At 69.4% G+C, this 56,627-nt stretch carries 53 protein-coding genes (2 of these 53 cut by a window edge); 16 read left to right on the top strand and 37 right to left on the bottom strand.

Annotated features, from left to right (window positions below; all coding sequences use genetic code 11):
• The 3 genes in view from Q7C18_RS12360 to Q7C18_RS12350 are tightly spaced (at most 15 nt apart) and all read right to left on the bottom strand, a layout consistent with a single transcriptional unit that may run on beyond the window.
• Positions 1-213: the 5' portion of an acyl-CoA dehydrogenase family protein gene (locus tag Q7C18_RS12360; RefSeq protein WP_311025638.1), read on the bottom strand. The gene continues 1,008 nt to the left of window position 1, outside the view; the window shows 213 of its 1,221 coding nt (coding positions 1-213); it begins with the start codon at positions 211-213; its stop codon lies beyond the left edge, outside the window.
• Positions 210-1,127 (bottom strand): amidohydrolase family protein, encoded by a 918-nt coding sequence (locus tag Q7C18_RS12355; RefSeq protein ID WP_311025676.1) that lies wholly within the window; start codon positions 1,125-1,127, stop codon positions 210-212. Before Q7C18_RS12355 ends, Q7C18_RS12360 begins: the two co-directional genes overlap by 4 nt.
• 15 nt (positions 1,128-1,142) lie before the next feature.
• Positions 1,143-2,069, bottom strand: a complete 927-nt coding sequence (locus Q7C18_RS12350; RefSeq protein ID WP_311025637.1) for an SDR family NAD(P)-dependent oxidoreductase — start codon at positions 2,067-2,069, stop codon at positions 1,143-1,145.
• Between the two features lie 126 nt (positions 2,070-2,195).
• Between Q7C18_RS12350 and Q7C18_RS12345 the strand changes: the two genes are divergently transcribed.
• Entirely contained in the window at positions 2,196-2,786 is a 591-nt protein-coding gene (locus Q7C18_RS12345) for a MarR family winged helix-turn-helix transcriptional regulator (RefSeq protein ID WP_237090133.1), read from the top strand.
• A gap of 69 nt (positions 2,787-2,855) precedes the next feature.
• Here Q7C18_RS12345 and Q7C18_RS12340 read toward each other — a convergent pair whose 3' ends face one another.
• Genes Q7C18_RS12340 through Q7C18_RS12330 form a run of 3 tightly spaced genes read right to left on the bottom strand, consistent with a single transcriptional unit; the run spans position 2,856 to position 6,442 of the window.
• Entirely contained in the window at positions 2,856-4,244 is a 1,389-nt protein-coding gene (locus Q7C18_RS12340; RefSeq protein WP_311025636.1) for an MFS transporter, read from the bottom strand.
• Positions 4,245-4,281: 37 nt separating this feature from the next.
• Positions 4,282-5,295, bottom strand: coding sequence for a PDR/VanB family oxidoreductase (locus tag Q7C18_RS12335; protein WP_085437764.1), 1,014 nt, complete (start codon positions 5,293-5,295; stop codon positions 4,282-4,284).
• Position 5,296: 1 nt separating this feature from the next.
• The gene (locus Q7C18_RS12330; protein ID WP_311025635.1) at positions 5,297-6,442 is read right to left on the bottom strand and encodes an aromatic ring-hydroxylating dioxygenase subunit alpha; all 1,146 of its coding nucleotides are present in this window, start codon (positions 6,440-6,442) and stop codon (positions 5,297-5,299) included.
• 153 nt (positions 6,443-6,595) lie between these two features.
• On the opposite strand from Q7C18_RS12330, the gene Q7C18_RS12325 reads away from it, so the two are divergent.
• The gene (locus Q7C18_RS12325) at positions 6,596-7,183 is read left to right on the top strand and encodes a PadR family transcriptional regulator (RefSeq protein WP_311025634.1); all 588 of its coding nucleotides are present in this window, start codon (positions 6,596-6,598) and stop codon (positions 7,181-7,183) included.
• Between the two features lie 112 nt (positions 7,184-7,295).
• Here the strand turns inward: Q7C18_RS12325 and Q7C18_RS12320 are convergent, their stop codons facing one another.
• From Q7C18_RS12320 to Q7C18_RS12285, 8 genes are all read right to left on the bottom strand, one after another.
• On the bottom strand, positions 7,296-7,982 hold the full coding sequence (locus Q7C18_RS12320) for a 3-oxoacid CoA-transferase subunit B (RefSeq protein WP_311025633.1): 687 nt from the start codon (positions 7,980-7,982) through the stop codon (positions 7,296-7,298).
• Entirely contained in the window at positions 7,979-8,674 is a 696-nt protein-coding gene (locus Q7C18_RS12315; protein ID WP_311025632.1) for a 3-oxoacid CoA-transferase subunit A, read from the bottom strand. The genes Q7C18_RS12320 and Q7C18_RS12315 overlap by 4 nt, the downstream gene beginning before the upstream one ends.
• 59 nt (positions 8,675-8,733) lie before the next feature.
• On the bottom strand, positions 8,734-9,954 hold the full coding sequence (locus tag Q7C18_RS12310; protein WP_311025631.1) for a thiolase family protein: 1,221 nt from the start codon (positions 9,952-9,954) through the stop codon (positions 8,734-8,736).
• A 211-nt stretch (positions 9,955-10,165) separates the two neighbouring features.
• Positions 10,166-11,473, bottom strand: coding sequence for an MFS transporter (locus Q7C18_RS12305; protein ID WP_311025630.1), 1,308 nt, complete (start codon positions 11,471-11,473; stop codon positions 10,166-10,168).
• Entirely contained in the window at positions 11,473-12,276 is an 804-nt protein-coding gene (locus Q7C18_RS12300) for an ABC transporter ATP-binding protein (protein WP_311025629.1), read from the bottom strand. The genes Q7C18_RS12305 and Q7C18_RS12300 overlap by 1 nt, the downstream gene beginning before the upstream one ends.
• Before the next feature lie 38 nt (positions 12,277-12,314).
• The gene (locus Q7C18_RS12295) at positions 12,315-13,154 is read right to left on the bottom strand and encodes an ABC transporter permease (protein ID WP_083277498.1); all 840 of its coding nucleotides are present in this window, start codon (positions 13,152-13,154) and stop codon (positions 12,315-12,317) included.
• The gene (locus Q7C18_RS12290) at positions 13,151-13,984 is read right to left on the bottom strand and encodes an ABC transporter permease (protein WP_311025628.1); all 834 of its coding nucleotides are present in this window, start codon (positions 13,982-13,984) and stop codon (positions 13,151-13,153) included. Before Q7C18_RS12290 ends, Q7C18_RS12295 begins: the two co-directional genes overlap by 4 nt.
• A 51-nt stretch (positions 13,985-14,035) precedes the next feature.
• On the bottom strand, positions 14,036-15,004 hold the full coding sequence (locus Q7C18_RS12285; protein WP_311025627.1) for an ABC transporter substrate-binding protein: 969 nt from the start codon (positions 15,002-15,004) through the stop codon (positions 14,036-14,038).
• Between the two features lie 169 nt (positions 15,005-15,173).
• On the opposite strand from Q7C18_RS12285, the gene Q7C18_RS12280 reads away from it, so the two are divergent.
• Positions 15,174-16,046, top strand: a complete 873-nt coding sequence (locus Q7C18_RS12280; RefSeq protein WP_311025626.1) for an IclR family transcriptional regulator C-terminal domain-containing protein — start codon at positions 15,174-15,176, stop codon at positions 16,044-16,046.
• 28 nt (positions 16,047-16,074) lie between these two features.
• Here Q7C18_RS12280 and Q7C18_RS12275 read toward each other — a convergent pair whose 3' ends face one another.
• Complete coding sequence (locus tag Q7C18_RS12275; RefSeq protein WP_311025625.1) at positions 16,075-17,286, bottom strand: NADP-dependent malic enzyme; 1,212 nt, start codon at positions 17,284-17,286, stop codon at positions 16,075-16,077.
• A 305-nt stretch (positions 17,287-17,591) separates the two neighbouring features.
• Between Q7C18_RS12275 and Q7C18_RS12270 the strand changes: the two genes are divergently transcribed.
• The 6 genes from Q7C18_RS12270 (at position 17,592) to Q7C18_RS12245 (ending at position 21,961) form a co-directional block, all read left to right on the top strand.
• Positions 17,592-17,945: a hypothetical protein gene (locus Q7C18_RS12270; RefSeq protein ID WP_311025624.1), complete on the top strand. Its 354-nt coding sequence runs from the start codon at positions 17,592-17,594 to the stop codon at positions 17,943-17,945.
• Between the two features lie 88 nt (positions 17,946-18,033).
• The gene (locus Q7C18_RS12265; protein WP_311025623.1) at positions 18,034-19,098 is read left to right on the top strand and encodes a LacI family DNA-binding transcriptional regulator; all 1,065 of its coding nucleotides are present in this window, start codon (positions 18,034-18,036) and stop codon (positions 19,096-19,098) included.
• A gap of 19 nt (positions 19,099-19,117) precedes the next feature.
• The gene (locus tag Q7C18_RS12260; RefSeq protein WP_311025622.1) at positions 19,118-19,825 is read left to right on the top strand and encodes a pyroglutamyl-peptidase I; all 708 of its coding nucleotides are present in this window, start codon (positions 19,118-19,120) and stop codon (positions 19,823-19,825) included.
• 96 nt (positions 19,826-19,921) lie between these two features.
• On the top strand, positions 19,922-21,097 hold the full coding sequence (locus tag Q7C18_RS12255) for a S8 family serine peptidase (RefSeq protein WP_311025621.1): 1,176 nt from the start codon (positions 19,922-19,924) through the stop codon (positions 21,095-21,097).
• An 82-nt stretch (positions 21,098-21,179) separates the two neighbouring features.
• Complete coding sequence (locus tag Q7C18_RS12250; protein ID WP_085437920.1) at positions 21,180-21,434, top strand: hypothetical protein; 255 nt, start codon at positions 21,180-21,182, stop codon at positions 21,432-21,434.
• Between the two features lie 119 nt (positions 21,435-21,553).
• A complete protein-coding gene (locus tag Q7C18_RS12245; RefSeq protein ID WP_311025620.1) occupies positions 21,554-21,961 on the top strand; it encodes a hypothetical protein in 408 nt (135 codons plus the stop codon).
• 132 nt (positions 21,962-22,093) lie between these two features.
• Here the strand turns inward: Q7C18_RS12245 and fdhA are convergent, their stop codons facing one another.
• The 3 genes from fdhA to Q7C18_RS12230 form a co-directional block, all read right to left on the bottom strand.
• Positions 22,094-23,308: a formaldehyde dehydrogenase, glutathione-independent gene (fdhA, locus tag Q7C18_RS12240; protein ID WP_070158503.1), complete on the bottom strand. Its 1,215-nt coding sequence runs from the start codon at positions 23,306-23,308 to the stop codon at positions 22,094-22,096.
• 119 nt (positions 23,309-23,427) lie between these two features.
• Entirely contained in the window at positions 23,428-24,318 is an 891-nt protein-coding gene (locus Q7C18_RS12235; protein WP_311025619.1) for an HAD family hydrolase, read from the bottom strand.
• Positions 24,319-24,342: 24 nt separating this feature from the next.
• The gene (locus tag Q7C18_RS12230; protein WP_311025618.1) at positions 24,343-25,356 is read right to left on the bottom strand and encodes a WYL domain-containing protein; all 1,014 of its coding nucleotides are present in this window, start codon (positions 25,354-25,356) and stop codon (positions 24,343-24,345) included.
• 66 nt (positions 25,357-25,422) lie between these two features.
• On the opposite strand from Q7C18_RS12230, the gene Q7C18_RS12225 reads away from it, so the two are divergent.
• Positions 25,423-26,445: an SDR family oxidoreductase gene (locus tag Q7C18_RS12225; RefSeq protein WP_311025617.1), complete on the top strand. Its 1,023-nt coding sequence runs from the start codon at positions 25,423-25,425 to the stop codon at positions 26,443-26,445.
• On the opposite strand, the gene Q7C18_RS12220 is transcribed toward Q7C18_RS12225, so the two are convergent.
• Positions 26,436-27,197: a class I SAM-dependent methyltransferase gene (locus Q7C18_RS12220; protein WP_311025675.1), complete on the bottom strand. Its 762-nt coding sequence runs from the start codon at positions 27,195-27,197 to the stop codon at positions 26,436-26,438. The two genes, Q7C18_RS12225 and Q7C18_RS12220, sit on opposite strands and share 10 nt — an antisense overlap.
• Positions 27,198-27,321: 124 nt before the next feature.
• Between Q7C18_RS12220 and Q7C18_RS12215 the strand changes: the two genes are divergently transcribed.
• Positions 27,322-28,068 (top strand): hypothetical protein, encoded by a 747-nt coding sequence (locus Q7C18_RS12215; RefSeq protein WP_311025616.1) that lies wholly within the window; start codon positions 27,322-27,324, stop codon positions 28,066-28,068.
• 42 nt (positions 28,069-28,110) lie between these two features.
• On the opposite strand, the gene dnaB is transcribed toward Q7C18_RS12215, so the two are convergent.
• Together dnaB and Q7C18_RS12205 are read right to left on the bottom strand one after the other, a co-directional pair.
• Positions 28,111-29,460 carry a replicative DNA helicase gene (dnaB, locus tag Q7C18_RS12210; RefSeq protein WP_311025674.1) on the bottom strand — a complete coding sequence of 450 codons (1,350 nt, stop codon included), beginning with the start codon at positions 29,458-29,460 and terminating at the stop codon, positions 28,111-28,113.
• 84 nt (positions 29,461-29,544) lie between these two features.
• Complete coding sequence (locus Q7C18_RS12205) at positions 29,545-30,435, bottom strand: alpha/beta hydrolase (protein ID WP_311025615.1); 891 nt, start codon at positions 30,433-30,435, stop codon at positions 29,545-29,547.
• A 101-nt stretch (positions 30,436-30,536) separates the two neighbouring features.
• Between Q7C18_RS12205 and Q7C18_RS12200 the strand changes: the two genes are divergently transcribed.
• Positions 30,537-31,922 (top strand): peptide synthetase, encoded by a 1,386-nt coding sequence (locus Q7C18_RS12200; RefSeq protein ID WP_311025614.1) that lies wholly within the window; start codon positions 30,537-30,539, stop codon positions 31,920-31,922.
• A gap of 187 nt (positions 31,923-32,109) precedes the next feature.
• On the opposite strand, the gene Q7C18_RS12195 is transcribed toward Q7C18_RS12200, so the two are convergent.
• The 6 genes from Q7C18_RS12195 to Q7C18_RS12170 all read right to left on the bottom strand — a co-directional run bounded on the left by Q7C18_RS12195 (position 32,110) and on the right by Q7C18_RS12170 (position 37,929).
• Complete coding sequence (locus Q7C18_RS12195) at positions 32,110-33,243, bottom strand: LLM class flavin-dependent oxidoreductase (protein ID WP_070159042.1); 1,134 nt, start codon at positions 33,241-33,243, stop codon at positions 32,110-32,112.
• Positions 33,244-34,601: 1,358 nt separating this feature from the next.
• Entirely contained in the window at positions 34,602-35,054 is a 453-nt protein-coding gene (gene rplI / locus Q7C18_RS12190; RefSeq protein WP_070159043.1) for a 50S ribosomal protein L9, read from the bottom strand.
• 33 nt (positions 35,055-35,087) lie between these two features.
• On the bottom strand, positions 35,088-35,327 hold the full coding sequence (rpsR, locus tag Q7C18_RS12185) for a 30S ribosomal protein S18 (protein ID WP_070159044.1): 240 nt from the start codon (positions 35,325-35,327) through the stop codon (positions 35,088-35,090).
• Positions 35,328-35,405: 78 nt separating this feature from the next.
• A complete protein-coding gene (locus Q7C18_RS12180) occupies positions 35,406-36,002 on the bottom strand; it encodes a single-stranded DNA-binding protein (RefSeq protein WP_311025613.1) in 597 nt (198 codons plus the stop codon).
• A 63-nt stretch (positions 36,003-36,065) separates the two neighbouring features.
• Positions 36,066-36,365, bottom strand: coding sequence for a 30S ribosomal protein S6 (rpsF, locus tag Q7C18_RS12175; protein WP_070158535.1), 300 nt, complete (start codon positions 36,363-36,365; stop codon positions 36,066-36,068).
• Between the two features lie 217 nt (positions 36,366-36,582).
• Entirely contained in the window at positions 36,583-37,929 is a 1,347-nt protein-coding gene (locus tag Q7C18_RS12170; RefSeq protein ID WP_311025612.1) for a M18 family aminopeptidase, read from the bottom strand.
• Between the two features lie 119 nt (positions 37,930-38,048).
• Here Q7C18_RS12170 and Q7C18_RS12165 point away from each other — a divergent pair, with 119 nt between their 5' ends.
• Together Q7C18_RS12165 and Q7C18_RS12160 are read left to right on the top strand one after the other, a co-directional pair.
• Complete coding sequence (locus tag Q7C18_RS12165; RefSeq protein ID WP_311025611.1) at positions 38,049-39,524, top strand: sodium:solute symporter family protein; 1,476 nt, start codon at positions 38,049-38,051, stop codon at positions 39,522-39,524.
• A gap of 3 nt (positions 39,525-39,527) precedes the next feature.
• On the top strand, positions 39,528-40,781 hold the full coding sequence (locus Q7C18_RS12160; RefSeq protein WP_311025610.1) for an amidohydrolase family protein: 1,254 nt from the start codon (positions 39,528-39,530) through the stop codon (positions 40,779-40,781).
• Positions 40,782-40,788: 7 nt separating this feature from the next.
• Here Q7C18_RS12160 and Q7C18_RS12155 read toward each other — a convergent pair whose 3' ends face one another.
• The 7 genes from Q7C18_RS12155 to Q7C18_RS12125 all read right to left on the bottom strand — a co-directional run bounded on the left by Q7C18_RS12155 (position 40,789) and on the right by Q7C18_RS12125 (position 49,312).
• Positions 40,789-41,661 (bottom strand): response regulator, encoded by an 873-nt coding sequence (locus tag Q7C18_RS12155; RefSeq protein ID WP_396954366.1) that lies wholly within the window; start codon positions 41,659-41,661, stop codon positions 40,789-40,791.
• A gap of 103 nt (positions 41,662-41,764) precedes the next feature.
• Positions 41,765-43,162: a histidine kinase gene (locus Q7C18_RS12150; protein WP_311025609.1), complete on the bottom strand. Its 1,398-nt coding sequence runs from the start codon at positions 43,160-43,162 to the stop codon at positions 41,765-41,767.
• Between the two features lie 47 nt (positions 43,163-43,209).
• Complete coding sequence (locus Q7C18_RS12145) at positions 43,210-44,133, bottom strand: ABC transporter permease subunit (RefSeq protein ID WP_311025608.1); 924 nt, start codon at positions 44,131-44,133, stop codon at positions 43,210-43,212.
• 1 nt (position 44,134) lies between these two features.
• A complete protein-coding gene (locus tag Q7C18_RS12140) occupies positions 44,135-45,187 on the bottom strand; it encodes an ATP-binding cassette domain-containing protein (protein ID WP_311025607.1) in 1,053 nt (350 codons plus the stop codon).
• A 157-nt stretch (positions 45,188-45,344) separates the two neighbouring features.
• Positions 45,345-46,652: a DUF418 domain-containing protein gene (locus Q7C18_RS12135; protein WP_311025606.1), complete on the bottom strand. Its 1,308-nt coding sequence runs from the start codon at positions 46,650-46,652 to the stop codon at positions 45,345-45,347.
• A gap of 54 nt (positions 46,653-46,706) precedes the next feature.
• Positions 46,707-47,792 (bottom strand): inositol-3-phosphate synthase, encoded by a 1,086-nt coding sequence (locus Q7C18_RS12130; protein WP_070161657.1) that lies wholly within the window; start codon positions 47,790-47,792, stop codon positions 46,707-46,709.
• A 98-nt stretch (positions 47,793-47,890) separates the two neighbouring features.
• Positions 47,891-49,312, bottom strand: coding sequence for a 3'-5' exonuclease (locus Q7C18_RS12125; protein WP_311025605.1), 1,422 nt, complete (start codon positions 49,310-49,312; stop codon positions 47,891-47,893).
• Between the two features lie 649 nt (positions 49,313-49,961).
• On the opposite strand from Q7C18_RS12125, the gene Q7C18_RS12120 reads away from it, so the two are divergent.
• Positions 49,962-52,187, top strand: coding sequence for an ATP-binding protein (locus Q7C18_RS12120; protein WP_311025604.1), 2,226 nt, complete (start codon positions 49,962-49,964; stop codon positions 52,185-52,187).
• A 23-nt stretch (positions 52,188-52,210) separates the two neighbouring features.
• Here the strand turns inward: Q7C18_RS12120 and Q7C18_RS12115 are convergent, their stop codons facing one another.
• The 3 genes from Q7C18_RS12115 to Q7C18_RS12105 all read right to left on the bottom strand — a co-directional run bounded on the left by Q7C18_RS12115 (position 52,211) and on the right by Q7C18_RS12105 (position 55,720).
• Complete coding sequence (locus Q7C18_RS12115) at positions 52,211-53,377, bottom strand: DNA (cytosine-5-)-methyltransferase (RefSeq protein WP_311025603.1); 1,167 nt, start codon at positions 53,375-53,377, stop codon at positions 52,211-52,213.
• Positions 53,378-53,827: 450 nt separating this feature from the next.
• Positions 53,828-55,138: an ISL3 family transposase gene (locus Q7C18_RS12110; protein WP_311025602.1), complete on the bottom strand. Its 1,311-nt coding sequence runs from the start codon at positions 55,136-55,138 to the stop codon at positions 53,828-53,830.
• Between the two features lie 57 nt (positions 55,139-55,195).
• Entirely contained in the window at positions 55,196-55,720 is a 525-nt protein-coding gene (locus tag Q7C18_RS12105) for a hypothetical protein (protein WP_311025601.1), read from the bottom strand.
• A gap of 496 nt (positions 55,721-56,216) precedes the next feature.
• On the opposite strand from Q7C18_RS12105, the gene Q7C18_RS12100 reads away from it, so the two are divergent.
• Positions 56,217-56,627: the start of a glycosyltransferase 87 family protein gene (locus Q7C18_RS12100; RefSeq protein WP_311025600.1), read on the top strand. It continues 1,020 nt past the right edge of the window; only the first 411 of its 1,431 coding nucleotides appear in the window; it begins with the start codon at positions 56,217-56,219; its stop codon lies off the right edge, out of view.

The following is a 56,627-nucleotide window of genomic DNA, read 5'->3' as shown; positions in this document are numbered from 1 at the left end:
ACGAGTCAGCGGCGCAGTGAGCGCCTCTGGCAGGCGGGCGGAGTCCCAGGCCTCGGCCAGCCGGGGGCGGACCTCGGCCTGAAGCACCGCGTGCAGCTCCTCCAGGACGGACTGCTCGGTGGAGGTGAGCCGCTCGGCGAAACCATACAGGTCGGCGTCGAGGCCTGCGGCGTAGCCTCCGGGCGCGGCGCCGGGCTGGCCCTCGAGACTCATGACCGGCTCCCTGCGGCAGCTCCGGCGGCCCCGAGCCCCAACAGCGTCACCGCGTTCTCCTTGAGGATCAGCGGGCGGACCTCGTCCTTGATGGGCAGCTCCGCGAAGTTCCGCAGCCACTTCTCCGGGGTGATGAGCGGGAAGTCGGTGCCGAAGAGCAGCTTCTCGGCCAGCACGGTGCTGGCCAGCCGCACCAGGGATTCGGGGAAGTAGCGGGGGGACCAGCCGGAGAGGTCGATGAACACGTTGGCCTTATGGGTGGCGATCGAGTTGGCCTCCTCCTGCCAGGGCACCGAGGGATGGGCCATGATGATGGTCAGCCCCGGGTGGTCGGCGGCGACCTCGTCCAGCAGCAGCGGGTTGGAGTGTTTCAGCTTGATCCCCCCGCCGCCGGGGAGCCCCGCGCCCATCCCGTTCTGTCCGGTGTGGAAGACCGTGGGCAGCCCGATGTCCTCCAGCTCCGCCCAGAGCGGGCGGAAGGTCTCCTCGGAGGGGTCGAAGCCCTGGACGGAGGGGTGGAACTTGAATCCTCGGACCCCGAGCTCCTCGGCCTGCCGGCGGGCCTCGACGACGGCGGCTCGGCCCTGGCGTGGGTCGACGGAGCCGAAGGGCATCAGCACCTCCCGGTGGCGCTGACAGCCGGCCACCAGGTCGTCGATGGAGTTGGGACGATGCCCGAGGGCCGTGGTGGCGTCCACGGTGAAGACCACCGCGGCCATGGCAGCCTCCCGGTAGAGCTCGGCGATCCGATCGATCGACGGCGTGCGGTCGGTGGTCCTGAAGTAGGCCGCGGAGGCGTCGAAGAACTCATCGGGCAGGGCGCGGTGTCCACACTCGTCCACCTCCAGGTGCACGTGCATGTCGATGGCGGTCACCGCATCGGGATCGATTCCGCAGTCGTATCGCATGGCCAGCTCCTCCCGAGTCCCTCAGGCCGGATCCGGCCGGAGCTCGTCGGGCAGCTCGGGCATCGACTCGCCCACGGTTTGCAGATCGGCTTCGATGAGACGTCGGCCGGCGTCCTGCAGCGCCTCCACGGTCCAACCGCCGTCGTGGAGCTCCTCGACCACCGGCTCCGGATGGCTCCAGAGCTGCAGCCTGTCGCCGCCGATCCCGATGGCCTGCCCGGAGATCCCCTGGGCCTGGTCGGAGGCCAGGAAGGCGATGAGTCCGGCGACGTCGTCGGCGGTGCCGAAACCGAGGGTCTTCCGGAAGAAGTCCGGCATCGGCTCGCCACGCTCATCGGCCTCGACCGCCTTCTGGAAGTAGGGGACGGTCTTGGTCATCGCGGTGGCGGCCACCGGGATGACCGCATTGACGCAGACCTCGCTGCGCCGCATCTCCAGCGCCCAGGTGCGCACCATCCCGACGATGCCGGCCTTGGCGGCGGCGTAGTTGGTCTGCCCGAAGGTGCCGCGCTGACCGGTGGGCGAGCCGATGCAGATGATCCGCCCTCGGACCTGCTGGGCCTTGAAGTGCGCGTAGGCGGCACGGACGGTGGTGAAGGTGCCGCGCAGGTGGACGTCGATGACGGCGTCGAAGTCCTCGTCACTCATCTTCAGCAGGGAGCGGTCCCGCAGGATGCCGGCGTTGGTGACCAGGATGTCCAGGCCGCCGAACTCCTCCACGGCGGTGGAGACCAGCTGCTCGGCCGCCTCGGCGCTGCCCACCGGCGCCACACAGGCGGCCGCCCGGCCGCCCTCGGACCGGATGCTCGCCACCGCGGACGCCGCGGCTTCGGCGTCGACGTCGTTGACCACGACGGCGGCGCCATGCCGCGCGAGCTCCTGCGCATAGGCCAGGCCCAGTCCGGCGCCGGATCCGGTGACGATGGCCGTCTTTCCCTCAAGCAGCACATCGGCTCCTCTCGTATCCTTCGACAGGTAGGCTCCCCTGTCATGTGTGGTACATCACAACCGATACCATTGAGAAAGTCAATGGTTGTCGATCACCACATGTCCGATTCGCCCCAGAGAGGCCCGATGACCCCGGAGAACACCAGCCCCGAGCAGCCCAGCCCGGAGAACACCAGCCCGATGACGACCGGACCCGAGAGGACCGACTCGGAGAAGGCCCCCGGGCCTGCCGTCTCCGCCGCAGAGTCCGGCCGCCGACGCGACGACATCACTCGGTTCCATGACACGCCCCTGGCCCAGGAGGCGGCGTTCCTCATCGCTCGGGTGCGGGGGCTCGGCAATGCCTCGGCGAACCGTCGGCTGGCCCCATTGGGGCTCAAAGTGCGGGACTTCGCCGTGCTGTCCATGGCCTGCTCCGAGGCGCGGCCCTCCCAGCGCGAGCTCGGCCGGTTCCTGGACCTGGACCCCAGCCAGGTGGTCGCGCTGGTGGACCGGCTGGAGCGCCGCGGTGCGCTGCGCCGGGAGGTGGACCCTCGGGACCGCCGCTCCAAGATCTTGGTGGGCACGCCGGAGGGACACCGGCTCCTTGAGCAGGCCGCCGAGCAGACACAACTGGCCCACGAGGAGCTCTTCGCCTGCCTCACCGAGCAGGAGCGTCAGGAGGTCCTGCGCCTGCTCTCTGCCGTGGTCTTCGCCGCCGACCGGGCCGGCTCCTGAGGGAGCCGCCGGTCAGACCCGCGTCGAGGGGTCCTGCACAGACTCGGGGTGCTGCACGGTCACGGGGTGCTACCCGGCGGCGCCGGTGCGCAGCGGCGTGCCCGCGCCCCCGGCAGGTTCCACCGGAGACTCGGGGGCAGGTTCCGGCGCAGGACGCGGCAGCAGGAACACCGCCGCCGCACCGAGGACGACGACTCCGGCCACCGCCCCGTAGAGCTGCGCGGGCGTCCAGGCCAGGTCCAGCAGGGCGCCGGCCGCCAGGGGTGCAAGGATCGCTCCGGCACGCCCGACGCCGATCGCCCAGCCGACCCCGGTGCTGCGCAGACGCGGCCCGTACTGGGCGGGAGCGAGCGTGTACAGCCCGGCGATGCAGCCGTTGATGAGCGCGCCGATGAGGATTCCGATCACGAAGGCCACCGGCATGAGCGCCGTGGCGGCGATGAGCACCGTCATGGTCGCTGCGGAGAACAGCAGGAAGCAGACCAGCACCGTCCGGGCCGCCCAGCGGCTGGCGCACAGCCCGAAGAGCACCGACCCCACGGCGCCACCGAGGGCCACCATCATGCCCAGGTTGGCGCTCTGCTCCCGGCTCAGCCCGGAGGTCTCCAGCAGAGTGGGGGTCCAGGAGTTCGCGAAGTAGAAGCCGAACATGGTGCAGAAGAAGGCCGCCCAGAGCAGCAGCGTCCGGCGCCGCCGGGCGCCGCGGAACAGGTCCCCGATGCGCCCGGCAGCCTCCATGCCGTCCCGGGCGGCGTGCGGATTGCGAGCCAGCTCGGCGTCCACGGCGTCGAGGTCGTGCCCCATCCGGCGGGCCAGCTGACTGATCCGCGCGCGGTCCTTCTGCCGGGCCCTGACACGGAGGAAGTCGATGGATTCAGGCAGGACGGCGATCAGCGCCACCAGCACGATCGCCGAGAGCAACGCCCCGGCCACGAACACGCCCCGCCAGCCGAATCCCTCCTGGAGGGACACGGCGGCCAGACCGCCCAAGGTGGCGCCGACCCCGAAGCCCGCCGCGTAGATGCTCACCGCGAGCCCTCGCCACCGGGCGGACGAGTACTCACTGACGATCACGGTGGTGCACACCAGCACGCCGCCGACGCCGAGCCCGGTGACGAACCGCCAGATGCCCACCTCCAGAGCGGAGCCCGAGACGGCCACCAGGGCGGGGCCTATCGCAGCCAGTGCCACGGAGACCAGCACCGTGGGACGACGTCCCACCTTGTCCGCCACCGGACCCAGCACGAGCGCTCCGACCGCCATGCCGACCAGGGCGGCACTGAGCAGCAGGCCCAGCACGGAGCCGCTCAGCTGGAACTCCTCACCGACGGCGGCGGCGGTGAAGGCCAGGGCCATGACGTCGAAGCCGTCAAGGATGTTGAGCACGACGCACAGCCCCACGATGAGCCACTGATAGGACGTCATCGGGGCCGCGTCGATGCGGGCGCGCAGATCCATGGGGTCTTCCTTCCGGGGCGACGGGCGTCAGGGAACGTCAGTGGACGTCGAGGGTGATGGTAGGCATCGAGGATGACGGCGGAGCTCCTTGGTCAGCCTGTGCCGCGGGGTCCTTCCGTCGCGCGACACGGGAGACGCAGGCGCAGAGCGTGGTGTCATCCTGCTTCTGCCGCTCGGAGAAGAAGACGTCACGGTGGTCGATCGCGCCGTCGAGGCTCTCGACGGGGAGCACACAGAGCCCGCATTCGCCTTTGCGGCAGTCCGACATGGCCTCCACCCCGGAACGCTCCAGGGCGTCCAGCAGGGACTCGCCGGTGCCCACCACGGTCTCCACACCCCAGGAGGGGGCGCGGACGAGGAACTCCTCCGCCTGGAACCAGCCGCTGCTGCCGAAGGTCTCGTAGCGCAGGTTCGGCAGCGGGAGCTCGCGTTGCAGCCACTCCCGACGCACGGCGTCCATGAGCCGGATGGGGCCGCACATGTAGAGCTCCGTGGCGGGGTCGACCTGATCGAGGAGCTGGGGCACGGACAGCGGCGCGCCCTCATCGTCGATGTGCAGGCGCAGGTTCTCCCCGTGGGCCTCGCGCAGCTCCTCCAGGAAGGCCATCCGTTCCCGCGTGCGGCCGACGAAGACCAGCGTGTAGTCGGCGCCGAGCCGGCGCAGGACTGAGGCCATGCCGACCAGGGCGGTGATCCCGATTCCGCCGGCGAGCAGCATATACCGGGGTGCACCCACCCGCAGTGGGAAGTTCTGCAGCGGGAAGGTCACCGGCAGGATGTCGCCGGGCTCCAGGGAGTGCATGTAGCGCGAGCCGCCGCGGGAGGTGGGCGAGAGATTCACTCCGAGGGTGATCCGACGCCCGTCCTGGGATCCCCCGACCAGCGAATACGAGCGGACGTCCCCGGAATCGATGCGCAGGTCCACATGCGCGCCGGGCTCGACTCGGACCGGCTGCTCGAGCTCGATCTCGATCCTCCGGATGCCCTCTGCAGCGGGGGCGGCGGCGTGGACACGCCCGGTCTGCCACCGGGCCTGGACGGAACCGGCCATCTCAGCGCACCGCCCTCGCACCCTCGGCGGGTGTCGCCACCGGATCGCCCGAGGATGCTCCCTGTTCCATCATCCGCTCGGCTTCGACGGCGGCCTGGATGAGGCGGCGGACCCACATGCCGCCGGCGTCGATGTTGAGATTGTAGAACTCGTGGTCGGGGTTGGCCTCGATGGCCTCCTGCTGGGCCATCAGCATCTCCTCGTCCTCGGCGAAGACGCCGTGGACGCCGTCGCGCAGCTGTGTGGTGATGCGCTGCTGGTCCAGGCAGTAATTGCGCATGAACGCCCAGAAGTAGAGCGAGCGGCGTCGGTCCACGGGCGTGATGGTGTTCATCACGAAGCCGTTGACCCCGCGGCTGCGGTCACCCTCCAGCGCACCGGTGCCCGCTTCGGCCACGCCGACGTCGATGCAGATGGTCGAAGGCATCTCGAAGGTGATGATCTGCCACCGGTCCACGCGGCCCTCGAAGTCCGGGAAGCGGTCCCGCATGTTCTTCCGCCAGAACGGGGGCGCCTCGATGTCCTCCATGTACCGGGTGACGGTGACGGTGCGCTCGTCGTGGGTGACGTCGATGTCGGAGGAGCTGAGCTCCTTCTGCCCGATGGAGGAGGAGTGCAGGAACTCCTCATGGGTGAGGTCCATGAGGTTGTCCAGCACGAGCTGATAGTTGGCGGCCACATCGATGGTGCGGCCGTCACCGGCCCAGTCTGGGGAGTCCATCTGGTGCATGTCCGGGATGAGCGAGGGGTCCGCCAGCGTGGGATCGCCCGGCCAGACCCAGATGAAGCGGTGCCGCTCCACCACCGGGTAGGAGGCCACCATCGCTGAGGGATTGATGGTCTCCTGGGCGGGCATATGGGTACACCGTCCGGCCGAGTTGTACCGCAGCCCGTGGTACGGGCACTGGATGCCGTCCGCGCCGACGAGCTGCCCCATGGACAGCGGTGCGAGACGGTGCCAGCAGGCGTCAGCGAGCGCGACGGGGCGCCCCTCCTCCGTGCGGTAGAGCGCCATGGGGCGACCGGCCACCGTGCGGGCGGTGATCTCCTTCCGTCCGATCTCGTGGTCCCATCCGGCCACGTACCAGCCGTTGAGGGGGTAGTCCATGTTCTTCGCGGTCGCGCCCGTGGGTCCGAGATCCGTCATCACTGCCTCCTGGTGTCCGCCACGCGACTGATCGGCGTGACTCACTTCATCCATTGACTATGGGGATAGTTATTCTGTGATCTGAGACACACAGTAGCCAGCGATATAGTCGTCGTCAAGACCCCGCATCTGAGGAGGAAGGAGAGCGGATCGATGAGCCTGCGCGCCGCCCTGCTCGCGCTGCTGACCGCCGAGCCGCTGACCGGCTACGAGGCCGCCAAACGCTTCGACAGCTCCGTGGGGCACGTGTGGAACGCACCGGACTCGCAGATCTACCCCGAACTGCGACGCATGGAGAAAGAAGGGCTGGTCGACGGAGTGCAGGTGCCCTGGGGGCCCAACAGCACCAAGACGCGGTACTACATCACCGAGGACGGGGAGCGGGCCTTCCGCGACTGGATGGACACACCCCTGGACTATGGGCCGCTGCGCGACGCCGCCCATATGCAGGCGGCCTACTTCGAGTGGGCGGACGCCGAACGGACCCGCGACCACCTGCGCCGGCACATCGCGTTCTACAGCGGCATGCTGGACCGCTGGCGCGCAGCCCGCGAGGAGATCCTGGACCACAGCCAGCGCACCATTGCGGCCCGGCTGGAGAAGTTCCCTCCTGAGAGCCACGAGCGGATCGTGGCGTACAAGGCCTTCGCCTATGAGGGGCTCATCGCCCGCGGCGAGGCCGAAGTGGCCTGGGCGCGGCGCGGCCTGGAGCTCATCGACTCACTGGAGACCGAGGACTGAGCATCGACTGGCCACGAATCCCGCCATCTGCCGGATGGCACGCCGCAGATCGGGTCGAGATGCCGGGGTTCGTGGCCAGTGGATGACGCCCGCCACTCGATGCCGCCCAGGTTCATTCGGCGACGTCGAAGGGCACCTCGAGCCGCTCGCGCAGCTCCTCCACGCTGAGACCGCGCGCTTCGCGCAGGACCAGCCGGACGCTCCCGTCCGAGCGGCGGTCCAGCAGGAACACCCCGTGGTCCGTGTACACCCGGGTCACGCAGCCCAGCCCCGTCACCGGATAGGTGCACTCCGGCACCAGCTTGGGCGAGCCGTCCTTGGCGAAGAGCGTCATCATCACGAAGACCTGCTTCGCGCCCGCGGCCAGGTCCATGGCGCCGCCGACGGCGGGGATCGCCTCCGGGGCCCCGGTGGACCAGTTGGCCAGGTCGCCGGCGGCGGAGACCTGGAAGGCGCCGAGCACACAGACGTCCAGGTGCCCGCCACGCATCATGGCGAAGGAGTCGGCGTGGTGGAAGTAGCTGGCCCCAGGCAGCTCAGTGACAGGGATCTTTCCGGCGTTGATGAGATCGGGGTCCACATCCTCGCCGTGAGCTTGCGCCCCCATGCCGAGCATGCCGTTCTCGGTGTGCAGGGTGACCCCGCTCTCCGGGGTCAGGTGGTCCGCGACCAGAGTGGGCTGCCCGATGCCGAGATTCACATAGGACCCCGGGGCGATGTCGGAGGCGATGAGCCGGGCGAGGTCGTCCCGGCCCAGACGGGCTGAGGGCTGGGTGCCGGTGCTCTGCTGCGCGGTCATGCGATCTCCTTCAGGGCGGCCTCTCCGGAGGCGGTCGGGATGACGGTGACGGTGTCCACATGGATGCCGGGGGTGACCACATGCTCGGGATCGATGCCGCCCACCGGCACGAGCTCATCCACTTGGACGACAGTGCGGGCGGCCGCCGCGGCCATGACCGGCCCGAAGTTCCGGGCCGTCTTCCGGTAGACCAGGTTTCCGGCCTCGTCGGCGCGCAGCGCCTTGATCAGCGCGATGTCCCCGGGCAACGGCTGCTCCAGCACATAGCCGCGCCCCTCGATGACGCGGGTCTCCTTACCCTCAGCCAGCACGGTGCCGTACCCGGTGGGGGTGAAGAACCCCCCGATGCCGGCCCCGGCGGCCCGCAGCCGTTCCGCCAGATTCCCCTGGGGGACCAGCTCCAGCTGGATCTCCCCGGCCCGGTAGGCCTCATCGAAGTGCCACGAGTCCGACTGCCGGGGGAAGGAGCAGATCATCTTCGCCACACGCCGCTCCTTGATGAGCAGCGCCAGTCCAGCGTCGGCCTGGCCGGCGTTGTTGTTCACCACGGTCAAGTCGCGTGCGCCGGAGTCCAGCAGCGCGTCGATCAGCTCCATCGGCTGCCCCGGATTGCCGAACCCTCCCAGCAGCACCGTGGATCCGTCCTGCACCTGGCCCACCGCCTCGGCGGCATCCTCCGCGATCATGATCATCCTCGTCCTCCTCCGTCAGCGTTCTCCAGCACAGCTCAGTCCGCGCGCTCCAGCACAACTCAGTCCGCGCGCTCCAGCACGACAGCAATCCCCTGGCCCACTCCGATGCACAGCGCCGCAACGCCCCACCGGACGCCCTCGGCCTGCATTCGCCGGGCCAACGTGGCCAGCACCCGAGTGCCGGAGGCGCCGAGCGGATGCCCGATGGCGATGGCGCCGCCCCAGGCATTGACGATCGCCGGATCATGCGCCGTTCCGAAGCCCCAAGCATCCAGGCAGGCCAGGGACTGGGCGGCGAAGGCCTCGTTGAGCTCCACGGCGCCGACGTCGGCCCAGCCGATCCCGGCCCGCGCCAGCGCGCGGTCTGCCGCCTCCACCGGGGCATAGCCGAAGAACTGCGGTTCATTCGCGGCGGTGCCCCATCCGGCCATACGCGCCTGCGGGGTGAGCCCCAGCAGCTCCCCGCCGCGGGCCGAGCCCAGCCAGGCGGCCGAGGCGCCGTCGTTCATGGGTGAGGCGTTGCCGGCGGTCACTGTGCCGTCGTCGCGCCGAAAGACCGTCTTCAGCCCGGCCAGCGACTCGGGCGTCACGCCGTCGCGGATGGTCTCGTCCCGGGGAACGTCCACGCCAGGGACCTCGACGACCAGTTCCGCATAGCGGCCCTCGGACCAGGCCTGGCCCGCACGGGCGTGGGAGTCTGCAGCGAAGGCGTCCTGCCGGTCCCGGCTGATGCCGTGGCGCTCGCGCAGCTGCTCGGTCGCCTCCCCGAGGGAGACGGTCCACTCGGCGGGCATCCGGTCGTTGACCAGCCGCCAGCCCAGCGTGGTGTTGACGGCTTCGAGATTCTTCAGCGGAAAGGGCCGGTCCGTCTTGGGCAGCACCCAGGGTGCCCGAGACATGGACTCCACGCCTCCGGTGAGCACGACGTCGGCCTCCCCCAGGGCGACCTGCCGGGCACCGGCGATCGCCGCGTCCAGCGAGGAGCCGCACAGCCGATTGACGGTGCTGGCCGGCACCTCCACAGGGAAACCCGCCAACAGCCACGCCATGCGGGCCACATTGCGGTTCTCCTCCCCCGCGCCGTTGGCATTGCCCAGGATGACCTCGCCTACGACCTCTCCGGCCGCGGCAGGATCGAGCTCCGGGGCGCGGTCCACCAGCGCACTGATGACCAGCTGCGCCAGATCGTCCGGGCGCTGCCCGGCCAAGGCACCGCCGACCTTGCCGAAGGGCGTGCGCACGCCGTCGTAGACGAAGACATCCTGCGTGACGTCCTGCATGAGAGCTCCTGCCCGCGTCCACCCCATCGGTGATGTTCGCTATGCGTACGTGTGTTCGCTTGTCGCACCCAGTGTAGACCGCCTGCTGCGCCGCGCCAACCCCTCCCCCGCCCCTCACTCCCCGTCCTGACACCCCGCCCTCATAGCCCGCCGACCCGCAGAACCGTGTCCAGATCCCCCAGTCGATATGTCACAGGGTCAAACGTCAGGGTCATGCATCAGGGCAGGGCTCGGGCCCGAGCGGGGTGCTCCTGCCGGCCTGCCAGGCGGCCGCCGCCATCACTGACGAGCACAGCAGCAGCATCCCCGTCCCCCACCACCAGGACCGGGTGGCCTCGTGGATCACCCCCACCAGCACGGGCCCGGTCGCGGAGATCGCATAGCCGACCCCCTGCACCATGCCGGAGAGCTGCCTGCCGAAGGTCAGGTCCACCGGACGCATGGCGATCAGCGTCAGAGACAGCCCGATGCCCGCCCCCTGCACGAGACCTCCCAGCACCCTGAGGAGAGGCCAGAGCTCCGGGACCGTCTGCAGCCCGGCGAAGAAGAGGAACCAGCCGGCCCCGATTCCCGCTCCGACGATCCGCGCGTCCCCGGAGATGCGCAGCATCGAGGGCACCAGCAGCGTCCCGGCGATGCCGATCAGGTGGAAGATCGACAGGGCCGTGCCGGCCGTGGCCTCGCTGAGCCCGCCCGACTCCACCAGCTGCGCGGGCATCCAGGTGGCGCCGGTGTAGAACAGCAGGGACTGCATCCCGAAGAAGACTGCCAGCCACCAGGCCCCCGGCTCCCGCCAGACGGCGCCGCCCGCCTCCGCCCGAGCACCAGCACCCGGCCCCGGAATCGGCCCTGGAGCCGGCGACGCCCCGGACGACCCAGCCGCCCCGGACGCACGCCGTCCCGTCGTCAGCCCGCTCGAGCCCGCCCCGCCGACGACCCGCATCCGCAGCACCCAGACCACCAGCGCGAGCACCACGAAGACGCCGGGGAGGCTGATCGCCCAGCGCCAGCCGGCGAGCACCGCCACCGGGACGGCGACACCGGCGGCCACCGCCTGCCCCAGCCCGTAGGCACTGGTGGATGCGGCCATCACCTGCGGCACCTTCTCCCCGGCGTCGCGCCGCACCAGCACCGGGATCACCACGTTGCCCATGGTGATCGCCGCCCCGACGGCCAGCGTGCCGAGCAGCAGCCCCGCAGCACCGACCCAGGGCCGCAGCAGGATCGCCGCACCCAGCAGCATCAGGCACAGCAGCAGAGTCAGGTCCACTCCCAGGCGGCGCATCAGCTGCGGCACCGCCGGGGAGAGCAGGGCGAAGGCCAGCAGGGGCAGCGACGTCAGCAGCGCCGCCGTCGTCGAGCTGAAGGCCAGCTCGGCGCTGATGGCGCCCAGCACCGGGGGCACTCCAACGATCGGCGATCGCAGGGTCAGCCCCACCAGGATGACCGCCAGCACCAGCAGCCCCAGGCGCTCGGGGCCCGCCGGACCGCCGGAGGCACCACGGGGCGCGGAGGTCATCACACCGCGCTCTCCGCCGCCTCCTCGTCGGGACGATAGCCCTGCTTGGCCCGCTGGACGAGGTCATAGATATGCGTGCGCAGACGGCCGAACTCGGGATCGTTGCGCGTGGTCAGCTGATCCCGCTCATCGGGGAGGTCCACCGCCACGTCCTCGAGGATCACCGTGGGCCGGGCGGAGAGCACCAGCACCCGCTGACCCAGATAGATGGACTCATCGATGTCATGGGTGACGAACAGCAGCGTGATCCCGAGCCGCTGCCACAGGTCCCGCACCAGATCCTCCAGATCGGCGCGCGTCTGGGCGTCCACGGCTGCGAAGGGCTCGTCCATCAGCAGGATGTGCGGCTCATAGGCGGCGGCACGGGCGATGGCCACGCGCTGCTGCATGCCGCCGGAGAGCTGCCACGGGTAGGAGTCCGGGACGTCACCCAACCCCACCGCCTCCAGTGAGTCCTGGACCAGCCGGGCCCGATCAGACTTCTTCAGCCCCTTCTCCTTCAGCGGCAGCTCCACGTTCTGCGCGACGGTCAGCCACGGGAACAGGGAGCGGGCGTACTCCTGGAACACCACCGCCATGCCGCGCGGGGGGCCGGAGACGTCGTGGCCCTCCAGCGTCACTGTCCCGGAGGTGGGGGCCAGCAGTCCGGAGATGCATCGCAGCAGCGTGGTCTTCCCAGCGCCCGAGGGCCCCACGATGCACACGATCTCTCCCGCGGTGGCGTCGAAGGTCAGGTCGCGTATCGCCTCGGTGTCCCCGGACGCGGACCGATAGACCTTCCGGAGGCCCCGGACCTCAAGCATGGGGGATCCCGTCGGCGGTCGATGAGCTGAGTGGGACATCAGTTTCCTCCCCTGTGGGACTGGCGCTGGCCGTGGTACCAGAAGAGCACGGGCCGTTCGATGATGCGGAAGAGCACGGACAGGACGACGCCGACCAGGCCGAGCAGGATGATGCCGGTCCACATCTCCGGCATGGCGAAGGACCGCTGGAACTGCACGATGGTGAAGCCCAGGCCGTTGTGGGCGGCGAACATCTCGGAGATGACCATCAGGATGATCGCGATGGACAGGGCTTGGCGGGCCCCGGTGACGATCTGCGGGGTCGCCCCGCGCAGCACGAGCGTGCGCAGCTGGGTCAGCCGCCCGAGCCGATAGGTCCGTGCGGTGTCCCGCAGCACCTCGTCGACGCCGCGGACACCCTCGACGGTGTTCAGCAGGATGGGCCAGACGGCGCCTGCGGCGATGACGAAGATCTTCATGCCGGTGCCGATGCCCAGGAACAGCATGAGGATCGGGACCATCACCGGCGGCGGGATGGCGCGGAAGAACTCCAGCACCGGCTCCAGGAAGGCCCGCAGCCGGGAGCTGAGACCGATGGCGGTCCCGAGCCCGACGCCGATCACCATGGCCAGCGCGTAGCCGGCCAGCAGCCGGCCCAGCGAGGGCACGACGTCGGCGGTCAGCCGCCCTTCGAACCAGGTCGGCCCGAAGGTCGCCAGGATGTCCCGCAGCGGCGGGTAGAAGAAGCTGTCCGCCCGGTCCGAGGTGACCCACCAGATCACCACCAGGATCAGCGGCAGCGCCAGCAGCGTCAGGAGGCGACGCCACACCGGAAGCCGCCGCAGGGCGGCGAGGCCGCTCGCGCGGGCGGGGGCGGTCGCAGGCTGTGTGGTGGTCATGACGCGGTCTCCCGTCGGACGGAGGAGTGCCAGTGCAGGACGCGGCGCTCCACGGCGCGGGCGCCGAGGTTGACCAGGACCCCGATCAGTCCGGTGACGATGACCAGGGCGTACATGGAGGAGACCTGGCCGGACTGCTGGGCCACGGCCAGCAGACGTCCGAGCCCGGGGGTGCCGATGATGAGCTCCCCGGTGATGGTGAGGATCAGCGCCACAGTGGCCCCGAGCCGGAATCCGGTCATCGCGAAGGGCAGGGTGGTCGGCCAGACCACGGTCCGCGCGGTGGTCAGGAAGCGGAAGCGGTAGGAGCGGGCCGTATCGCGGGCGACCGGATCGACGTCCTGGACCCCGTAGAGCACCTGCACCAGGACCTGCCAGAAGGTCGCATAGACCACCAGCAGCAGGGTCCCGGGGCGACCGGTCCCCAGCATCAGCACCGCCAAGGGGATGAGCGCCACCGAGGGGATGGGCCGCAGGAACTCGATGGTCGACGCCGTGGCGTCCCGCAGGATCCCTACGGAGCCGATGACCATGCCCAGCACGATCCCGGCCACCAGCGCGATGGAGAATCCGATCGCCCAGGTCACCAGGGTGTCGCCCAGGGCGGTCCAGAACTCCCCGGTGGTGATCCTGTCGGCGAGCGCGGCGGCGATCTCAGAGAAGGGCGGCAGGAATCGGGCGTCGACGGCGCCGCTGCGGGGCAGCAGTTCGAGCACGAGGATCAGGGACAGCACCCCGGCGGTGCCCCACAGCGCCCGGTTGGTCCCTCCCCGTGGCCGGCGTGCGGCAGGCGTCGTCGTCGACGGCGGCGCGGCCGTCCGAATCGTCATGGTGGTGGTCCTCCGGTCGTGGACGTCAGCGGCGGATGTCAGCGGCAGGTGTCAGCGGATGATCTCGGCGACGTCGAGCTCGTCTCCGATGAGCCCGTGCTCATGAGCGAGGTCGGCCAGATGCTGGAGCGACTCGCGGTCGATCTCCGCGGGGAACTCCGGCATGACCATGCGCTCGAGGATCTCGTCGTCGATCTCGGTGTAGGTGCTCAGGATGGCGCGAGCCTCGTCGGGGTTCTGCTGGGCGTGTTCGAGGGACTCCGTCATGGCCGCGGTGAACGCGTCGACGATCTCGGGATCCTGCTGGGCGAAGGGCTCATCGGTGAAGTATCCGGCGATGAGCAGGTTCTCGTCGGTCTCGGCGAAGTTGTAGGTCACCACCTCAGCGCCCTGCTCCTGGGCGATGCTGGAGAACGGTTCGAGGATCCAGGCGGCGTCGACCTCTCCGGAGGCCACGGCGGCAGGCATGTCCGGGAAGCCCATCTCCACGAAGCTGATGTCCGTGGGATCGCCGCCGTCCTGGGCCACGACCTCGCTGATGGTGACGTCGCCGATGTTGTTCAGCGTGTTGACGGCCACGGAGCGGCCCTCGAGGTCGGCCGGTGTCTCGATCCCAGACTCCGGCATGGTGAGCACAGCGCCGATGTCCTCGCCGGTGTCCCCGGTGGTGGCCGCTCCGGGGGTGGGCAGTGTCAGCGGCAGGTCGCGGTCGGCGGCGATGAACAGGGAGACGGTGTTGGAGAAGCCGAAGTCGTAGTCGCCGCTGACGACGGCGGGGGCGATGGCCGCACCGCCCTGGGCCACCTCCAGCGTGACGTCGAGGCCGTGGTCCTCGAAGATGCCCTCCTCGACGCCCAGCCAGATGGCGGCGGTGTCCACGATCGACATCACGCCCACCGTGATCTCGGTGAGTTCGCCCTCGGAGCCCGGGCCGTCATCGTCTGCGGCGTCACCCCCGCCGCATGCGGTCATCAGAGCCAGGGCGGTGACGGCTCCTCCGGCAGTCAGGGTGCGTCGCATGGGGACTCCTCGCGGTGAACGGCTGGACCCCCTGGCCCGTGAGGGCCCCTCAGGGCGTGCCCAGAGCGAACAACAGTTCGCTATAGGCACATTACACCGCTGTGATGCGGATCACGTCAAGAGGGGCATGTGCCGTCACGTCGCTGACGGGGCGGTATAGGCTCGTCGCATGGAAGACCACCGCACAGCGAACGGCGCGTCCACCCAGCGCACCGATGCGCCGCAGGAGACCCCGCCTTCCTCGGAAGCCCCGGACAAGGAGGAGTTCGTCAGGTCACTGGCCAACGGGCTCAAGGTGCTCGAGTCCTTCGCCGAGGCCGAGGACCCGATGACGCTCTCCGACGTCGCCCGGCGCACCGGGCTCTCCCGGGCCGCGGCCCGGCGCATGCTCAAGACGCTGGTCCACCTGGACTACGCGAGCACCGACGGGCGGCTCTTCGTGCTCACGCCGAAGGTGCTCAGCCTGGGCGTCGGTTTCTGGTCGGGCAACGGGCTGCACGAGGTGCTCCAGCCGCTGCTGCGCTCCCTGGCCGCGGAGCTCAACGAATCCTGCTCCGCCTCGGTGCTGGTGGGCGACGAGGTCGTCTACATCGCCCGGGCCCACACCCGGCGCATCATGCGCATGGACCTCGACATCGGCACCCGCCTCCCGGCCTTCGCCACCTCCATGGGCAGGGTGCTGCTGGGCGGCCTCGACCCCGCGGAGCGCCGTCGGCTCCTGGAGACGGCGGACCGACCCGCGCTGACCCCGGTCACCCGGACCGGGGTCGACGAGCTCCTGGCGATCATCGAGTCCGCCGCCGATCAGGGCTGGACACTGGTGGACCAGGAGCTGGAGACAGGGCTGCGGTCAGTCTCAGCACCGGTGGAGCATCCCGACCGCGGCGTGGTCGCCGCGATCAACGTCTCCGTCTCCGCAGGGCTCGAGACACCGGAGCAGACGCGCGACCGCGTCCTGCCTCCCCTGCGACGCGCCGCAGTGGAGGCAGGCCGCTCGGTGGCCGCCTGGGAGCGGAGCACCGGCCGCCCCGTCCAGGGCTGACCAGCGCGCCCCGGTCACACGTCCCCGATCACACAGCCCCGTCCGCGACCCCGTCCGCGACCCCGTCCGTGACCCCGTCCTGGTGCGCCGCGGCGATCACGGCGGCCGCCACTCCGGCGGCGACGCGCTCGTCCAGCGGTGAGGGCACGATGTACTCCGCGCTGAGGTCCTCCCCCACGATGTCGGCGATCGCGGTGGCCGCGGCGACCTTCATCGCCGGGGTGATCCGGCGGGCCCCGGCGTCGAGGGCCCCGCGGAAGATGCCGGGGAATGCCAGGACGTTGTTGATCTGGTTCGGGAAGTCGGAACGCCCTGTCGCGACGACGGCGGCGTGGCGGGCCGCGACCTCCGGCATGATCTCCGGGTCGGGGTTGGACAGGGCGAAGACGATCGCGTCGTCGTTCATGGCGGCGACCGCCTCCTCCGGCACCTGGGAGGAGGACACGCCGATGAACACGTCAGCACCCTCCAGCGCCTCGGTCACCCCGCCGATGATGTTCTCCCGGTTGGTCTGCGCCGCCACCCGCGCCTTGACCACGTTGAGATCGTCCCGGTCCCGGTGGATGGTCCCCTGGGAGTCGGTGAGGATGATGTCCCCGACGCCGGCCTCCAGCAGGATGTCCGCCACGGCGATGCCGGCCGCGCCCGCGCCGGCGATCACCACACGCGTGTCGGCGAAGCGGCGCCCGGTCAGCCGGGTGGCATTGGTCAGCGCGGCGAGCACCACCACGGCGGTGCCGTGCTGGTCGTCATGCATGACAGGGCAGTCGAGAGCCTCGATGAGGCGCTGCTCCAGCTCGAAGCAGCGCGGGGCGACCACGTCCTCGAGGTTCACCGCTCCGAAGCTGGGCCGCAGCCGCACCATGGTCTCGACGATCTCGTCCACGTCGGTGGTGTCGATGACCAGAGGGATCGAGTTCAGTCCGCCGAACTCACGGAACAGCGCAGACTTGCCCTCCATGACAGGCAGGGAGGCCGCCGCGCCGATGTCTCCGAGGCCGAGCACCGCAGTGCCGTCGGAGAGCACCACCACCAACCGGGAGGCCCAGGTGTGGGTGGCGTGCCTGGCGGGGTCATCCCGGATCGCGCGGGAGACCTGGGCGACCCCGGGGGTGTAGGCGATGGACAGCGCCCGCTTCGAGTCCAGCGGCATGGTGGACTCGACGGTGAGCTTGCCGCCGGCATGGGAGGCGAAGACCTCATCGTCGGTGATGGGCGCGGTCGTGTCGATGGTGGACATCAGTGATGACTCCTGGAAAGTGTCTGATCAGGTCGGCACGGCGCATCGCGGATCCCGCGGGAGCTCCACACGTCGTCGGGTGGATCGTGCGCTCCGGCCGTGCGCTGCCGTGCACGCCGAGGTCATCGGCGCTCGCACCGTCGCAGTGGTCAGTACTTTCTTTAGACCGTGCAGGCCAGGGTACGGCACCGATGCGCCTCCCCGTGACATCCGTCCCATCAGGTGGACTCCCGAGTCGCCTCGTCGTGGCCTCCGTGGGCGTGTGGCCTGGTGCTCGTCACCGCCGCACGTCTACCCTTCGCCCCATGACCACCTCCCCTGAGCACCGGCGGCACCGCCCCACGGCCGCGGAGCTCGACGGCGACGCGGCCCGGATCGCGCGACGCCGACGAGCCTTCGCGGTCGTCGTGGGCGTGGTGCTGACTCTGCTCGTCGGCTGGCCGGTCTTCCAGCTGCTGTTCATGGCCCTGGCGAGCTACGGCGTCGCCCTTCCCTGGGTGGGATGGCTGCTGAGCGGCTTCGTGCTGGCCTGCCTGCCAGCTGCTGCGGCGGTCGCGGCAGGCACCGGCAGCGTGCGCCGGGGGCTGCTGCACGGGCTGTGGACCGGCGCGACCTTCACAGTGCTGGCCATCGGCGTACTGATCCTGGTGCTCGGATGACCTGCGCCCGCTCACCCAGAACAATGCATGTTTCCCATGGCGTCGATGCTCCTCGGGAACCGGCCCCCGCTCTGCTACGTTGATCACGATGCCTGCCTCAGACTCTCTCCGCGCCCCCGGCGGCTCCAGCACCGCCGGAGCTGCCAGCCCGACCCGCCGCCGTCGGCCCACCGGCGCCGATGTGGCCGCGCGCGCCAACGTGTCCCGCGCGACCGTGAGCTTCGTGCTCAACAACACCCCGGGCCAGACGATCTCCGAGGAGACCCGGCGGGCAGTGCTCAACGCCGCTGAGGAGCTCGGGTACCACCCCAACCGGAACGCCAAGTCGCTGGCCTCGGGGAAGTCCACCAACCTGGTCTGCGTGGTGCCGAAGACCCAGCTCGGCGAGCCGGCCACCGCACTGATCGGCATGCTCACCGCCGAGCTGAGCCGCCGCGGCTATTCCATGGCCGTGCACTTCGAGTCCACCGACCACGCCTCGCTGACCGCGCTGGTCCAGGACCTCGCCCCGCAGATGATCTTCCCGCTCTTCGGGGCCCTGCCGGAGTGGATCGACGACGACGTCGCCTACGGCACCGCACTGATGCCCGCCACCCAGCTGCCGGAGAACGCGCGCGACGCCGGCGTGGCGGCCCAGGTGGAGCATCTCGCCGCCGCCGGGCACACGCGCATCGGATACGTGGGCACCGCAAATCCGGTGGCTCACGAGATCTCCGAGTTCCGGGCCGCCACCGCACAGAAGGTCGCCCAGGACGCCGGGGTCGAGCTGACCCTGTCGGCCGAGGTCGCCGCCGACGGTTCCGACGTGGGCGAGGTGGTGCGTCAGGCCCGGGAGGCCGGGGTGACCGCACTGTGCGCCTTCTCGGACACGGTCGCGTTCATGCTGCTGGCCACCCTGATGGACGAGGGCATCGCCTGCCCGGAGGAGATCGCGGTCGTCGGCTACGACGATGTCTCCCTGGCGGAGTGGTCCCGTCCCCGGCTGACCACGGTCCAGTGGGACCAGTCCGTGATCGCCACACTGATCGCCGACGCCGTCATCGCCGCCGTCGACGACGACCCGCGCCGTCGCACCCCCGCCGCGGAGCAGGCCTCGGTCGATGAGGTCTGGATGCTGGGCCGCGCCCACGTCGTCGCGCGCGAATCCGCCTGACCCGCAGGATCCGCTCCTCATGAGCTCTGCCGCACCCCTGGTGCTCCTCACCGGCTTCGAGCCCTTCGGCGGAATGGCGCACAACCCCTCCTGGGATGTGGCGACGGCCGTGGCCGAACGGGCCGCCGGCTCCCTCGACCCCACCGGCCCCGCCAGCCCGACCGGCCCGACTGACGTCCCCGGCCTGGAGGTCCGCGCACTGCGCCTGCCGGTGGCCTTCGGCCGGGCCGCGGGCCTGCTCGCCGACGCCGTGGACGCCGCCGTCGCCGAGGGGCGCACCCCTGCCGCCGTCGTCGCCCTGGGGCTGGCCGCCGGCACGGAGGCGGTCCGGCTGGAGCGGGTGGGCCTGAACCTGCGCGACGCCCGCATCCCGGACAACGACGGCGCCCAGCCGGCCGACGAGCCCGTGGTCGCCTCCGGCGAGGGAGCGCTGTTCTCCACCCTGCGGCTCAAGGCCGCCCTGGCCCGGATCCGCGAGGCCGGGATCCCCGTGCACCTGTCCCTGAGCGCCGGAAGCTTCGTGTGCAACGACGTGCTCTACGCCCTGCTGCATGACCTCTCCGCCCGCGGCCTCGACGTGCCCGGGGGCTTCGTCCATGTGCCGGACCTGCGTGATCCGCAGTCACCGGTGAGCTTGGCCCAGGCCGTGGAGGCTGTGGAGCTTCTGCTGGCGGAGACGTTGCGCGGCGGCGCCGATTCCAGTGTCCCGGGCGGCGCCCTGCACTGAGCGACACAGCCACGCCCTCTCGGTGCGTGTCAGTCGTGGCCCCTACCCTGGGAACAGGCGTCGAGACCCGGCGCTGATCAGGCAGGAGGCACCCCCATGCATACTCCCGAGCACACGCTGACCACCACCACGCGGCCCGGCCGCTTCGTCGTCGTCTTCGACTCCGCCGATCCCCAGGTCCGAGAGGACTCTGCCCCGGGGCTGCTGAGCACCGAGGGATTCTCCACCGAGACCTACTTCTCTCGGCTCGGCGTCGCCGTGGTGGACGCCGACTCCGACCACCTGAACGCGCTGCGCAGCCGCTGCCAGGCCGAGCGCCGCCCGGTCCATGTCCTGCCGGAGCGGATCTACCGCGTGCTGGACGCCGCCCCGGCCGCCCGACCGGCGGAGCTGCCGGACTCCTTCACGGACACCGAGGAGCTCACGTGGGGCCTGCAGGCCGTCCGCTCTCTGGAGTCCGGGTACACCGGCGCCGGGGTGCGCGTCGCAGTCCTGGACACCGGGGTGGACCTGGAGCATCCGGAGCTCGCCGGGCGCGGGATCGTCGCCGAGTCCTTCATCGACGGGGAGACCGCCCAGGACGGTCATGGTCATGGGACCCACTGCCTGGGGACGGTGGGCGGTCCGCGCAGCCGCGAGGACGGCCCTGGCTACGGGGTGGCGCCGGAGGCGGAGCTCTTCGCGGGCAAGGTGCTCGGCGACGACGGCTCCGGCTCGGACACCTCCATCCTCTCCGGCATCGATTGGGCCCTGCAGCAGGAGTGCGCCGTGATCTCCATGTCGCTGGGGGCCGACGTGCCGGAGGTTCACCCTCCGTATGTGGCCGCCGGACGCCGGGCCCTGGAGCAGGGGTCGCTGATCATCGCGGCTGCGGGCAACAACGCCCGGCGCAGCTCCGGGGAGAACGGCTTCGTGGGCGCCCCCGCGAACAGCCCGTACGTGATGGCGGTGGGGGCCCTGGACCCGCAGCTGGGCATCGCTGACTTCTCCGCAAGGACTCTGCCGGGTCGGGGCGGTCAGGTGGATGTGGCAGGCCCGGGAGTGGACGTGCTCTCCGCCTGGACCGGCGACCAGCGGCACCGGGTCATCAGCGGCACCTCCATGGCCACACCGCACGTCTCCGGGGTGGCGGCCCTGCTGGCGGAGGCCACCGGCTTCCGGGCCCGCGAGCTGTGGGCGGAGATCGTCCAGGAGGCGGCCCGCCTGGAGCTGCCCTCGGTGGATGTGGGCTCGGGGCTCTCGCTGGCCCCGCCCGCTGAGGAGCAGCAGTGAGACGTCCCGGGAGGGCCCGCCTGCTGGTGCCGCCGGAGGGCAGGGCTGTCCGCCGACTTCGGCGCGACGTTACCCTGGCGGCATGACCTCCCCCGGAGAGCGCCCTGTCGGCTGGATCGTCACGGTGGACGAGGAACGGACCGCGCGGCTCGACGAGGTCGTCGCGGAGCTGCAGGCCGCCGGCCTGCGGGTCAACCGTGTGCTGACGTCGCTGGGGATGGTCCATGGCCGCGCCACGGAGGAGCAGCTGGAGGCTCTGCGCTCCGTGGACGGGGTGGTCTCGGTGGACCGCGAACAGGAGCACCGGATCAGCCCTCCCGACGCCGAGGTGCAGTGACCAGGGTTGAGCCCAGGCCATGTGAGCCCGGTCGATGCACGCGCGGGCGATGAGGGACCGGCCACACCGGCCTGTCCCCTGGGCTCCGCTGTCACCCCTGCGCGCTACAGTGGACTGCCGTGAGCACCCGAAAGAAGCGTCCGAGCCCGCCGCCGTCCCGGAGCTCCGCGCGCACGGCGGGGCGGGCCGCGGGACCCTCTCGGCCGCCTGCATCCGCCCGACGCCCGCGGCGACCCTGGGGCCGCTACCTGTGGGCCGTGGTGACCGCCGTGGTGATCGCCGCGCTGCTGTTCGAGTTCACGATGCTCTGGACCATCGGCGTCGGGGTGTACATGCTCGCGCTGCGGGAGTTCACCGGCCTGTGGTTCCTGGTGGGCGGCTATGCGCTGGCCTGCGTCCCCTGGGCCTTCGGCCTACTGATCGCCACCGGCCAGTTCTGGCGCAGCCTCACCCACACCCTGTGGATCGGTGCGGTCTACGGCCTGGTCGGCTTCCTCTTCCTGGACAAGATCCTCGGAGCCCTCTGATCCGGTCGGCCGCGGTCGGCCGACACCCCGCTGCGCGCCTCGGCAGCATCGGGGAGGCCTCCGTCAGGTCCGGGCTGGGGCGGCCCGTCCTCCTCGACAGGCCGCCCCAGCGCTTCACGGGTCGTCGCAGACTCAGGCTGGCACCATCCCGTGGGGATCGATGACGAACTTGCGGGCCGCGCCGTCGTCGAACTCCTGGTAGCCGCGTGGTGCGTCATCCAGACTGATGGTGGTGGCGCTCACCGCCTGCGCGATCTGCGCCCGATCGTGGAGGATCAGGTTCATCAGCTTCCGGTTGTACTGCTTCACCGGGCACTGACCGGTGGCGAAGGAGTGCGACTTCGCCCAGCCGAGCCCCAGGCGGACACCGAGGGTGCCCTCCTTGGCGGCGTCGTCCACGGCCCCAGGATCACCGGTGACATACAGTCCGGGGATCCCGATCCCGGCCCCGGCGCGGGCGACGGTCATGCAGTCGTTGAGCACGGTGGCCGGAGCCTCCCCGGCGCCTTCCCCGTGACCACGGGCTTCGAAGCCGACGGCATCCACGGCGGCGTCGACCTCCGGGTCGCCGACGATCTCGGCGATCATCTCCGTCAGCTCCCCCTCGGCGGTCAGGTCGATGCCCACGCAGCCGAAGCTCTCGGCCTGGGCGAGGCGGTCCTTGTTCATGTCCCCGACCATGACCACGGAGGCGCCCAGCAGCTGGGCCGAGTGCGCGGCGGCCAGCCCCACGGGTCCGGCCCCGGCCACATAGACGGTGGATCCGGTGGTGACACCGGCCGTGTAGGCACCGTGATAGCCGGTGGGGAAGATGTCAGAGAGCATGGTGAGGTCCAGGATCTTCTCCAGCGCCTGGTCACGGTCCGGGAACTTCAGCAGGTTGAAGTCCGCATAGGGGATCATGACGTACTCCGCCTGCCCGCCGATCCAGCCGCCCATGTCCACATAGCCGTAGGCGGCGCCGGCGCGGGCGGGGTTCACGTTGAGGCAGATGCCGGTCTTGCCCTCGTCGCACATGCGACACCGCCCGCAGGCGATGTTGAAGGGCACCGAGCAGATGTCTCCCTCACGGAGGAAGAGCACATCCTCCCCGGTCTCCACGACTTCTCCGGTGATCTCGTGCCCCAGGGTCTGACCCTGGGGTGCGGTGGTGCGTCCGCGGACCATGTGCTGGTCGGATCCGCAGATGTTGGTGGTGACGATCTTCAGGATGGCGGCGTGGGGCGCCTTCTTCGTGATCCCGAAGTGGTCCGCCACCTCCTGAGGGACCTCCAGGGAGGGGAAGTCGATGGACTCGACGGCGACCTCTCCGGGGGACTTGTACACGACGACTCTGTTCGAACTCATGGTGGAACTCCTGATGGGCGAGATAGGTGAGGTGGATCACACTCCACCCGCACACCATGCAGACTGCAGAATGCGTCTGACAACAGCTCACGCTCCGTCTCAGCAGACGGACCCGTGTCTCAGGATGTGGCCGGCTCCAGCTCCCCCACGTCCACCCACCGGGAGAGCACCCGGGCGATGCCTTCGTCGTCGTTGCTGGAGGTCACGACGTCGGCGGCCTCCTGCGCCTCGGGGATCGCGTTGCCCATGGCCACACCGAGCCCGGCCGCGCGCAGCATGGTGACATCGTTGCCGTTGTCCCCAAAGGCGACGGTTGCCGCGGCGTCGATCCCTTCGGCTCGGCACCAGTCGAGGATGGCCGTGGACTTGTCGACGCCGGCCGCGGTGGCCTCCATGTAGATCGGTGAGGAGTAGGTCAGCTCGATCTGCTTCCCGTAGCCGGACCGCAGCTCCGCCTCCAGGGATTCGAGGACCGGACGTTCCGCGCAGTAGAGGATCTTGGTGGGCTCGATGCCCGGGGAGGTGATGTCGTCGACGACCCTCAGGCTCAGTCCGTTGCCGCCGGCCTCATGGGCGGCCTGCGGGTGGCCGTCGTCGGCCACGATCAGCTCGTCGTCATGCGGGAGCATCAGCAGCACGCCGTGCCGGCTCCCGGTGGCGATGAGTTCAGCGGCCAGCTGGGTCGGGACGGGACGCCGGGCCAGGGTGGCCCCGGTGGCCTGGTCGACGATCACCGAACCGTTGAGCCCGGCGAGGATCAGGTCCTCGCCGAGGCCGTGCCGCTCCGCGAGCGCCCGCAGGCCGGGAATGGGCCGGCCGGAGGCGAGCATGATGCGCGCCCCGGCGGAGCGCAGCCCTTCGAGCGCCCGCAGCGTCCCTGGCTGCGGCGTCTTGGTGGAGTCCAGCAGGGTTCCGTCGATGTCGAAGGCCACCAGGCGGGGCACCTCGCCGGCGGGCCGGACACCGGGCTGGGCGGCTGGCTGGGCGGCGGAGCGGGGTGGGGTGGTCACAGGCGAGATCCTATCGTGGACCCTTCAGCGCTCGTGCGGGGCGTTGCGGGCCGCCAGATCTCGGCCCCGTGCGGCCAGCGCCTGCCGCAGCTCGGGTGGTTCGATGACCTCGATGCCCGGCACAGCCAGCAGCTGGGTGCTCACGATGCCCAGGGATTCGGTGAGCAGCGAGATGTCGAGGTGGTCAGGCTGCGGCGCCGCCTCCTGACTGAGCTGTCGCGCCGCTGCGGATGCGGCGTCGATGGCCGCATCGATGGCGGCGTCGATCCCGGTGCCGGGCAGAGCGGCCCGCAGGGCGTCGGCCGAGGCGACGGGGATTCGCAGCCGGACCGGCAGGCTCACCACGGAGGCTTCGAACTGGGCACGGCTCTGTCGCCAATGCTCGGCCAGAGAGAAGTCCGGTGGGCGCCAGGCGGACTCCTGATGCCGGGTCACCGATTCGATCCTGGAGAGTCGGTAGGTCCGCACGGAGCGCCGGTGCGCGGCCACCAGGTACCAGCGGTCGCTCTTGAGCACCAGGCCCAGGGGGTCCAGGAGCCGGCTCACAGGCGCCGCCGACGGATCGGAGCGGGTGTACCGGATGCTGATCCGCTGACCGGACCAGACCGCCTGAGCCACCTCGGCGAGCGCGGCGGGGCGTTCGGGCTCGTGGAACCACCGGCCGTGGTCCACGTGGAAGCGCTCGGCCACTGCGGCGTGCTGCCGGGCCTCGGCCCCGGGGGCTGCGAGCATCTTCATCCGGGCGGCCTGGTAATCGGCCTCCAGGCCCAGCTCCCGGGATCCTGTCTCTCCGAGCAGCAGGGCCTGCAGCTCGGCGGCGAGCATCCCGGTCAGCGGGGAGCGCCAGCCCTCCACGAGCCCCACTCCCCCGGCGGGCCCGGTGCGGGTCCATACCGGTACGCCCATCTCCTGCAGGGCGGCGAGGTCCCGTTGGATGGTGCGGGCGGAGACGCCGTGGCGCTCGGCCAGCTCTGTCACCGTGGTGCGCCGCAGGCGGGTCAGCTCCAACAGCAGGGCCACCAGTCGGGAGGTGCGCATGGGCTCAGCCTACGCAGTGACCCTGCTCATTGGCGACATCAGGTGTCGTCAATGGAGGAGATGATCATGCTGACGCCCCATCCGCGGGCGGTGGCGCACCCCGCCGCAGTACAGCACACTCAGGAGGACTCCATGACCGCATCGCAGACCGCTCCAGACCTGACCCGACGCATCGCCCTGGTCGCCGGCGCCACCCGCGGGGCCGGCCGGGCCATCGCCCGCGAGCTCGGGCGAGCCGGCGCCGTGGTGTATTGCACAGGACGCTCCACAGCGGGAGTGCCATCGGACTACGGGCGCCCCGAGACCATCGAGGAGACCGCGCAGCTGATCACCGCCGAGGGTGGGACGGCCCACCCCGTCGTCGTCGACCATCTCGACGTGGACGCCGTCGAGGCCCTGGTGGCGCGGATCGACGCGGAGCAGGGCCGGCTGGACATCCTGATCAATGACATCGGCGGGGAGGCCTACGTGCAGTTCGGCACCCCGCTGTGGGAGTACGACCTCGACGCCGGCCGGCGCCTGCTCGACACCGCGCTGCTGACCCATCTGAACACCAGCGCCTGCGCCCTGGAGCTGCTCATCCGAAACCCCGGCGGGCTGGTCGTGGAGGTGACCGACGGGACCCGTGCGTACAACGCCGCCCACTACCGGGAGACGGTGTTCCTGGACCTGGCCAAGACCGGCGTGGACCGGCTCGCCTACGCGCAGGGCCACGAGCTGGCCGCCCACGGCGGCACCGCGGTCTCGGTATCGCCCGGGTGGCTGCGTTCGGAGATGATGCTGGACCACTTCGACGTCACCGAGGAGACCTGGCGCTCCGTCGCGGAGGCGAACCGTGGCACGAGCGGCGTGGTCCCGCCCTATGAGTTCGTGATCTCCGAGACCCCCGCCATGCTCGCCCGCGGCATCACCGCCCTGGCGGCCGATCCCGACCGGGCCCGGTGGAACACCCGCTCCACCAGCTCCTTCGAGCTGGCGGCGCACTATGACCTCACCGATGTGGACGGCTCTCGGCCCGACGCCTGGAGCTTCATCACCGCCATGGAGGACACCCCGGTGGAGGAGCTCGACGTCGACTCCTACCGCTGAGCGGGACGCACGGCCTCGATCAGGTGCCGGGTGGAATGCGCGACGACGGGCCGACCCGCCCGCATCTGGCGGTCCAGCGCCCGCAGCCGGTCCATGTGGTCCTCCGCCTGGAATCCGGGCACCCACCAGGGGCACTTGCGCAGGATCCAGATCACCGCGCCGACGTCGTGGAACTCCATCCGGCACCGCGCGGTCCGCAGGTCGCGGATCTCCAGACCGGCGTCCCGGGCCTGCTCCGCCTCCCGGTCAGGGTGGCGGTGTCTCCGGGCCTCCGGCTGCGGGCCCAGGAAGTGCTCGATCAGCTCGAAGGCCGACGCGGGCCCCACATGCTGGGCGAGATAGGTTCCCTCCGGTCGGAGCACCCGGTGGATCTCGGGCCAGTCGGGGGACACCGGATGCCGGGAGGTCACCAGGTCGAAGGTCTCGTCGGCGAACGGGAGACCCTGGACGGCAGAGGTGTCGGCCACCTCGACCCCCCGGGGCCCGAGGCGGTGGCGGGCCACGGCGAGATTCGGCGGCCAGGCCTCGGTGGCCCGCATGGTAGGCGGCAGGACAGGGGCCTCGTCCAGGACCTCACCGCCGCCGGTGTCAAGGTCCAAGGCGCTGGTCGCCGCGGCGAGTCTGCCCGCCATCAGTCGGGCGTAGCCCCACGGGGGTCGCTCCTCGGTGGCTCTGCCGTCGAGCCAGCGGAATCCCCACCCGCCGACTTCGGCCTCGCAGGCTTCGCGCACAAGTTCCTGGAACGGTCTCATCATCTGTGATCCTAGACCCGATCGGGGCCTTCCCTCGCAGCGGCTCGGCCCTCAAGCAGGGGCAGGCCGTAGGCACCCCCGCTATGCTCCAGGAACGACTCGCCGCGACGAGAGAGGGGCCGCCATGTCGACCACGAAGGATCCCGGCCAGATCGCCCGACGGGTCTTCCTCTGGGCGATGATCGTCTCGTTCAGCCTCGCCGCCGCAGCCGGCATCCTGGTGCTGCTCGGCGCCGACCTCGACGGCACCGGGTCCCAGGTGCTGCTGACCACCGTGGTGGTCGGGCTCTACAGCCTGGCGATGCTCTGCTGCGCAGCGGTGTTCACCCGCCCCTCACGCTGGGTGGGATTCCTCGGCGTCGCTGTGGCCCTGCTCAGCCTGGCGTGGTCAGTCGTGCTGATCTGGCGGGAGGCCAGCTGGTCCTGGGACCCGTTCCAGCTCCTGCTCTCCGGGGTCACGCTGACCGTGGCCTTCAGCTTCACCAGTCTGTTGCTGGCCCTGACCGCCCACCGCGACGCCCTCATCCGCTGGCTGCTCCGCGCGGCGCTGGCGCTGCTGACCGTGGCGGCCGCACTCACGCTGCTCCTCATCTGGGAGGTCGGCTGGGAGAGCGAGGCCTTCGGTCGGTTCTACGGCATCATGCTGATCCTGGCGGTGCTGACCGGAGTGGTCACACCTCTGCTCTCGGCGCTGCGCCGCCGGGCCGCACCAGGGGCGTCTGCGCCCTCGACGGCGCCCCCGCAGGCACCTGCACCGCCGATCGGCATCGACCCGGAGACGGCGGCCGCCCTGCAGGCCGAGGCCCAGCGTCGAGGCATCACCGTGGCCCAGCTGGTCGCCCCGCTGCTGGAGCGCCGGAGCCGCCCGTGACACTCCTTCCCACTGGTCAGTGACCTCAGATGCTCAGTGACCTCAGATGTCCTGCGCCATGTCCTGGAAGCGGGCATAGTGACCCTGGAAGGCGACCACGATGTCCCGGGTGGGGCCGTTACGGTTCTTCGCGACGATGATGTCCGCCTCGCCGGCGCGCGGGGACTCCTTGTCATAGACCTCTTCACGGTGCAGCAGCAGCACCATGTCCGCGTCCTGCTCGATGGAGCCGGACTCACGCAGGTCGGAGACCTGGGGGCGCTTGTCCGTGCGCTGCTCGGAGCCTCGGTTCAGCTGGGAGAGCGCGATGATCGGCACGTCGAGCTCCTTGGCCAGCAGCTTCAGGGTTCGGGAGAACTCGCTGACCTCCTGCTGGCGGGACTCCACCCGCTTGCCCGAGCTGAGCAGCTGCAGATAGTCCAGCACGATCAGCTTCAGGTTGTGCCGCTGCTTCAGCCGCCGCGCCTTGGCGCGGATCTCCATCAGGGACATGTTCGGGGAGTCGTCGATGAACAGCGGCACCTCGTTGAGCTTGTCCACCGCCAGGGACATCTTGTCCCAGTCGTCCTCCCGGATGTCGCCCTTGCGCAGGTCCTGGAACTGGATCTTCGCCTCGGCGGAGAGCAGACGCATGGCGATCTCATTGCGCCCCATCTCCAGGGAGAAGAACGCCGAGGTCATCCCGTGCCCCACCGAGGCGGCGCGGGCGAAGTCCAGGGCCAGGGTGGACTTACCCATGGCGGGACGTGCGGCGACGATGATCATCTGCCCGCCGTGGAACCCATGGGTGAGGTCATCCAGATCCCGGAACCCCGTGGGGATGCCGGTCAGGCCGCCGTCGTGGCTGGCGTTGGTCTCGATCTCATCGATGGTCGGCACCAGCACGTCGGCCAGGGCCACGTAGTCCTCGCTCTGCCGGTTCTCCGCGACGTTGTAGATCTCCGACTGGGCCGCATTGACGATGGCCTCGACCTCGCCGTCGGCGGTGTGTCCCATCTGGGCGATCTTGGTGCCGGCCTCCACCAGGCGACGCAGGATCGCCCGCTCATGGACGATCTCCGCATAGAAGGCCGCATTCGCCGCCGTCGGGACCGACTGCGCCAGGTTGTGCAGGTAGGCCGGCCCACCCACTCGCTGCAGCTCCTGGCGTTTGGTGAGGTGGTCGGAGATGGTGACGACGTCGGCAGGCTCCCCGCGTCCGTAGAGGTCCACGATCGCGTCATAGATGAGCTCATGGGCCGGACGGTAGAAGTCCGGGCCTTTGAGGATCTCGACGACGTCGGCGATCGCGTCCTTCGAGAGCATCATGCCGCCCAGCACCGACTGTTCGGCGACGAGGTCCTGCGGCGGAGTGCGGGACTCCGCGGCCGGTGGGGCGTCATAGGCTTCCAGGCTCACCGTGCTCCTCCGTGGGGGTGGTTCTCGGGTGGCGCGGACTCCGCGGTGGCGGGCCGTGCCGGGGTCGGGCGACGCGGGTCAGCGTGGCTCGGCAGAGACCATCTTCTCACCCCGAGCTGACAGCTCCGAGCGCCCCTGCTCACGGCCCCGGTGACCGCAGTCCGGAGGGGCAGGACGGGCCGGATGGGCCTCCACATGGGCGGCCGTGCGCCCCGGCCACGTGGCCAGATCCTCCGGGGTGGCGGCGACGCCCAGGGTGGAGCCGCCGATGAGCCGGTGCAGCTCCTCTGCGGTGGAGACCGGGTGGGAGGGGTCGTCCTCCCAGGCGAGGATCTGGGTGGGAATCTGCAGCCGGGCGATCTGATCGGCCGCCGGAAGATCTGTGAGCGCGGCGCCGCGGAAGATCGCGGGCAGCAGCTCCTGGCTGACCGCGGGCACCTGTTCGCGAGGACGGTCGGCCAGAGCCGGCGGGGGCAGCACCTGGGCACCGATCCGCACGAAGGCACCGATCCCGTGGTCCTCCACCAGCTGGGCGGAGCGCCGGTAGTTCTCCGCTTGGGCAGCACGGGTCTGCCAGGCGGTGGGCGGGACCAGCAGGGTCAGGGTCGCGAAGCGGTCCGGGTCGGCCAGCGCGGCGTGGAGCAGCGTGGCCGCTCCCATCGAGGGGCCGGCGGCGTGGACCTGCTCCCCGGGGGCCAGAGCGTCCAGCAGGGCCAGCAGATCCTCGGCCAGACGCGGCCACCGGTAGTCCTCCGCGCGGTCGCGGCCGGTGGAGGAGCCGTGGCCCCGGGCGTCGTAGCGCAGCACGCGCATTCCCTGGAGACGGCCGGCCATGTCGAGGCCGGCCCGCTGCTCGCGGGAGCCGCAGGAGGTCAGGCCGTGGAGCTGGACGAAGGTCCCCGCCTCTGTGGGCTCGGGGACGCTGAGGTCGTAGCTGAGGGACGCACCGTCGGTCCGGAATGTGCCCACTGCTCCTGCCTCACCTCGCTGTCCTCGCCTGCCGGCATGCGTCCCCGCTCGGCCCCCGTCAAGGGGTCCCGGGCGGAGGGATGTCCCTCTAGACTACGCCTATGCGGCTGACCAACGTCGCCCGGATGGACACCCGTCCGGGGAGGCTCTCCAGCTACTCGGTGACGGTCTCCGCCCCCGAGGGCTCACCCCTGCCGGTCTCCTTCGATCAGAACCGCCATGTCAGCTTCGGCTCCCGGCCCGGCTCCTGGATGGCCGCGGCGTTCTCCTTGGAGCATCCGGCGAGCCGGGACGAGGTCGCGGCGGCATGGCATGCCGTCATCGAACGTCATGGCACCCTGCGCACCACGTTCAGCTGGGCGGACGCCGAGCTGCGGCTGGACCCGGTGCGCATCGGCCCTGGTGGCTGGGAGCAGCTGGCCCCGGCCCACGCACGCCCGGTCGCCGAGATCAGCCTGCGTGCCGGGAGCGCCGACGTCGCCCCGGCCGGCCCGACGGCCCCTGACGACGGCGTGCTCAGCGCCGAGGAGGTGCGCCAGGCCCTGCGCGCCCATTTCGACGCCGTCTGCGACCCGTTCGCCGCACCGTCGCACCGGCTGTGCCTGGTCGAGCCCACCGACGGCTCAGCGCCTCAGGTGATCATCGGCGCCGACCACTCCCATGTGGACGCCTGGTCGCTGCTGGTCATCATCCGGGACGTCACCGCCTGCCTGGCGGACCTGCAGGCGGGCCGGCCACCCGGGGAGACGCTGCCGACGGCGGAGCCCTTCGCCGCCCACACCGCAGCCCTGGAGGCTCGGCCCGCGCCACCGGAGCCGCTGGTGGAACGGTGGCGGGAGATCCTCGACGCCGGGGGAGGCGTCATGCCCCGCTTCCCCCTGCCGCTGGGCGACCTGTCCCTCCCCCAGCCCGAGGTGGTGGAGGTCCGCGACGTCCTGGACCCCGACCAGCTGGCCCGCCTGGAGGCCCACGCCGTCACCCACGGGGTGCGGCTGATCTCCGTGGCGGTCTCGGTGATGACCGCGCTGTTCGCCGAGCTGGGCGACCAGCCGCTGCGCACCGTGTTCCCGGTGCACTCCCGGGATCAGCGGCGCTGGTTCGACTCCGTGGGCTGGTTCATCACCAATGCCGTGCTGGAGAACGACGACCCCTCTCTGGAGGCGAGCCACCGGGCCGTGAAGGAGGCCATCAGGCTGGGCAGCCAGCCGCTGGCCCCGATCATGCGGCCCTACGGCGGCATGCCGGCCGAGCCGGGGATGTTCGCCATGTCCTGGCTGGACCACCGCAGACTGCCGATCGCCGTCGACGAGGCTCTGCGTCCCCAGCATGTGAGCGCAGTGATCAGCACCGACGGGGTGATGATCTGGTTCGTGATCAACGAGACCGGCCTGCACCTGCGATGCCGATACCCGGACACTCCCCAGGCCCGGGCGAGCATGCCGGCCTGGCTGGACGCGCTCGAGACCCGACTGCGCGAGGCCGCCTGAGGCCAGCCCGTCTCCTCTCCAGCCGTTCCCTCCCCGTCCAGATCTCTGAGCCTCATGTCTCTGAGCCCCACGTCTCTGAGCCCCACGTCTCTGAGCCCCACGATCCATCATGGGGATCGGACATCGTGCCGGGACGAGCCGAGCCGGCAGCGCGGTCACCGGGGTGGTCGCCCGGCGTGCTGCTGCGTCAGCGTCCCGAGGCCTCGACGTCGTCCTTCTTCCCTCCGGGGATGGGGTCTCGCCCCTCCTCCCGACGCCGGACCAGCGAGGCATGCGTGGGCGGCTCGGGCGTGCCCTGGGGAGTCCGGGCCGCCACCTCGCGACGCAGCACGGGCACGACCTCCTCACCGAGCATCTCGACCTGCTCCAGCACGGTCTCCAGCGGCAGTCCCGCGTGGTCGATGAGGAACAGCTGACGCTGGTAGTCGCCTGCATACTCTCGGAAGCTCAGGGTCTTCTCGATGACCTGCTCCGGGGTGCCCACGGTCAACGGGGTCATCTCGGTGAACTCCTCCAGCGAGGGTCCGCCGCCGTAGACCGGCGCGTTGTCGAAGTAGGGCCGGAACTCCCGGACGGCATCCTGGGAGTTCCGGCGCATGAACACCTGGCCGCCCAGGCCCACGATGGCCTGCTCGGCAGATCCGTGGCCGTAGTGCTCGTACCGCTCCCGGTAGAGGTCCACCATCCGCCCGGTGTGCTCCTTGTTCCAGAAGATGTTGTTGTGGAAGAAGCCGTCGCCGTAGTAGGCGGCCTGCTCAGCGATCTCCGGGCTCCGGATGGAGCCGTGCCACACGAAGGGTGCGACGTCGTCGAGCGGGCGAGGCGTGGCCGTGAAGCCCTCCAACGGGGTGCGGTAGCGGCCCTGCCAGTCGACGGCGGCCTCCCGCCAGAGGCGGTGCAGCAGCGCGTAGTTCTCCACAGCCAGCGGGATGCCGGCGCGGATGTCCTTGCCGAACCAGGGGTAGACGGGGCCGGTGTTGCCCCGGCCCAACGTGAGGTCGATTCTCCCGTCGGCCAGATGCTGGACGTACGCGTAGTCCTCGGCGATCCGCACCGGGTCCGTGGTGGTGATCAGCGTGGTGGCCGTGGAGAGCAGGATGCGTTCGGTCTGCGCGGCGACGTGCGCCATGAAGATCGGCGGGTTCGCCGGGGCCACGAAGGGCGGATTGTGGTGCTGGCCGATGGCGAAGACGTCGAGCCCGACCTCCTCGGCCTTCCGCGCGATGGCGACCGTGGCCTTGATCCGCTCATGCTCGGTGGGCGCGCGTCCGGTGGTGGGGTCGGGGGTGACATCGCCGATGCTGAAGACGCCGAACTGCATGTCCGCTCCTAGGGGGTCTGGAAGGCCACGGGTGGAAGGAGCCCGTCCGCCGTTATTTCAAAATTGAATCTGTTCACGGGCGGCAACGCCTCCGCCTCCCACGCTATTCCAGGACACCTCCCCCAGGCGACAGATCAGGAGGGTCTGAACACCAGATGCCCCTGACGTGCAGGTATCTCACCCACCATCCCGCGAAGGCCCGCCATGCTGTGGAATCCTTGTGGAAAACCCGACGCAGAGAGGCTTATACACCGTGATGCGGCCGCACCACAAGCCCTGGAAGCGGCGGTAAGACCGCTCTCAAAAAAAGTTGAATTCACAGGTGTGTCGCTACATCACCGCAGGTCAAAGCGCGACTGGCACCATCTGTGGAAAAGTATCCACAGAGTTCCCCCCAGGTTGTTCACAAGACACGCCGCACACTCCACACTTTATCCACAGGCTTGTCCGATCGGGGTATTGCTACTGACGAGAAGTCGCCATATGGTGTGAGGCGTCCCCCACTCGCAGGGCGGGTATTGGCTGGCTCCGTCGGCGCGCATCCGCCCACCTGCTGATCGGCCGACCTGATCGGATTCGAGCATCGGGCCGGGAACAGCTTCGCGGCCGGCTCGGGTTCACCACAGCCCGACCGACCAGCATGGACTCCTCTGTCGAGCGGGTCCGGTGATGACGGCAGCAATGTCATCATGCGAGTGGACGACGGAGGCCGCCCACGGGCGGCCTGCCGCATGACGGCCCTGCGCGGACCGCACGCGGGCGACGACGACGGCGACGTCCGCCGGATCCATGTCGCACCGTCCAGGGATCGGGCGAGAACTGCATCGGATCGCCGGGAGACCGGCGCAGGGAAGGGAATCACGGCGCGGAGGCGACCGGACCTGCCCCACGGCCCGCCACAGGCGGCCGGGCGGCACCGGAGGTCGACCTCGCCGTCGTCGTGATTCTGCCGGACCCGGCGATCCGATCAGCTCGCCCCCCGTGAGCGCGTCATCACACCAGGCGCCCCGCCCCCACTCCTCGCATCCCCGGTTGCTCTGCGCGTCCAGCCGGCCCACATCCCGCATGCTCTGCGCGTCCAGCCGGCCCACATCCCGCGTGCTCCCCATCCAGGAGTCACTTTCCCGTGCATGTCACCCTGGGTGACGCGCGCAAGCGCTGCGAGATGTGCCGGAGAATGACCCCTCGATCCGAACACCCTGTGATCGGCGCGCCCCCAGGCTCGCGTGACCCCACCCCAGACACACCACAGGCCCCGGACACACGACAGGGCCCCGGGAGGATGTTCTCCCGGGGCCCTGTGGTGATGCGGTGTCCGTGGCTCGAGCCTCAGCGAGGCACGATGCGGACTGCGCGGGTCACTTGGCGGCGACGACCTGCAGGTCGAGCGCGGCGGTGACGTCAGCGTGCAGCTTCACCGTGGCGGAGTAGCTGCCCACGGCCTTGATCCGCTCGGGGATCTCGACGGTGCGCTTGTCGATGGAGCCCAGACCGGCGGCCTCGACGGCCTCCGCGATCTGCGCGGCACCCACGGTGCCGAACAGGCGACCGGACTCCCCGGTCTTCACGCCGATCTTCACCGGCTGCGACTGCAGCTTCTCAGCGATCGCCTGCGCCTCCTCGACGGTGGCGATCTCGCGAGCCTTGCGAGCGGCGCGGATACGCTCCACGTCCTTCTCGCCGCCCTTGGTCCACGTCAGCGCGTAGCCACGCGGCAGCAGGTAGTTGCGCGCGTAGCCGTCCTTGACCTCGACGATGTCGCCCGCGGCACCCAGACCGGACACTTCCTGCGTCAGGATGAGCTTTGCCATTGGTGTGTTCCTTTCCTTCCCAGACAGCCTGGATCAGCCGCGACCCGCGCCGGAGTACGGCAGCAGAGCCATCTCACGAGCATTCTTGATCGCCTGGGCGATCTTGCGCTGCTCCTGGACGGACACGCCGGTCACGCGGCGAGCACGGATCTTGCCTCGGTCGGAGATGAACTTCCGCAGCAGGGCGGTGTCCTTGTAGTCGATGACCTTGATGTCAGCAGCCTTCAGCGGGTTCGCCTTGGGCTTGGGCTTCTTGAGTTCAGCCTTTGCCATCGTGGTGCTCCTTCTCTAGATCGGAGCCCGCAGGTGCTTCCTGCGGGATGGTGAACAGGATTATGTGGTGGGCCTTCCTCAGAAGGGAGGCTCGTTGGTGTCAGGAGTGTCCCAGCCGCCGCCGGAGGGCTGTCCGCCCCACGGGTCGGAGGAGCCGCCGCCGGAGTCGCCGCCCCAGCCGCCGGAGCTCTGCTGGCCGCCGCCACCGCCGAAGGAGTCTCCCCCTCCGCCGAAGCCGGCACCTGCCGCAGCACCGCCGCCGAAGCCGCCACCGCCGCCGCCGCCGTTGAATCCTCCGCCGCCGCCACCGCGGCCCTGACGCTGCACGCTCGCCGTGGCGAAGCGCAGCGACGGACCGATCTCGTCGACGTCGAGCTCCCAGGAGGTGCGACGCTCGCCCTCCTTGGTCTCGAAGGAGCGTGCCTTCAGGCGACCCTGGGCGATCACCCGGGTGCCCTTGGTCAGCGACTCGGCCGCATTCTCGGCCGCCTCACGCCACAGCGAGCAGCGGACGAAGAGAGTCTCTCCGTCCTTCCACTCGTTCGCCTGACGGTCGAAGAACCGGGGCGTGGACGCGATGACGAAGTTCGACACGGCCGCACCCGAGGGGGTGAAGCGCAGCTCCGGGTCAGCGGTCAGGTTCCCGACAACAGTGATGATGGTCTCGCCGGCCATGTACAGCTCCTCCTGGGTTCATGCCTGACAGGGTTCGGGCCTGACGGCCCGTCCACCGGAGGATCAGGCGATGCGCTGGTCCTCGGGGCGGATGATCTTGGTGCGCATGATCGTCTCGTTCAGGCGCAGCAGTCGGTCGAGCTCGGCAGCCGAGTCGGGCGTGGAGTGGAAGTTCACGACGGCGTAGATCGCCTCGTTCTTCTTCTTGATCTCGTAGGCCAGGCGACGACGTCCCCAGACGTCGATCTCCTCCACGGAGCCGCCGTCCTTCTTGACGATCTCCATGTACTTGCCGAGAGTCGGCTCCACAGTGCGCTCATCAACCTCGGGGTCGACGAGCACCATCAGTTCGTAGTGACGCATGTGTGAACCCACCTCCTTCGGTCTTGCGGTCACGGGCTTTCCGTAACAGGAGGTTCATTGCATCGTGCGTATCTGCGCGGCCCAGTTCCGACGACCGGGAGTCTCGGCGTCGACCCGCAGGCGGGCACACTGAACCAGCGTCAGACAACCTGCCCTATGCTACCGGCTTTGCGTCTCCGACACTAACCGACCCCTCCGACAGGAGGAACGGCCGCGTTCACACCGTCAGCTCGGCCGTGAAGAAGGCCGCCGCGGCGTCACGCAGATGAGCGACGTCGTCGACCCCGCACATCTCCCGGGCCGAGTGCATGGACAGCAGCGGGATCCCGACGTCGACGGTGCGGATCCCCAGCCGCGTGGCGGTGATGGGGCCGATCGTCGAGCCGCAGGGGACGTCGTTGTGGGAGACGAACTCCTGACTGGGGATGTCCGCGGCCCGGCACACCTGCGCCCACATGGCCGCCCCCGGGGCGTCGGTGGTGTAGCGCTGGTTGGCGTTGATCTTCAGCAACGGACCGGCATTGGGCAGCGGGCGGTTGGCCGGGTCGTGACGCTCCGCATAGTTCGGGTGCACCGCATGGCCGGCATCCGAGGATAGGTGCCAAGAGGCGGCGAAGGCTCGGGCCCGCTGGCCCGCGCTCGCGCCCAGCCCTTCGTAGACGCGGTCCAGGACCTCCTCCAGGAACGGACCCGCGGCGCCGGAGCGGGAGGCGGATCCCAGCTCCTCATGGTCGAAGGCCGCGAGCATCGGGATCACCGCGCCGCCGTCGGCGGAGGACGCCACCTGCTCCAGCGCGACGAGCCCCGCGTGGACGGAGGAGAGGTTGTCCAGCCGGCCGGAGGCGAAGAACTCCCCGGCGCCGTCACGCCCGGCGCCGAAACGCGCCGGTGCCTGGGAGTCGGCGACGACGACGTCGTAGCCGTCGACCTCATCCGCCGCGACGCCTGCGGCCTCGGCCACCACGGCCAGCACGTCCGCCGCCGCGGCACCCTCCGGCGAGCCGGCCAGGCCCAGGATCGGAGCCGTGTGCTCCTGCCTGCCGAGCGTGAGCCCGTCATTGACCTTCCGATCCAGGTGGATGGCCAGCTGCGGGATGCGCGCCACCGGGCCCGTGGCGGCCAGATGGGTGGCGCCGTCGCGGGTGACGAGCCGGCCTGCCAGGCGCAGCTCCCGGTCCAGCCAGGAGTTCAGCAGGGGCCCCCCGTAGACCTCCATGCCTGCCTGCACCCAGCCGTGGCTGACCACGGTGGACTTCGGCTTCAGCTTGAACCCCGGGGAGTCGGTGTGCGCACCGAGGATGCGCAGCGGCGTGGTGGCGTCCGCCCCCTCCGGGACCACCCAGGCCAGCACCGCGCCGTCGCGGACCACCGCGTACCGGCCGGGGGCGGCGGGCCAGTCCTGGTGCTCGCCGAGCTGGGTGAATCCCGCCTGCACCAGGCGCCGGGCCGCCGTCACGGCGGCGTGATACGACGACGGCGAGGCGGTCACGTAGCCGGCGAGGTCGTCGAGGAGCGCGTCGCCGGTGAGGGCCGTGGTCTGCGGGGTGGAGGAGGTCTCAGGCATGACCTCATCCTACTGTTCGGTCGGGAAACCTGTCCGACCACCGGGGCGTGTGCTGTGCCCTTCGCCAGGAATGCTCGCCTACAGTCGGCAGTGACGACGACCACTGCTGAGGAGGGGCCGTGAACCTGGTCCACGTGAGCATCCTGATCCTGTACCTGCTGGGCCTCATCGCCACCGGCATCTGGTTCAGCCGATCCAAGAAGATCTCCACCGGGGATGACTTCATCTTCGCGGGACGCCAGCTGCCGACGGTGGTCATGGTGGGGACGCTGGTGGCCACCTGGGTCGGCTCCGGAACCATCATCGGCGGCGCCAGCTTCGTCTACAGCTACGGCCCGCTGGCCTCCCTGATCTTCTTCGCGGGCACCCCGCTGGGCATCCTGGTGCTCTACGTGCTGGCCCGCCGGATCAGGGTCTCCGGGTCCTACACGGTGCCGCAGATCCTGGAGATGCGCTTCGGGATCTCGGTGCGGATGCTCGCCGCGGCGATCACCATCCTCGCCTACATCGGGATCGTGGCCTATCAGTTCACCGGCGGCGGCAGCATCATCGCTCTGGTGACCGGGCTGACGCCCGGCCAGGGCGCGATCATCGCCACGTTGATCATCACCTTCCTGGCGCTCGGCGGCGGGCTGAAGTCCGTGGCCTGGTCCGACTTCTTCTCCGCGGCGATCATCGTCACCGGGCTGCTCATCGCCGTGCCCCTGGTGCTGGGGCACACCGACGGCTTCACCGGCTGGTGGGAGAACCTGCCCGAGGACGCCACCACGTTCTCCGGCGGGCTGAGTGCCCTGGCGCTGCTGGGCTACTTCCTGCCGACCTTCCTGCTCATCATCGCCGATCAGAACATGTATCAGCGGCTGGGTGCCTCCAAGGATCCGGCCGCGGCCCGGCACGCCATGGCGGGCATGTTCTTCGCCTCCTTCCTGATCTACTTCCCCGTGATCGTCCTGGCCACCGCGGCGATCACGCTGCTGCCCGACGGCGACCCGGGCGACGCGGTCCTCGGGCTCGCCTCGGCGGGGCTCATGCCGACCGTGCTGGGCGGGCTCATCCTCGCCAGCGCGCTGGCGTTCATCATCACCACCGGATCCAGCTTCCTGCTCTCCGTGGGCAGCAACATCGTCTACGACGGCTTCGCCCGCTTCTCCCGCGGCGAGCTCTCGGACCGGCGTCGGATCGTGACCCACCGGCTCACCATCTTGGTGATCGCCGTGCTGGCCTATGTGCTGGGGACGTTCTTCCCCACCGTGCTGGAGCTGCAGATGTACTCCTACACCGTCTACGGCGTGGCTCTGGTGCCCCCACTGATGGCGGCCTTCTTCTGGCGGCGGGCCACCACACCCGCGGTGCTGACCTCCATGGGTCTCGGGGTGCTGGTCACCATCGGCTGGGAGCAGCTGGCCGACAGCGAGCTCAACGCCGTCATCGTCTCGCTGCCGGCCGCCGTCGTCGCCCTGGTGGTTGTCAGCCTCGTGACCACGCCGCGCGCGGAGGCCCTGCCGGATGAGCTGGCCGACGCCGAACCCGGCGGCTCCGGCCCCGACGCCCCTGACTCCGGCACCACCGACCCGTCCACCCGCAAGGAGCCCTGACCGATGACCGATCTTCCCGCCGCCGCTCCCGGATCGACCCCGCTGGTCATCCGTGACGCCACCGTGGCCGACGTCGCGGCCGGGTCCCTCACGGAGAACCAGACGCTGGTGCTGGCCGAGGGACTCATCCAGGACATCGGCTCCGCCCCGGACCTGCCCTCCGACGCTCGGGAGGTCTCCGCCGGGGGCCGCATCGTCATCCCCGGCCTCATCGACGCCCACGTGCACGTGCTGGCCGGCACCGCCGACCTGTTCCGCCAGGCGGAGGAGTCGCCGTTCTACGTGGGCGCCCGAGGGTCGCAGATCATGCGCTCCATGCTGCGGCGCGGCTTCACCACGGTCCGCGACGTCGGCGGGGCCGACCACGGCGTCAGCCGTGCCGTGGCCGAAGGGCTCTGGGAAGGTCCCCGGGTGGTGTTCGGCGGCCGGGCGCTGTCACCCACCGGGGGACACGGCGACGGACGCGCTCCCAGCCGTTTCGCCTCGGACGACACCTGCTGCGACATCGGGCTGGTCTGCGACGGCGAGTCGGAGGTCCGCCGTGCGGCCCGCCACCAGCTCCGCACCGGAGCCCACCACGTGAAGATCATGCTCTCCGGAGGCGTGGCCTCCCCCACCGACCGGGTGGACTCCCTGCAGTTCAGCGACTCCGAGATCACGGCCGTGGTGGAGGAGGCCGAGGCCGCGAACCGCTATGTGGCCGGGCACGCCTACACCGCGCGCGCCGTGAACCGCGGGCTGCGGCTGGGCGTGCGCAGCATCGAACACGGCAACCTCATCGACGACGACTCCGTGGAGCTCTTCCGAGCCCATTCCGCCTTCCTGGTGCCCACGCTGGTGACCTACGACCGGCTGAAGGCCGAAGGCGCCGCGGCAGGGCTTCCCCCGGCGAGCCAGGAGAAGGTCGACGTCGTCCTCGAGGCGGGTCTGCGTGCCCTGGAGAGGGCGTGGCGCGGCGGTGTGGACGTCGTCTTCGGCACGGACCTGCTGGGGGCGATGCATCCGCATCAGTGCGCGGAGTTCCGCATCCGTGGGGAGGTGATGCCGGCCCGGGACGTGCTGCTCTCCGCCACCGAGACGGCGGCCCGCCTGCTGGGCGCCGAAGGGCGCCTGGGCGTCCTGGCTCCCGGTGCGGCCGCCGACCTGCTGGTGGTCGACGGGGACCCCCTGCAGGACCCGGGCGTGCTCGCCGACCCGGACCGTCACCTGCGAGCGGTGGTGCAGGCCGGCCGGCTCGTCACCTCCTCGCTGCCCTGAGCCGGACTCAGCCCACCAGGCCGGTCTGGTACGCGTAGACCACGGCCTGGACCCGGTCGCGCAGCTGCAGCTTGGTGAGGATGCGGCGCACGTGGGTCTTCACCGTGGCCTCGGAGAGGAAGAACCGACCGGCGATCTCCGCGTTGGACAGCCCTTCCGCGACGGCGAAGAGCACCTCGGTCTCGCGCTGGGTGAGCGGCTCGCGCACCACGCCGTCGTCGAGGGCCGCGGCGATCTGCTCGCCGGTGGGTCGCTCACCGCCGGACTGCCCACCCCCGGACTGCTGAGTGGCGGACTGCTGGGTGCCGGACTGCTGGGGAGCCGCGCTCGACGAGGCGACGGGCGGGGAAGCCGGCCCCTGCTGGGACGCGGCCGGTGAGCCGTCGTCGGACCCAGCAGGCCGGCGCACGTAGGTCTCCAGCAGCCGCTGGGTGATGCGGGGCGCGACGACGGCGTCGCCTTCGGCCACCACCCGCACGGCGCCCACCAGGTCCTCCGGGGCGACGTCCTTGAGCAGGAAGGCGCTGGCGCCGGCCTGCAGCCCGGAGAAGGCGTACTCATCCAGGTCGAAGGTGGTCAGGATGATCACTCGGGCGCAGGGGTGGTCGGAGACGATCCGTCCGGTGGCCTCGATGCCGTCCATGCGCGGCATGCGCACATCCATCAGGACCACCTGCGGGAGCTGCTCCTCCGGCAGGGTGCGCATCAGCTCCAAGGCCTCGACGCCGTCGGCGGCCTCCGCGACCACCTCCAGGTCCTCCTCGCCCTCCAGGATGAGGCGGAACCCCATGCGCAGCAGGTGCTGGTCGTCCACCAGCATCACCCGCACCGGCCCGGTCCGCTCGGCGGCCTGCTCGAGCGCGTCAGTCTGCTGGTCCATCCTGCTCCTCATCCTCGGTGCCCCTCATTCTCCGCGCCGCTCGTCCGCGGCGCCCCTCATCACGGTCATTCCCCCACGGCGACGGCCCGTCCGTCCAGTCTCCTCAGCCGGACTCGCCGGACGCCCATGACGGCGTCGAGGAGCTCGGCGGCGGCTCCAGCACCGCGCGGACCATCCATCCACGATGCCGGCCGGGCCCGGCATAGACGGACCCGTTGTAGAAGGCCGCCCGTTCGTTCATCCCTCGCACCCCCTGGCCCGAACCCACCGAGGGGGCTCGGTGGCCCACCTCCGGGGAGAGGCCGTCGTCGGTGATGGTGAGGACCACCTGCCCGGCGCTGCTCATCCCCAACGCCGCCTGCTCCTGCTCGTCCAGACCCTGGGCGCGCAGCTCCTCGACCTCCTCGGCGGTGCGGCCCGGCTGGTGCTCGATCCGGACCTCCACCGCGCTGACCTGCCGACCATAGCGCAGCACGTTGGTCAGCGACTCCTGGATGATCCGGTGCACCGTGAGTCCGAAGGCGGCATCGTCGGGCAGCGGCGGGCCCTGCATGGTGACCATCAGGGGGAGTCCCGCCTGCCGGAAGCCCTCGTAGAGCTCTTCCAGGGACTCCTGCGCCGGACGCAGCGCCTGATCCACGCCGTCGCCCTGCTTGAGGACCCCGATGACCCGGCGCATGTCCGCCAGGGCGGTGCGGCCGGTGCTGGACACCTCGTGGAGGACCTCGGCGGCCCGCTCGGGGTCCCGGCGGACCACCACCCGGGCGCCGTCGGCCAGGGAGATCATCACCGACAACGAATGGGCCACCACGTCATGCATCTCCCGGGCGATCCGGTTGCGCTCGGCGACCTGCGCCAGCTGACGGGTGTGACCGGCCCACTCGAGGATCTCCCGCTCATGGCTGCGTCCGCGACGCACCGCGGCTCCGATGCCCGCGGCGATCCCCGCGGAGAGCACCATGATGATCACCAGCGGCACGAGAGACTCCTGCGGGGAGGAGTAGACGCCGAAGACCTCCTCCCAGTAGTTGAACTCATAGCGGTCCAGCCAGGTGTCCACCCGCAGCAGAGGGAGGTAGGCCGCCAGGGTGGCGGGCAGCCCGACACCGAGACCCCAGGTCAGACCCCGGTGCAGACCGATGCAGTACACGACGAAGCACAGGCCCAGCATCTGGGAGCCCTGCCAGGGGTAGATGAAGACCCCGGCCGCCTCGCCGAGCATCACCACCGCGGCGGTCCCCAGCGGCCACCGGTGGCGGAACAGCAGGACGACGGCGATGATCACCTGGACCACACCCACCCACCAGCCGTGCGCGCCCATGTCGATGAACGCGCTGGGCAGGGTCCAGGCCGAGAACAGCAGGTAGATCGCGGAGACGACGACGTTCATCGTCCGGGGGTGACGTCGGAACCAGCCGCGCATCCCCCGGCGGCGGACCAGGCCGAGGTCCTGCCACCCGGGGGGCTGCTCGGCGGGCGTCTCCGGCGGCGTCGTGCTCATGGTCTCGAGCCTACGCGTCCATGCAGTCGGCACAGGGTGCCTGTGCCTCAAGCATCACGACGCCGGAACAGCAGGCCGCCGGCGACCGTCGCCGCCGCCGTCCAGGCCACCATCCCCAGGCCCGCGGTCAGGGTGCTCATCTGGTCGGAGAGCTGCGGGTCGGGCACGGTGAAGCTGGTCATCAGGTTCGCGAACTGCCACCGGTGCAGGGTCTCGATCAGCGCGGAGTCCCCGGCCATCGCCAGGAGGATCTCCAGGGACATCGGGAGCACGAACAGCAGGATCGCCAGGGTGACGATCCCTCCGGCCGTGCTGCGCAGCACCGCACCGAGCCCGAAACCGATGAGACCGGCCAGCACGACGCCGGCCCAGTGGGTGATGAGCCGATGCCAGGTCTCGCCGGCGGTGAGATCCGGCGCCAGCCCGTGGGTGGCGGCGGTGGGCACCGCGATCAGCAGGATCCCGAGGATCAGCACCGCGGTGAGGGCACCGAGCACGAGCGCCACGGCGAGACCCTTGGCCGTGTACAGCAGGGTCCGCCGCGGCACGGCGGCCAGTGAGGAGCGCAGGGATCCGGTGGCGTGCTCCGAGGTGATCGCGATGACTCCGATGCAGCCGACCAGGATGGCGGCGAAGGCCAGGCCGGTCAGCGGAGTCTCGAGGGCCATGTCGCGCATGACCCGCTCGGGAGGGGCGGAGAGCGGGTCCTCCTGCTGCCAGCGGAGCATGCTGCTGAGGCTGATGGCGGAGATCCAGGCGAAGAGCAGCACCAGGAGCAGGGCCCCGACGCCGAGCCACCAGGCCGCCCGCATCGTGAGGATCTTCTGCAGCTCGGAGCTCAGCACCCGGAGGAGGCTGAGGCCCTTCAGGGTGGGGTCGACGTCGTGCTGGCGTCGGGTGGGCCGCGGGGCCGTGCCGTTGGCGGTGTTGAGACGTGGGTTCTGGGCGGCGGCGGAGGTCTCCGGGGTCATGTCAGTGCTCTCCGTCCTGCTCGGCGGTTCGGTCCGCCGTCGCGGGACCGGTGAGGGCCGGGCTTGTGAGGGCCGGGACTGTGCCGGCCGCATTCGTGGCGCCCGGGCTTGCGGCGGCCGGCTTGGAGGGGGTGAGGCCGCCGCTGCGGTGCTCCACGGCGTCGTGGGTCAGCCGGAGGTAGGACTCCTCCAGGGAGGTGCGCAGCGGGGTGAGCTCATGCAGCGCCGCGCCGATCTCGCGGGCGCGCCGGCCGATGGTCCGCGCGTCGAGCCCGACGACCTCGAAGGTCTCGGCGTCATGGGCGGTGACGGTGACATCCTCCGCCGAGAGCGCCGTCATCAGCTCAGTGGCGTCTTCGCTGCGCACCAGCACCCTGGTCCCGCCGGCGGCGTCGATGAAGTCCGCCAGGGGCATGTCGGCCAGAATGCGGCCCCGGCCGAGCACGATCAGGTGGTCGGCGGTCTGCGACATCTCCGACATCAGGTGGGAGGACAGCAGCACAGTGCGGCCCTCGGCGGCGAGCTGCCGGGCGAGCTGCCGGACCCAGCGCACCCCTTCGGGGTCGAGCCCGTTGACGGGCTCGTCGAAGATCAGGGTGGCGGGGTCACCCAGCAGCGCGGCACCGATGCCGAGACGCTGATTCATCCCCAGGGAGTAGCCCTTCACCCGACGGTCGGCCACCGAGCCCAGTCCGGTCATCTCGATGACCTCGTCCACACGGCGTCGGGCGATCCCGTGGGTGCTGGCCAGCACTCGCAGATGCTGGCGACCCGTGCGACCGGGGTGGGTGGCGCCGGCGTCGAGCACCGCGCCGACCTGACGCAGCGGGGCGGCATGCCGTCCGACGGGGAGGCCGTTGACGGTGATGCTGCCCGAGGTGGGACGGTCCAACCCCATGGCCAGGCGCATGGTGGTGGTCTTCCCCGCACCGTTGGGGCCCAGGAATCCCGTGACCCGGCCGGGCTCGGCGGTGAAGCTGATGCCGTCCACAGCCCGGTGAGGTCCGGACCGTCCGGCCCGATACACCTTGGTCAGCGCCTCGGCGGTGATCATCGGGACCCTCCCTGATGGTGGTGATGGTGTCCCTCACGCTACGGGCCGGTGGGCTGGCAGGCTTCAGCCTGTGGGGTGATCTTCTGCGTCTCCGGTCCGCGACGACGGCGGGCGGGTCATCCTTCCGGCTGAGGGGACCTCCGTGGGCCGCGTCGCCTCACCGCCAGCGGGGAGCCCGGCCGTAGGTGATCGCCCGCAGCGGGGCCTCGAGCGGCCCGGTGAGGAAGCCGGCCATCCAGAGCCGGGAGAGCAGCAGCTGGACGGCCCACAGCCCGAGCACGATCACGCCGATCTGCAGCGCGGTGAGCTCACCGGCCAGGCCGAGGCCCAGCGCGGAGAACACCACGGCGAGCACCAGGGACTGGCCGAGGTAGTTGGTCAGCGACATGCGTCCGGCGGGAGCCAGGGCGGCGGTGAGCCAGCCGAAGGCCGGGCTGCGGAAGACCAGCAGCGCGAGGATCACGTAGCCCAAGGACTGGACCGGCCCGCCGGCCAGGGTGAGGGCCTGGGCCAGGAGCATCACTCCCATGCCGGGTTCTTCCGTGGGCACCGACCCCGGGGCACCCCAATCGATCCAGGCCGCAGCCCCGGAGATCAGCAGGCCCACCACCAGTGCAGGCAGCATGATCGCCACCAGGCGGCCGGTCGGCACGTCCCGGCCGACGATGCGCTCCAGCAGCTGCGTGCGCCCCACCACCAGTCCGATGAGGAACGCGGCGAAGGCCATCAGCCCCTGCCCGAAGATGATCATGGGAGCCATGGTGGCGTAGGCCTCCAGCTGGAAGCCCAGATACGAGCCGATGGTCCCGGTGTAGGCGGCGACGGCGGCGTCGGCGTCACCGGGCAGCGTCATAGCCTCGTCGAAGCCGGGGGTCCCTTCGGCCAGCAGCACCAGCGCCGCGATGCCGAACAGGAACAGGGTGACCGCCCCGTAGAGCACGCCGGCGACGATCAGCGCGGTGCGGGTGCGCACCCGCCGCATGCCCAGCAGCGCGAAGCCCAGCAGCGCGTAGGCCAGCAGGATGTCGCCGACGAAGAGGAAGATGCCGTGCAGGACACCGAGCACGGCCAGCGTGACGAAACGGCGCACCGAGCGGCCCACTTCGGAGACCCCGGCCCGGTGGGCCGAGGCCCACTGCATCACGAAGGACAGCCCGAAGAGGAAGGAGAAGACCACATAGGACTTCGCCTCGAAGAGCAGTGTGGCGGTGAAGGCCGCCAGCTGGTCGCCGGGGCCCTGGATCTCCCGGTGGAACTCGCCGGTGGTCAGCTGCCCGGGCTCCGCGAAGAACCAGATGTTGACCGCCAGGATGCCCAGCAGCGCCACGGCTCGCAGGGCGTCGACGGCGACGAGCCGCGGCGGCCGTGCCGGCTGGGCGGGCTCACCGGCGGCCCGCGGCGCGCCGCCGTCGTCGGGGGTGTGGGGCTGCGTGCCGAGGGGGCCGTCCGGCTGCTGTCCGCTCATGGCACTCAGCCTAGGCAGGCTGCCACCGCGGCTCATCCCTCCGAAGGATGATCCTCAGCGCTCCACCTCTCCACGGATGAAGGCCTCCACGCGCTCCCGGGCGACCGTGTCGTGCAGCTGCTCGGGCGGAGACTTCATGAAGTAGCTCGACGCCGAGACCAGGGGGCCGCCGATGCCACGGTCCAGGCCGATCTTGGCCGCCCGCAGCGCATCGATGATCACGCCCGCGGAGTTCGGCGAGTCCCAGACCTCCAGCTTGTACTCGAGCGCCACGGGGGCGTCACCGAAGTTGCGACCCTCCAGGCGCACATAGGCCCACTTGCGGTCGTCCAGCCACTGCACGTAGTCGGAGGGTCCGATGTGCACATCCTCGGCCTGCAGGTCCGCGCTGGTGTTGGAGGTGACCGCCTGGGTCTTGGAGACCTTCTTGGACTCGAGCCGGTCGCGTTCCAGCATGTTCTTGAAGTCCATGTTGCCGCCCACGTTGAGCTGATAGGTGCGGTCCAGGATGACCCCGCGGGACTCGAACAGCGCGGCCAGCTCACGGTGGGTGATCGTCGCGCCGATCTGGGACTTGATGTCGTCACCGACGATCGGCACGCCGGCGTCGGTGAACCTCTGTGCCCATTCCTCGGTGCCGGCGATGAACACCGGCAGCGCGTTGACGAAGGCGGCGCCGGCGTCGATGGCGGCCTGCGCGTAGTGCCGGGCGGCCTCCTCGGAGCCCACCGGCAGGTAGCAGACGACGACGTCGACCTCGGCGGCCTTCAGCGCCTCGGCCACGTCCACCGGCGCGGCGGAGGACTCGGTGATGGTCTCCCGGTAGTAGCGGCCCAGCCCGTCCAGGGTGGGTCCGCGCTGGACCGTCACACCCGTGGGCGGGACGTCGGCGATGGTGATGGTGTTGTTCTCGCTCGCACCGATCGCCTTGGAGAGGTCCAGCCCCACCTTCGCCTCATCGACATCGAAGGCCGCCACGAACTGCACATCCGAGATGTGATAGTCGCCGAACTGGACGTGCATGAGGCCCGGCACCTGCTGGTCGGCCGGGGCGTCCTTGTAGTACTCCACACCCTGGATCAGGGAGGCGGCGCAGTTGCCGACGCCGACGACGGCGACGCGGATGGGGTTGGTGGCCACAGGTATGCTCCTCAGGAAACTCGGCTCAGGTCTCAAGGCGTCATAGACGGACGCCCGTCGAGCCGCCATTATTCCTCATCAGCACCGGCGCCGGACGCTCAGGCGACGGCGGGTTCCACCGCGAAGTCGAGGAAGGCGCAGTGCCGACCGTGGTGCGTCAGCGTGAGTTCATGCATGGCACGGGTGCATGCGATGTAGAGCATTCCGCGGTCGATGTCCTGCCGGTAGTTCTCCTCGTCCACACCGGGCACCACCACGGTGTCGAATTCGAGCCCCTTGGCCACGTGAGCGGAGGTGAGCACGATCTGCCCCGAGAGCTCCTCGCTGTCATAGTCCAGCAGGGTGGCGTCCACCCCGTGGGTTCGCAGCACCTCATCCAGCTCGCGCGCCTGGTCGATGGTCCGGCAGATGATGCCCATCGACTGATGCTCGCTGCGTTCGAAGTCCGAGATCAGCTCCAGGATCTTCGCCTGCTCCTCCTCCCGGTCGCTGCAGGGCACGACCTCAGGTGCCGGGCCGTGGCGCTCCACCGGAGTGAGCTTCTCATTCCGGGAGATGTGCTGAGCGAAGTCCGTGATCTCCAGGGTGGAGCGGTAGCTGCGATTGAGCCCCAGGCAGTCTGCCTGCGGGAAGATGCTGCGGATGGCCTGCGCCGACGAGGAGCTGTAGGGGTTCACCGACTGGTTCGCGTCACCCAGGATGGTCATTCGGCACGGGAACAGCTGCTTCAGCACCGCATACTGCACGGGGGTGTAGTCCTGCATCTCATCCACCAGCAGGTGGCGGACCTCCGCATACGGGGAGGCGGTGCGGGTGGTGAGCAGGATCGTGTGGATCAGCGGGAAGACGTCGGCGTACTCGATCTTCTTGCGTCCCATCCGACGGAACATCGACTCGCGACCGCCCTCCCGGTAGAAGGACTGGTACAGCGCCCAGGGGTCCTTGTCCGGGAACATGGCGGCGACCTGTTTGCGCACGCTGCGCGTGTCCGCGGCCGTCCACGTCCGACGCCGAGGGATCGCGTTCTTCAGCCGCTGCACGGCGCCCTCGGCGAGACGTTCGAGTCTGGTGAACAGGGGCCAGGACTCCAGGGCGGCGTACCGTTCTGCCGCCCAGTCGGCGCTGAGCTCCTCGCCCTGCTGGCGGATGGACTCGGGGGTGAAGCCCCACTCGGCCCGGTCGGAGATCCAGCCCTCGAGCTCGGCCACGAACTCAGGGGTGGACTTGTACCGGATCCTCTCGGCGGCCTGCGGATCGGTGCCGTCCAGCAGTGACGTGACCTGTTCGCCGAAGGTCTCGAAGTCGACGAGCCCGTCGAGCAGGCGCCGGGCCAGACCTTCGACGTCGGTCTCGGGGACCTCGTCCTCGCCGAGTTCGGGGAGCACGTTGCTGATGTAGTCACCGAAGACCTTGTTGGGGGAGAGGATGAGCACATCGTCGGCGGAGACCGTGTCCTTGAACCGGTAGAGCAGAAAGGCGACCCGGTGGAGCGCGATCGAGGTCTTCCCCGAGCCGGCCACCCCCTGGAGGAACCGGTCGATTTCCGGTCTCCGCCGATCGTCTCGGGAACTCGCAGATTCCCTTGTGCTTACAGGGAACCGGGCGGTTCGCTTGGTACGAGTGTAGCCTGTCGGTGGCGGGTCTTGGCGGGTAATTGAGATGGGTGCTTGATGGGTCGAGCTTCGGACTCACGCCCAGAACAACTGACGGGGTCCAGAGTCCTTCGTGCCTGAGCGGCGATCGGGCGAGAAACCGCGTGATTCTGCGGTTCTCATAACAGCCACACTACCGGCAACCACCGGCTGGTACCGACTAATCCGGGGGTTTCTGGTCACCTGAACAGGCGCAGCTGATCGCCCAGCGCACTTGACCCCCAGGCGGCCGAAGAGGCCAGGATCCCTGGCATTCCGCGGGTTTCTAAGTTGGTCTGAGGCTCATTTCACGCCATGCGATGCATAGATCTCATGTTCTGGTCTCCTTTTGGTCCTCCTCCGCGCCGAGCCCGCTACCCTGCTCGCTGCGCCGGAGCGGCAGCCCCTCAGCTCGAAGACGTCTTCACCTTTCCCGTGCCCAGCTGTCCCACTCGTCCGTGGCAAGGGGCTGCAAGGGAAGCACCTCGTCCTGTAGTCCCTGACCACGCCGAGTCACCTCAGCTCCTGGCCAGGACGCGTGTATCTTGGAAACACGGGCGATCCGTACCCAGTAGACGGTGAGGAGGGGTGCCAGGTGGCGGCAGTCAATGACGAAGCGTCGTTCACGTTCAGCTGGCTCGCTTTGAAGCTGCTCGGCCGGGGGCTGTACTCGAACCCATGGAGCGCGCTGTCAGAGCTCGTCGCAAATGGGCTCGACGCGGGCGCCACTGAGGTCTATGTCTACGTGGATGCCCGAGACAAGTCGAACGCCGTTGTCGAGGTCATCGACAACGGCGGCGGCATGTCCCGCGATGACATCGACACGTATGTGAAGGTCGGCTACGACAAGCGCAAGGCCGAGAGCCGCAACAGCATCGCCGACGCCAGCCCCAAGGGCCGCAAGGGGATCGGCAAGCTTGCCGCCCTGTTCCTCTCACCACACTTCTATCTGTCGACCAGACATGTGGAAGGAGCTTCGTCGTGGGAGCTGGACGCCCGTGAGGCCGAGGTAGACCTCGACGCGCACCCCAACCTTGCAGCGGTAGATGGTACGTACTCGACCCCAAATGACACGATGTGGGCTGGGTTCGAGACGGGTACACGGCTCACGATGCTCAGCGTTGATCTCACTGGGTATGGAACCCAGGCTGTCAACGCGCTCGGGACTCGCCTCGCAAATCAGTTTCTTCTCCCAGTCAGCGCGACGCCCAGAATTTTGCTTTGGGTCCAGACGTCCAGCGCTCAGTCAATGCCCGCGTACGAGCCAGTTGAGAAGAGCATCGCGTTCGGCAATCTTGCCGAGGTCGTGATGAACTTTCCCGACACGTCTCTCCAGCCGGTGGAGCTCGCGTCCTCGGCGCAGGACTTGAAGATCCCTGCGAAGGGCCTGCCCGGGGACATCTACACGCACACGCCTCGACGTTCTCCGATGCCAGCAGAGCCCGAACAGGACGAGGCCTGGGCTGAGATCGTGGACGACGTCGACCCTGAGAATCGCACCTACCTCGGCGTTCACTACAGACTGACCGGTTGGATCGGTGTTCACGCGACCATCGACAACAAGTCTGCCCAGAACAACGATGCGCGCTTTACGAAGAACAGATACTACAATCCGGCTCAGCTCCGCGTCTACGTGCGCGGAAAGCTGGCAAGCGATCGCCTGCTCTCCCAGCTCGGGCTCACCGGAACCTACGTCAACTACATCGAAGGCGAGATCACGTTCGATCTCCTCGACGAGGATTCCCTCCCCGACATCGCGACTTCAAACCGGCAGGACTTCGATGAGACAGACAAACGTGTGACATTGCTCCGCGCACTCGTTCGGCCGCTGGTTCGCTACTTGATCCAGGAACGCAACAAGCTGGCGAGCCTGATATCCACAGAGGTCGGCAAAGAGAAGGAACGCCGCGAGACGGCGGGCAAGCGGCACTTCGCCGAACAGCTTCATGCCGATCTGGAGCAGCACAAGGAGATACCGCAGAGCACCAGGGACGAACTCCAGATGGTGATCACGAACAAGATCCAGGGCGACGTGACGCCGAAGCAGTCGTACCGGGTATTCATTTCCCATGCCAGGACGGATCGGGCGTTCGCTTTGTTCATCGATGACCTCCTTCGGGCACGCGGTGCGAAGCAGGAAGAGATCTTCTTCACTTCGCGGAAAGGGGCCACCGATGTATTGCTCGACGCACTGGCGTTGAGTGAAGTGGTCAAGCGCAACATCACAGACGACAACACGCTGATCTTCTACATGACGAGCAAGAACTTCCTCGCGAGCCAGTTCTGTCTCTTCGAGGGAGGAGCGGGATGGGCCACCCGCTCTGTCAGTGAGTACCTGAAGCTGAACGTCGAGTACGGCACCATCCCGGGATGGCTGACCAACGGGAGGGGCGAGGCGGTCCTCCTCGGCCCGAACAACACGATCGATCTGACGCCAGAGCTTCATAACTACCTAGTCGACGGAGTTCTCAACCCAATGATCGCCCACCTGAATCGCGGGCGAGACATCGCAGGCGAGCAGTCCATCCCCTCTTTCACCAGCGCGGACTTCCCGACCGCCGTGGAGATGGCCAAGGAGAGCAAGACGCCGCGGGACTACTACGATCCCGCCATCGTTGAGCATTGGGAGGCCGTAGTCCAGGGAGAGCTTGCGGGCTACCTGGAGCAGTACTTCGCCCCCTCGGACGAAACCAAGCGGATCAAAGAACTTGAGGTCGAGAACACGCAGCTGCGCGCGCTACTGAAGAATCAACCGGCTCCCTGACACCGCCTCAGCCAGCGCTACAGCTAGCTGGCGACGAATTCGAGCTGTCGAGCTTCGTCAGGAATTACGTCGATTTCCATGCTGGCCAGTAATGGAACGAGATAGTTCACCGAAAGCCACTCCACGACGGGCGCGCAGACCGCATCGCCGAACCCGGAGTACGCGTGATGTTCTTTCACGCCATCGATCGGGTATTCCGGGGCGCCCATAAGTGATGCGTACTCGCGTGGAGTCATCCACCGGATGCGGACGTCGCCCTGCCCGAGGAAGACGACCGCCTGCTTCGACGAGCCGCCGCTCGACGTGCGCAGACAACCGGCAATGCCGTCGGAGCGCAGTTCCCATCGTGGCGTTCCTTGGCGCATTCGGCGGTATGCGGTGCGCGCGGTGCCCGTCTTCCCGTCCCGAAGCGTATTGAACCTCTCGGACTGCAGGTCAGACAACGAGCCGACAAAGGCGTCGACACGCTCGGTCGACCACCAACGGGGGTCATCCTCGCTCAGTGTCTCTAGGTATGCGACGAGCCCGTCTGTGAGGAGCGGCGGCGGCTCTGGCACGTGCATCTTATGGGTCACGAGGGCGGGGTCATCGAAGATCGGAACCAACCAGTCCGGACGCAACGGACTTGGCTCAGTCATAGTCGCGACGGGTGCACTGGTGCCGATGAGGAACAGCCGCGGCCGCGATTGAGGAACGAAACGGCGGGCGTCGATGCTTAGGACGTCCACCGAGTACCCAAGCCCATTGAGCGATCGGATCGCGCTCGCGATGTCCTGACCCGAGTGGCTCGTCGCGAATGCTGTGACGTTCTCCAACGCTATGACCGGTGGACGTGCGGAACCTAGTTTGCTCAACGCCTTGATGAAGTGCCAGAAAGTGGAGCTTGCGATTCCACGGTGAAGTCCAGCACGCCCGCCAGCGACCGACAGGTCTGTGCAGGGGAACGACGCCCAGGCTATATCTGTGTTTTCTGGAAGTTGCTCACGAGACAGCTTGCCCAGGTCCTCAACAAGGAACGTATGGTCTTCGGAAGTTCCGAAGTTTCGCTCGAACATCGCATGCTTCGTGGGCGCTATGTCGTTAGACCACACGACGTCGATCCCCGCTTTGGACATCCCTAGCCGGGCGAGACCGATACCGGCGAAGAACTCGGCAGCACGCCATGCGCGTGGTGAGTCCTCAGCCATCATCTCTAGCTTCCTCCAAGGGGTGTTCGCAATAGGTCATCTGACGCTTCGCCCCGAGGCTCAGAGCGTTCGGGTCTAAGCCTACTTTCTGGTCTGGCGGTGCGTGCGCTCCACGCCAACGTCGGGCGCGCCTCGACGTATGAGGCGCTCGAACGAAGCAGCGACCGGCTTCCTCGTGCGCATGGCCGAAGCGTCCGGTCACCGTGTGCTCTGCTCTAGTGCCCTACGCGGAAGCGCTGGCCCATTTATGGGCGGAGCGTCGCCCGACCTGCACATCTGCATCGTCGGTGCCGTCGACTGTAGCCTGGCCCGTGCCCGCGATACCCGTCTGTGACGGCACCGCGTTCGAGGAGTGGTCCCGTGGCACCCCGATCTTCGAACGCCGCGGTGGCCGCTGGCCGATGACTTATTCTGTTCTTCCCCATCGAAACCGACGGCCGTGGCTTAACCGGCTCATCGCAGATGAGGGTGTAGCAGGGGTCTGAATCCTCCGGTGTCCAGCAACGCTCGGGTGATGTAGTTGGTCAGATTCCGGAAGCCCAGAGCAGTGCCGCGCAGGTGCTCCAGCCGGCCGTTGATCGCCTCCGTGGGCCCGTTGGAAGTGCCGGGGCGGTCGAAGTAGGCCAGGATGTCGGCCGCCCGGCGGTTCAGCGTCCGGCCGAGCTTCTTCAGTTCGACCAGCCTGGCCGGGACCCCGTGGCGCAGCGAGTTGATCACCTCGTTGAGCATTTGCTTGCCCGTGGGCTTGGAGGCGCACCGGTAGGCGGCGACGACCTTCTGATACGCGCTCCAGGTGGCCTCGACCTCGACATGCTCATCAGAACCGAAGACTCGATCGAGCTTGGCCCCCTGGCCGAGGGTGAGCAGATCGACTCCGGTGCGCAGTGTCTTCCGCACCCCGTAGAGCGGGTCCCCTGAACGTCCCCGGTGCCCGGTGGTCTCACGCTGGACCCGTTGCCGGGCCTGATCCAACGCATCCCCGGCCAGTGCGACCACATGGAAGGGATCCATCACCGCCGTGGCCTCTGGCAGTTGTTCTGCCGCGGCGGTCTTGAACCCGGTGAACCCGTCCATGGCCACCACCTCGATGCCGGTGCGGAATGCTGTGCTGCAGGCGGCGAGCCAGGTGGTGAAGACTTTCTTCGAGCGTCCTTCGACCATGTCCAGCAACCGCGCTGGACCGGTGCCCTCACGGATCGGGGTCAGATCGATGATCACGGTCACGTAGCGGGATCCGCGGCCGGTGTGGCGCCAGCAGTGCTCATCGACCCCGATCACCGCGACCCCGTCGAATCGGTGGGGGTCCGCGATCAGCAGCTGATGGCCGGCGGCGAGCACGGCATCGTTGACGGTGTGCCACGAACTGGCCAGGGCGGCAGCAACTCGGGCAATGCTCATCCTGTCGATCACTACCGACTTCAGCGCCCACAGCACCGCATGCCTGCTCAGCTTCGCCCGCGGGGCCGCAGCCGTACTGGTGTCCTGCCGCCAGACCCTGGCACAGTCAGCGCATCGGTATCGGCGGACTCTGACCCAGAGGGTGGTGGGCCACCACCCCAGTGGCAGATGAGCCAACTTCCGCACCACCGTGCCCCGAGCAGCTCCTTCACCGCCGCAGTCTCGACACCACGGATCATCCTGGGTGAGGCGGCATTCCAGGATGGCGCGGTCGTGGTGGATCTGCTGGCCGGTGACCCTCAGGCCGAGGTCATCGAGCAGGCAGAAGGAATCGAGATCTGGGGCGGTGAAAGTAGGCTGGGGCACGTCGAGGTCTTTCAGATGGCGAGCGTAGGAACTTCCATCTTCGGAAGGCCTCGACCTCTATCCGGACACCGCCACGCCCCGACCACTAGGGGCTGCCTCTACACCCTCATCTGCGAAGAGCCGGAAAAAGTCGCGGAAACCCGTGAGTTTCCGCGACTTTCTGGTCGGGCTGACAGGATTTGAACCTGCGACCCCTTGGAGGATCAGCACCTCGGCGTCCTCGTTGCGGATCACCGCATTCTGCTCACGCTGGATGGTGGCCACGATGTTGCGCATCTTGTCGTCCGCGCCGCGGCTGAGCTCCTCCTGCAGCACATCGTCACCGATGCTCAGGGTGCTCTCCAGCATGAACCGCATCTGGCCGTCGTCGATCTTGTACTGACGCTTGCCGGTGATCTCTCCGCGTTCAACGCCGCTGGGCGCGGCGTATTCGGCCGGTCCTGTCTCGAAGTCGTAGAAGAGGGAGGACACCGGGGCCCGCCAATCGTGGACGAGCACCTCGCGGGTGTCGGGATCCCGGAAGCTGTGCAGGCCGATGTAATGCGCAGCGGTCGAGGTGGTCTCCTCGCGGTGGAAGTCCACCCGCCCGAAATAGGGGGGAGAGGAGCAGCTTCTCCAGGCGACGCCGCGCCTCGTCGGCATTCATCGTCACGCCGACGGTCTCATCCACCTGGATGCGGATGTTCGCCTTCTCGGCATGGTCCATGTCCCGCTGGTTCTTCCAGATGAGCTCCTTGTTCTCCTGGATCTCCTCCGCCGAGCGATCGATCGAGGAGGTCAGACGATCCCGCTGCGTCCGGAGCTTCTGCAGGACCTCCTGCAGGCGTGCGCGCTCCTGGGCCTCGTCAGCCGCTGTGATCTCTGCCATCGCCCCGCTCCTCCTCCGGATCATTCGACACCGGGACAGCGGCAGATGGATCCGGCCCCGAGGAGAACAGTCGTCGAGACAGAGGAGCCGGCGCCATCCGCCGCCGGGACAACTCGAACGTCACGTGAGGTTTGCGCCGAATCCGTCGGTCTTGCCGAACCCGCCGATCCCGGAGCGTGAGGCGTTGGGAACGGTCGTAGAGTGGGGCTGATGTCTGACGAGCCTTCGACCCGACGCCGCGGGAGGCCTGACACCCACGCATCCTGCCGGGATGCCGTCGTCGCCCCCACCCGGTCCGACCCGCTGCTGCGGCTGCTCTCCGACCGGCTGGGCGGCCCGGCCGGTGCCCGGCTCCGGCCCTCCCGTCGTCGGAGCGTGACGCGCGCGCTGTTGGTGATGACCGCTGTGGCCGTGCTGCTCTCGGTGCTGACCATGCAGCACTGCCGCGCCGAGGGTTGGGTGGGCGTAGCCGTGTACCACCATGGCTGCTACTCGGACGTCTCTGCCCTGTATGTGCAGCGTGGGCTCGCGCAGGACCCGTGGGCGCCGTTCGTCGACGGCGCCTGGTTCGAGTACCCGGTGCTGACCTCCCTGCTGGCCTCGCTGGCCGCCTTGGTCACC

Source organism: Nesterenkonia sp. CL21 (assembly GCF_031705515.1).
GTDB lineage: Bacteria > Actinomycetota > Actinomycetes > Actinomycetales > Micrococcaceae > Nesterenkonia > Nesterenkonia aethiopica.
This window is presented reverse-complemented; position numbering and strand designations above follow the sequence as displayed.

Coding starts and splice junctions, on each gene's coding strand:
- Q7C18_RS12315 (WP_311025632.1), bottom strand. CDS start 8,674: ATGATCATGATCGCGGAGGATGCCGCCGAGGCGGTGGGCCAGGTGCAG.
- Q7C18_RS12115 (WP_311025603.1), bottom strand. CDS start 53,377: ATGATGGCTGAGGACTCACCACGCGCATGGCGTGCTGCCGAGTTCTTC.
- Q7C18_RS12345 (WP_237090133.1), top strand. CDS start 2,196: ATGACCCCGGAGAACACCAGCCCCGAGCAGCCCAGCCCGGAGAACACC.
- Q7C18_RS12320 (WP_311025633.1), bottom strand. CDS start 7,982: ATGACCGCGCAGCAGAGCACCGGCACCCAGCCCTCAGCCCGTCTGGGC.
- Q7C18_RS12290 (WP_311025628.1), bottom strand. CDS start 13,984: ATGACGATTCGGACGGCCGCGCCGCCGTCGACGACGACGCCTGCCGCA.
- Q7C18_RS12200 (WP_311025614.1), top strand. CDS start 30,537: ATGCGGCTGACCAACGTCGCCCGGATGGACACCCGTCCGGGGAGGCTC.
- Q7C18_RS12215 (WP_311025616.1), top strand. CDS start 27,322: ATGTCGACCACGAAGGATCCCGGCCAGATCGCCCGACGGGTCTTCCTC.
- Q7C18_RS12340 (WP_311025636.1), bottom strand. CDS start 4,244: ATGGATCTGCGCGCCCGCATCGACGCGGCCCCGATGACGTCCTATCAG.
- Q7C18_RS12195 (WP_070159042.1), bottom strand. CDS start 33,243: ATGCAGTTCGGCGTCTTCAGCATCGGCGATGTCACCCCCGACCCCACC.
- Q7C18_RS12155 (WP_396954366.1), bottom strand. CDS start 41,661: ATGGACCAGCAGACTGACGCGCTCGAGCAGGCCGCCGAGCGGACCGGG.
- Q7C18_RS12145 (WP_311025608.1), bottom strand. CDS start 44,133: ATGACCCCGGAGACCTCCGCCGCCGCCCAGAACCCACGTCTCAACACC.
- Q7C18_RS12220 (WP_311025675.1), bottom strand. CDS start 27,197: ATGAGACCGTTCCAGGAACTTGTGCGCGAAGCCTGCGAGGCCGAAGTC.
- Q7C18_RS12330 (WP_311025635.1), bottom strand. CDS start 6,442: ATGACGGATCTCGGACCCACGGGCGCGACCGCGAAGAACATGGACTAC.
- Q7C18_RS12250 (WP_085437920.1), top strand. CDS start 21,180: ATGACCTCCCCCGGAGAGCGCCCTGTCGGCTGGATCGTCACGGTGGAC.
- fdhA (WP_070158503.1), bottom strand. CDS start 23,308: ATGAGTTCGAACAGAGTCGTCGTGTACAAGTCCCCCGGAGAGGTCGCC.
- rpsF (WP_070158535.1), bottom strand. CDS start 36,365: ATGCGTCACTACGAACTGATGGTGCTCGTCGACCCCGAGGTTGATGAG.
- Q7C18_RS12265 (WP_311025623.1), top strand. CDS start 18,034: ATGCCTGCCTCAGACTCTCTCCGCGCCCCCGGCGGCTCCAGCACCGCC.
- Q7C18_RS12335 (WP_085437764.1), bottom strand. CDS start 5,295: ATGGCCGGTTCCGTCCAGGCCCGGTGGCAGACCGGGCGTGTCCACGCC.
- Q7C18_RS12305 (WP_311025630.1), bottom strand. CDS start 11,473: ATGACCTCCGCGCCCCGTGGTGCCTCCGGCGGTCCGGCGGGCCCCGAG.
- Q7C18_RS12255 (WP_311025621.1), top strand. CDS start 19,922: ATGCATACTCCCGAGCACACGCTGACCACCACCACGCGGCCCGGCCGC.
- Q7C18_RS12160 (WP_311025610.1), top strand. CDS start 39,528: ATGACCGATCTTCCCGCCGCCGCTCCCGGATCGACCCCGCTGGTCATC.
- Q7C18_RS12325 (WP_311025634.1), top strand. CDS start 6,596: ATGAGCCTGCGCGCCGCCCTGCTCGCGCTGCTGACCGCCGAGCCGCTG.
- Q7C18_RS12135 (WP_311025606.1), bottom strand. CDS start 46,652: ATGAGCGGACAGCAGCCGGACGGCCCCCTCGGCACGCAGCCCCACACC.
- Q7C18_RS12295 (WP_083277498.1), bottom strand. CDS start 13,154: ATGACCACCACACAGCCTGCGACCGCCCCCGCCCGCGCGAGCGGCCTC.
- Q7C18_RS12300 (WP_311025629.1), bottom strand. CDS start 12,276: ATGCTTGAGGTCCGGGGCCTCCGGAAGGTCTATCGGTCCGCGTCCGGG.
- Q7C18_RS12150 (WP_311025609.1), bottom strand. CDS start 43,162: ATGAGCACGACGCCGCCGGAGACGCCCGCCGAGCAGCCCCCCGGGTGG.
- Q7C18_RS12225 (WP_311025617.1), top strand. CDS start 25,423: ATGCTGACGCCCCATCCGCGGGCGGTGGCGCACCCCGCCGCAGTACAG.
- rplI (WP_070159043.1), bottom strand. CDS start 35,054: ATGGCAAAGCTCATCCTGACGCAGGAAGTGTCCGGTCTGGGTGCCGCG.
- Q7C18_RS12285 (WP_311025627.1), bottom strand. CDS start 15,004: ATGCGACGCACCCTGACTGCCGGAGGAGCCGTCACCGCCCTGGCTCTG.
- Q7C18_RS12275 (WP_311025625.1), bottom strand. CDS start 17,286: ATGTCCACCATCGACACGACCGCGCCCATCACCGACGATGAGGTCTTC.
- rpsR (WP_070159044.1), bottom strand. CDS start 35,327: ATGGCAAAGGCTGAACTCAAGAAGCCCAAGCCCAAGGCGAACCCGCTG.
- Q7C18_RS12280 (WP_311025626.1), top strand. CDS start 15,174: ATGGAAGACCACCGCACAGCGAACGGCGCGTCCACCCAGCGCACCGAT.
- Q7C18_RS12170 (WP_311025612.1), bottom strand. CDS start 37,929: ATGCCTGAGACCTCCTCCACCCCGCAGACCACGGCCCTCACCGGCGAC.
- Q7C18_RS12260 (WP_311025622.1), top strand. CDS start 19,118: ATGAGCTCTGCCGCACCCCTGGTGCTCCTCACCGGCTTCGAGCCCTTC.
- Q7C18_RS12270 (WP_311025624.1), top strand. CDS start 17,592: ATGACCACCTCCCCTGAGCACCGGCGGCACCGCCCCACGGCCGCGGAG.
- Q7C18_RS12140 (WP_311025607.1), bottom strand. CDS start 45,187: ATGATCACCGCCGAGGCGCTGACCAAGGTGTATCGGGCCGGACGGTCC.
- Q7C18_RS12310 (WP_311025631.1), bottom strand. CDS start 9,954: ATGCAGGACGTCACGCAGGATGTCTTCGTCTACGACGGCGTGCGCACG.
- Q7C18_RS12180 (WP_311025613.1), bottom strand. CDS start 36,002: ATGGCCGGCGAGACCATCATCACTGTTGTCGGGAACCTGACCGCTGAC.
- Q7C18_RS12230 (WP_311025618.1), bottom strand. CDS start 25,356: ATGCGCACCTCCCGACTGGTGGCCCTGCTGTTGGAGCTGACCCGCCTG.